Annotated in this window: 42 protein-coding genes, 1 pseudogene and 1 riboswitch (2 of these 44 cut by a window edge); of the genes and pseudogenes, 19 read left to right on the top strand and 24 right to left on the bottom strand. The window is 65.4% G+C overall.

The genetic code is table 11. The annotated features are described in order from the left end of the window. The 6 genes from EO170_RS16130 to EO170_RS16105 all read right to left on the bottom strand — a co-directional run. A protein-coding gene (locus tag EO170_RS16130; protein WP_126946450.1) for a glycoside hydrolase family 3 C-terminal domain-containing protein crosses the window boundary here: on the bottom strand, positions 1-1,077 show its 5' end (the start). Its footprint begins 1,584 nt before the window's first position; 1,077 of the gene's 2,661 nt are visible here — the first part of the coding sequence; it begins with the start codon at positions 1,075-1,077; the stop codon falls past the left edge of the window. Between the two features lie 689 nt (positions 1,078-1,766). Then, on the bottom strand, positions 1,767-4,457 hold the full coding sequence (locus EO170_RS16125; RefSeq protein WP_164741071.1) for a glycoside hydrolase family 2 protein: 2,691 nt from the start codon (positions 4,455-4,457) through the stop codon (positions 1,767-1,769). Positions 4,458-4,478: 21 nt separating this feature from the next. Further along, positions 4,479-6,968 carry a family 20 glycosylhydrolase gene (locus EO170_RS16120; RefSeq protein WP_241239457.1) on the bottom strand — a complete coding sequence of 830 codons (2,490 nt, stop codon included), beginning with the start codon at positions 6,966-6,968 and terminating at the stop codon, positions 4,479-4,481. 243 nt (positions 6,969-7,211) lie between these two features. Further along, positions 7,212-8,267 carry a glycosyl hydrolase family 18 protein gene (locus EO170_RS16115; protein ID WP_039516090.1) on the bottom strand — a complete coding sequence of 352 codons (1,056 nt, stop codon included), beginning with the start codon at positions 8,265-8,267 and terminating at the stop codon, positions 7,212-7,214. Between the two features lie 14 nt (positions 8,268-8,281). Beyond that, positions 8,282-9,967, bottom strand: a complete 1,686-nt coding sequence (locus tag EO170_RS16110; RefSeq protein WP_126946447.1) for an alpha-L-fucosidase — start codon at positions 9,965-9,967, stop codon at positions 8,282-8,284. Between the two features lie 210 nt (positions 9,968-10,177). Further along, positions 10,178-12,856 carry a TonB-dependent receptor gene (locus EO170_RS16105; protein ID WP_126946444.1) on the bottom strand — a complete coding sequence of 893 codons (2,679 nt, stop codon included), beginning with the start codon at positions 12,854-12,856 and terminating at the stop codon, positions 10,178-10,180. A 715-nt stretch (positions 12,857-13,571) separates the two neighbouring features. Here EO170_RS16105 and EO170_RS16100 point away from each other — a divergent pair. Further along, complete coding sequence (locus EO170_RS16100; RefSeq protein ID WP_180497031.1) at positions 13,572-14,570, top strand: glucokinase family protein; 999 nt, start codon at positions 13,572-13,574, stop codon at positions 14,568-14,570. 462 nt (positions 14,571-15,032) lie between these two features. Here the strand turns inward: EO170_RS16100 and EO170_RS16095 are convergent, their stop codons facing one another. Beyond that, on the bottom strand, positions 15,033-15,767 hold the full coding sequence (locus tag EO170_RS16095; RefSeq protein WP_126946441.1) for a 16S rRNA (uracil(1498)-N(3))-methyltransferase: 735 nt from the start codon (positions 15,765-15,767) through the stop codon (positions 15,033-15,035). Further along, the gene (gene bioA / locus EO170_RS16090) at positions 15,758-17,176 is read right to left on the bottom strand and encodes an adenosylmethionine--8-amino-7-oxononanoate transaminase (protein WP_126946438.1); all 1,419 of its coding nucleotides are present in this window, start codon (positions 17,174-17,176) and stop codon (positions 15,758-15,760) included. The genes EO170_RS16095 and bioA overlap by 10 nt, the downstream gene beginning before the upstream one ends. Positions 17,177-17,217: 41 nt before the next feature. On the opposite strand from bioA, the gene nudE reads away from it, so the two are divergent. From nudE to EO170_RS16050, 7 genes are all read left to right on the top strand, one after another. Then, positions 17,218-17,766, top strand: a complete 549-nt coding sequence (nudE, locus tag EO170_RS16085) for an ADP compounds hydrolase NudE (RefSeq protein WP_164739160.1) — start codon at positions 17,218-17,220, stop codon at positions 17,764-17,766. Beyond that, positions 17,763-18,563: a 3'(2'),5'-bisphosphate nucleotidase CysQ gene (gene cysQ / locus EO170_RS16080; protein WP_104582985.1), complete on the top strand. Its 801-nt coding sequence runs from the start codon at positions 17,763-17,765 to the stop codon at positions 18,561-18,563. Before nudE ends, cysQ begins: the two co-directional genes overlap by 4 nt. A 174-nt stretch (positions 18,564-18,737) precedes the next feature. Beyond that, complete coding sequence (mazG, locus tag EO170_RS16075; RefSeq protein WP_343134526.1) at positions 18,738-19,697, top strand: nucleoside triphosphate pyrophosphohydrolase; 960 nt, start codon at positions 18,738-18,740, stop codon at positions 19,695-19,697. Continuing rightward, a complete protein-coding gene (locus tag EO170_RS16070) occupies positions 19,694-20,029 on the top strand; it encodes a YnfA family protein (RefSeq protein ID WP_104582986.1) in 336 nt (111 codons plus the stop codon). Before mazG ends, EO170_RS16070 begins: the two co-directional genes overlap by 4 nt. Before the next feature lie 321 nt (positions 20,030-20,350). Next, positions 20,351-21,460 (top strand): glycine cleavage system aminomethyltransferase GcvT, encoded by a 1,110-nt coding sequence (gene gcvT / locus EO170_RS16065; RefSeq protein WP_104648200.1) that lies wholly within the window; start codon positions 20,351-20,353, stop codon positions 21,458-21,460. 144 nt (positions 21,461-21,604) lie between these two features. Further along, complete coding sequence (gene gcvH / locus EO170_RS16060; protein ID WP_104533961.1) at positions 21,605-22,000, top strand: glycine cleavage system protein GcvH; 396 nt, start codon at positions 21,605-21,607, stop codon at positions 21,998-22,000. Positions 22,001-23,019: 1,019 nt separating this feature from the next. Further along, entirely contained in the window at positions 23,020-23,499 is a 480-nt protein-coding gene (locus EO170_RS16050; protein WP_039519650.1) for a hypothetical protein, read from the top strand. A 128-nt stretch (positions 23,500-23,627) separates the two neighbouring features. Here the strand turns inward: EO170_RS16050 and EO170_RS16045 are convergent. Further along, positions 23,628-23,732: pseudogene (locus EO170_RS16045) on the bottom strand (pyridoxine 5'-phosphate synthase); the annotation flags it as partial. A 478-nt stretch (positions 23,733-24,210) separates the two neighbouring features. After that, positions 24,211-25,554 carry a serine hydrolase domain-containing protein gene (locus EO170_RS16040; RefSeq protein ID WP_206514024.1) on the bottom strand — a complete coding sequence of 448 codons (1,344 nt, stop codon included), beginning with the start codon at positions 25,552-25,554 and terminating at the stop codon, positions 24,211-24,213. Positions 25,555-25,924: 370 nt separating this feature from the next. On the opposite strand from EO170_RS16040, the gene EO170_RS16035 reads away from it, so the two are divergent. Both EO170_RS16035 and EO170_RS16030 read left to right on the top strand, forming a co-directional pair. Beyond that, positions 25,925-27,286 (top strand): MFS transporter, encoded by a 1,362-nt coding sequence (locus tag EO170_RS16035; protein WP_126944987.1) that lies wholly within the window; start codon positions 25,925-25,927, stop codon positions 27,284-27,286. A 540-nt stretch (positions 27,287-27,826) separates the two neighbouring features. Continuing rightward, entirely contained in the window at positions 27,827-28,180 is a 354-nt protein-coding gene (locus EO170_RS16030) for a DUF1304 domain-containing protein (protein ID WP_104582991.1), read from the top strand. A gap of 246 nt (positions 28,181-28,426) precedes the next feature. Here the strand turns inward: EO170_RS16030 and EO170_RS16025 are convergent, their stop codons facing one another. Beyond that, a complete protein-coding gene (locus tag EO170_RS16025; RefSeq protein WP_126946429.1) occupies positions 28,427-30,901 on the bottom strand; it encodes an acyl-CoA dehydrogenase in 2,475 nt (824 codons plus the stop codon). Further along, positions 30,898-31,821 (bottom strand): alpha/beta hydrolase, encoded by a 924-nt coding sequence (locus tag EO170_RS16020; protein WP_164741070.1) that lies wholly within the window; start codon positions 31,819-31,821, stop codon positions 30,898-30,900. Before EO170_RS16020 ends, EO170_RS16025 begins: the two co-directional genes overlap by 4 nt. A gap of 137 nt (positions 31,822-31,958) precedes the next feature. On the opposite strand from EO170_RS16020, the gene EO170_RS16015 reads away from it, so the two are divergent. Further along, a complete protein-coding gene (locus tag EO170_RS16015) occupies positions 31,959-32,567 on the top strand; it encodes a TetR/AcrR family transcriptional regulator (RefSeq protein ID WP_104582993.1) in 609 nt (202 codons plus the stop codon). 104 nt (positions 32,568-32,671) lie between these two features. Here the strand turns inward: EO170_RS16015 and EO170_RS16010 are convergent, their stop codons facing one another. The 3 genes from EO170_RS16010 to EO170_RS16000 form a co-directional block, all read right to left on the bottom strand. Then, positions 32,672-35,509, bottom strand: coding sequence for a TonB-dependent receptor (locus EO170_RS16010; protein ID WP_104648198.1), 2,838 nt, complete (start codon positions 35,507-35,509; stop codon positions 32,672-32,674). A 240-nt stretch (positions 35,510-35,749) separates the two neighbouring features. After that, positions 35,750-36,586, bottom strand: coding sequence for a hypothetical protein (locus EO170_RS16005; protein ID WP_180497030.1), 837 nt, complete (start codon positions 36,584-36,586; stop codon positions 35,750-35,752). 152 nt (positions 36,587-36,738) lie between these two features. Further along, the gene (locus EO170_RS16000) at positions 36,739-37,629 is read right to left on the bottom strand and encodes an Hsp33 family molecular chaperone HslO (protein ID WP_115677693.1); all 891 of its coding nucleotides are present in this window, start codon (positions 37,627-37,629) and stop codon (positions 36,739-36,741) included. A 74-nt stretch (positions 37,630-37,703) separates the two neighbouring features. Here EO170_RS16000 and mtgA point away from each other — a divergent pair, with 74 nt between their 5' ends. From mtgA to EO170_RS15985, 3 genes are read left to right on the top strand one after another with little or no spacing between them, the layout of a single operon-like run. Beyond that, entirely contained in the window at positions 37,704-38,444 is a 741-nt protein-coding gene (gene mtgA, locus EO170_RS15995; protein ID WP_126946426.1) for a monofunctional biosynthetic peptidoglycan transglycosylase, read from the top strand. A 2-nt stretch (positions 38,445-38,446) separates the two neighbouring features. Further along, positions 38,447-39,493 (top strand): glycosyltransferase family 2 protein, encoded by a 1,047-nt coding sequence (locus EO170_RS15990; RefSeq protein WP_126946539.1) that lies wholly within the window; start codon positions 38,447-38,449, stop codon positions 39,491-39,493. Beyond that, a complete protein-coding gene (locus tag EO170_RS15985) occupies positions 39,453-39,881 on the top strand; it encodes a CBS domain-containing protein (protein WP_115049420.1) in 429 nt (142 codons plus the stop codon). Before EO170_RS15990 ends, EO170_RS15985 begins: the two co-directional genes overlap by 41 nt. A gap of 642 nt (positions 39,882-40,523) precedes the next feature. Here the strand turns inward: EO170_RS15985 and EO170_RS15975 are convergent. The 4 genes from EO170_RS15975 to EO170_RS15960 form a co-directional block, all read right to left on the bottom strand. After that, positions 40,524-42,479 carry an AsmA family protein gene (locus EO170_RS15975; protein WP_126946536.1) on the bottom strand — a complete coding sequence of 652 codons (1,956 nt, stop codon included), beginning with the start codon at positions 42,477-42,479 and terminating at the stop codon, positions 40,524-40,526. 58 nt (positions 42,480-42,537) lie between these two features. After that, entirely contained in the window at positions 42,538-43,182 is a 645-nt protein-coding gene (locus EO170_RS15970; RefSeq protein WP_115677689.1) for a hemolysin III family protein, read from the bottom strand. 75 nt (positions 43,183-43,257) lie between these two features. Further along, positions 43,258-44,862 (bottom strand): peptide chain release factor 3, encoded by a 1,605-nt coding sequence (locus tag EO170_RS15965; RefSeq protein WP_104583001.1) that lies wholly within the window; start codon positions 44,860-44,862, stop codon positions 43,258-43,260. A gap of 137 nt (positions 44,863-44,999) precedes the next feature. After that, positions 45,000-45,920 (bottom strand): M23 family metallopeptidase, encoded by a 921-nt coding sequence (locus EO170_RS15960; RefSeq protein WP_126946420.1) that lies wholly within the window; start codon positions 45,918-45,920, stop codon positions 45,000-45,002. 128 nt (positions 45,921-46,048) lie between these two features. Then, positions 46,049-46,169, top strand: a riboswitch (SAM riboswitch). A 71-nt stretch (positions 46,170-46,240) separates the two neighbouring features. Here EO170_RS15960 and EO170_RS15955 point away from each other — a divergent pair. The 3 genes from EO170_RS15955 to EO170_RS15945 are packed head-to-tail and all read left to right on the top strand — an operon-like array spanning position 46,241 to position 49,571. Then, a complete protein-coding gene (locus tag EO170_RS15955) occupies positions 46,241-47,272 on the top strand; it encodes a homoserine O-succinyltransferase (protein WP_126946417.1) in 1,032 nt (343 codons plus the stop codon). Next, positions 47,269-48,486: an O-succinylhomoserine (thiol)-lyase gene (locus EO170_RS15950; protein WP_115677685.1), complete on the top strand. Its 1,218-nt coding sequence runs from the start codon at positions 47,269-47,271 to the stop codon at positions 48,484-48,486. Before EO170_RS15955 ends, EO170_RS15950 begins: the two co-directional genes overlap by 4 nt. Next, complete coding sequence (locus tag EO170_RS15945) at positions 48,483-49,571, top strand: homoserine dehydrogenase (RefSeq protein WP_164740202.1); 1,089 nt, start codon at positions 48,483-48,485, stop codon at positions 49,569-49,571. Before EO170_RS15950 ends, EO170_RS15945 begins: the two co-directional genes overlap by 4 nt. Positions 49,572-49,773: 202 nt before the next feature. Here the strand turns inward: EO170_RS15945 and EO170_RS15940 are convergent, their stop codons facing one another. Together EO170_RS15940 and EO170_RS15935 are read right to left on the bottom strand one after the other, a co-directional pair. After that, positions 49,774-50,769 carry an alpha/beta hydrolase gene (locus tag EO170_RS15940; RefSeq protein WP_104583005.1) on the bottom strand — a complete coding sequence of 332 codons (996 nt, stop codon included), beginning with the start codon at positions 50,767-50,769 and terminating at the stop codon, positions 49,774-49,776. A 113-nt stretch (positions 50,770-50,882) separates the two neighbouring features. Then, a complete protein-coding gene (locus EO170_RS15935) occupies positions 50,883-52,265 on the bottom strand; it encodes an L-serine ammonia-lyase (RefSeq protein ID WP_115677684.1) in 1,383 nt (460 codons plus the stop codon). Positions 52,266-52,350: 85 nt separating this feature from the next. Here EO170_RS15935 and EO170_RS15930 point away from each other — a divergent pair, with 85 nt between their 5' ends. Beyond that, positions 52,351-52,584 (top strand): glutaredoxin family protein, encoded by a 234-nt coding sequence (locus tag EO170_RS15930; RefSeq protein WP_126945002.1) that lies wholly within the window; start codon positions 52,351-52,353, stop codon positions 52,582-52,584. A gap of 688 nt (positions 52,585-53,272) precedes the next feature. On the opposite strand, the gene EO170_RS15920 is transcribed toward EO170_RS15930, so the two are convergent. Genes EO170_RS15920 through EO170_RS15910 form a run of 3 tightly spaced genes read right to left on the bottom strand, consistent with a single transcriptional unit; the run spans position 53,273 to position 55,085 of the window. Continuing rightward, positions 53,273-53,842, bottom strand: a complete 570-nt coding sequence (locus EO170_RS15920) for a YceI family protein (RefSeq protein WP_119127754.1) — start codon at positions 53,840-53,842, stop codon at positions 53,273-53,275. 11 nt (positions 53,843-53,853) lie between these two features. Then, positions 53,854-54,417 (bottom strand): cytochrome b, encoded by a 564-nt coding sequence (locus EO170_RS15915; protein ID WP_126946414.1) that lies wholly within the window; start codon positions 54,415-54,417, stop codon positions 53,854-53,856. 2 nt (positions 54,418-54,419) lie between these two features. Continuing rightward, positions 54,420-55,085 (bottom strand): YceI family protein, encoded by a 666-nt coding sequence (locus tag EO170_RS15910; protein WP_126946411.1) that lies wholly within the window; start codon positions 55,083-55,085, stop codon positions 54,420-54,422. A 96-nt stretch (positions 55,086-55,181) separates the two neighbouring features. Between EO170_RS15910 and EO170_RS15905 the strand changes: the two genes are divergently transcribed. Then, on the top strand, positions 55,182-57,671 hold the 5' portion of the coding sequence (locus EO170_RS15905) for a hybrid sensor histidine kinase/response regulator (RefSeq protein WP_126946408.1). Its footprint extends 1,086 nt past the window's final position; 2,490 of the gene's 3,576 nt are visible here — the first part of the coding sequence; its start codon is at positions 55,182-55,184; its stop codon lies beyond the right edge, outside the window.

Genomic DNA, 57,671 nt, shown 5'->3' with positions numbered 1-57,671 from the left:
CGCGCTGTCGATGTCCTTGGCGCCGAGCCTGGCATACGGATCCTTGCGCGGCGCTTCCAGCTCACCCAGGCGATAGCGCGCCGCGAACAGGCGCACCAATGACTGGTCGAGCAGGGCTTCGTCCACTTCGCCACGTGCGATGGCCGTGCCCAGGGCGCGATACGCGTAGCCGCAGTTGAGATCGTGCCCGGCCTTGAGCGATGCGGCCGAGGAGCCGGCGTTGTCCGGGCGGAAGTAATGGAACTGGGTCATGTCGTCCACCGCATCGCAGTCGGACACCACGAAGCCCCTGAAGCCCCAGTCACCACGTACGCGGCCGTTAAGCAGCCAGTCGGCGGCGCAGGCCGGCGTGCCGTGTAGCGAGTTGTATGCGCACATCACCGAGCCGGCCTGGCCGTCGATCAAGGCGGCGCGGAAGGCGGGCGTGTAGGTCGCCTCCACATCGCGCGGCGACACGTCCACGTCGAAGCTGTGCCGGCCCGGCTCCGGGCCGCTGTGCACGGCGATGTGCTTGGGCGTGGCGATGGTGCGCGGGTGATTGAGGTCCTCGCCCTGCAACCCGCGAATGAAGCCCACCGCCAGTTGCCCGGTGAGGAAGGGATCCTCGCCGTAGGTTTCCATGCCACGGCCCCAGCGCGGGTCGCGGAAGATATTGATGTTGGGCGACCAGATGGTCAGGCCCGCATAGCGCTTGTGGTCCTTGCCCGGGCCGCCGGCCTGGTTGAACTTGGCGCGCGCCTCGGTCGACACCACCGTGCCCACCTGCTGCATCAACGCGGTGTTCCAGCTGGCGGCCAGGCCGATCGCCTGCGGAAACACCGTGGCGTAGCCATTGCGGGCGATGCCGTGCAGGCCTTCGCTCCACCATTCGTAGGCGGGGATGCCCAGGCGCGGAATCGCCGGCGCATCGTTCATCGCCTGCGCGACCTTTTCCTCGCGGCTCATCTGCGCCACCAGCGCGGCGGCGCGCTGCTCCGGCGTGCTGCTGCGGTCGGCGGGCGCGGCGTGCGCGATGCAGGGCACGCCCAGGCTCAGCCCCAGTGCCATGGCAAGACGCGATACAAACACGGATGACATCGATTCACTCCTGCGCAGCGGCGAGATTCGCCCGGCGTCGTTCTGGTGTTGCCGCAGGGGCTGCGGCGGGTTGAGGATCTGGCGTGGCGGCGTCATGCGCGCCATCGCCCGTGGTGGATGTTGCTGTTACCGCGGCGGGCCCTCATCCGCCCCTGCGGGGCACCTTCTCCCGCCCGCGGGAGAAGGACAGCCAACGCGGGACGAGGCCGCGCGAGGGAGGAGAGGGGCGCGCCTTGGGAGAGGGCACGCACGGCAGGAGATCACGTCGTTTTCCTAAGGTGGATGCGATGCAAGGGTGCGAAGAGTGCGTATGACAGGAAACCAAATCTGCGGGAGACGCCATGCGCGCGAAACGCATTCGCGGAACAAGCGCATGCATGAGCGGACAGCGAGTCCTTCTCCCGCCGGGCGGGAGACGCCCTACGCGCGAAACGCATTCGCGGAACAAGCGCATGCATGAGCGGACAGCAAGTGCTTCTCCCGCCGGGCGGGAGGCGCCCTACGCGCGAAACGCATCCGCGGAACAAGCGCATGCACGAGCGGACAGGCAGTCCTTCTCCCGCCGGGCGGGAGGCGCCCTACGCGTGAGATGCAGACGCGGACCAAGCGCATGCATGGGCGGAGATCGCGTCCTTCTCCCGCCTGGCGGGAGAAGGTGCCCGAAGGGCGGATGAGGGCCAGCTCGCCGCTCATTTCGCCGCCGCTGCCTCCGGCGGTTCCGGCGGCGCGCCTGCCAGCGTCGATGCCAGGTCGCGCACCTGCAACGCAGACTGCACCTGCGCCATCGGCAGCTTGCTGGACACGTGCAGCGTCAGCGGTTCGCCCGGCAGCAGGTCGAAGGCGTTATCGGCCACACTGACGTCCAGGTCGCCGAACGACAGCCACACCTCGCGCGCCAGCGTGTCGCTGGACAGCGTCAGCGCATAGCCATCGCCATCGGCGCGCCACTGGCTGTCGATCTTCGCGGTCGGCAAGGCCAGCTGCTTGGCCGGCGCGAAGAACACCACTTCGCGCGACAGCAGCTTTTCGCCATCGAACAATTCGAACACCGCGTAAGTGCGTTTCGGATCGGCACTGCCCAGCAGTTGCCTGTCGCTGAAGTTGCCCACCTGCAGGCTGCTGAGCGGCTTGACGGTGGCCTTTTCCTCGCGCTTGCTCAGCAGCTTGCCGTCCATGCCCATTACCCGCATGCGCCAGCGGGCCGCCAGCGGAGTGGTGCGGTCGGACACCAGCGACACCTCGGTCTGGCCCTTGTCGTTACGCAATGCGGCGATCAGCTCCGGCGCATAGAAGCGGCGGGCGTGGTACTGCAGCGCCTTCCAGCGGCCGTAGTAGTCCACGCTGGACCACGACGCACCCGGCCACACGTCGTTGAGCTGCCAGTACAACGAGCCCATCGACTGCGGGCGCGCGGCGCGCAGATGCGAGGCGGCCAGGTTGATGCCCTCGGCCTGCATCAGCTGGCTCAGGTAGACGAAGCTCTCGAAATCCTTGGGCTCGCCGAATTCGCGACGGATGTACAGCATCAGCCGCTTGTTGCCGTTGCCCTTGTCGAACTTCTGATGCACGCGCATCACCGGCGATTCCGGGTCCATGTCGCCGGGTTCGGCGAAGGCACGCACGGTGCGCATGTCCGGGAACGACTGCAGGCCGTACTCGGACATGAAACGCGGGGTGACATTGAGATATTCGGTCACCGGCAGCGCGGGGCCGCCCCAGACCTTCCAGTAATGCATGTCGCCATCGGTGGCCTGGTCGGCGGCGCCATCGAAGTTGGTGCCCGGCGAGGTGGACCAGTACGGCACGTCGCTGTCGTAGGTGGCCACCACCTCGCGGAACACGGTGCCGAACAAGGTGGTCATGCCGCGCTCGATGCGGCTGCGTTCTTCCGGGTCCACCGACTGCTTGAACTTGACCCGGTCGCCCCAGTTTTCCCAGCCGGTCTGCACCTCGTTGTTGCCGCACCACAGTACGATGCTGGGATGGTCGCGCAGGCGCTTGACCTGTTCAATTGCTTCTTGCCGGGTGTTCTCGCGGAACTCCACGTCGTACGGCGGCACCGCGCCGCCGAACATGAAGTCCTGCCAGATCATGATGCCCAGTTCGTCGGCCACCTCGTAGAAACGGTCGTCCTGGTAATGCCCGCCGCCCCACATGCGCAGCATGTTCATGTTGGCATCGCGCGCATCCTGCAAGGTGCTGCGCATGCGCTCGGCAGTAACGCGCGCGGGGAAGGCATCCAGCGGGATCAGGTTGGCGCCCTTGGCGAAGATCGGGATGCCGTTGATCACGATCTCCATGCTCTTGCCCCAGGTGTCCTTTTCGCGGCGCAGCTCCACCGAGCGCAGGCCGGTGACGCGCTTGATCTGCTGGCTGTCGCCATCGGCGTCGCGCACGCTGGCCACGAAGGTGTAGCGGTCCTGCGCGCCGTAGCCGGCCGGAAACCAGCGCTTGGGCTTGGCGATACGCACCGGCAGATCGATGCGGTTCTGGCCCGGGTCGACCACCGCCTGCTGGGTGAATTGCCCAACTTTCTGCCCATCCGGGCCCAGCACGTCCAGCGTCACTTGCACCGGCCCGCTGCGGCCGGCCTGCAGTTCCAGCTGCGCCTGCAATTGCGCGCTGTCGGCGTCGACGCGTTGCTGGGCGATATGCAGCCCGTCCACGCGCACCGCATCCCAGGCTTCCACGCGCACATCCTTCCAGATGCCGGCGTTGACCATGCGCGGGCCCCAGTCCCAGCCATAGCTATACGGCGCCTTGCGCACGTAGGTGGAGCTGTGGCGCGATTCGGGCTCGTCGCCGAAGGCCGAATCGTAGGCGCCCGGCAGCGCGTACGGCTGCTTGGCCAGCCACGGCTGGATCTTCTTGATCGGCGAGAACAGCTTGACCTCGAGCACGTTGTCGCCGCGCTTGAGCAGCGGTTTGGCATCCACCCGCCACTGCCGGAACATGTTGTCGGCGCTCAGCAGCGGCTTGCCGTTGAGGGTGACCTCGGCAAACGTGTCCAGGCCGTCGAACACCAGCTCGACATGCGCGCGCTTGAGCGTGGCCGCGTCCACGTTGAAGCGGGTCTGGTATTGCCAGTCGCTCAGGCCCGCCCACTGGATCTTGCCCTCGTTGTCGCGATAGAACGGGTCCGGCACGATCTTGGCGGCGATCAGATCGGTCTGCACCGCGCCCGGCACCTGCGCCGGCAACCAGGCCGCCGCTTTCGGATACGTCCTGGCCTGTTCCTGGCCCGGCACCAACCGCACCTGCCAGCCGCTGTCCAGGGGCGTTGCCGTGGGCGGAGCCGCCCAGGCCTGCGAGATGGCAAAGGCCAGGGCTAGCCCGAGGCGGGCGGGGGCAGGAATGCAACGATGGCGGGACAGGGGCATGGGTGACTCTCCTTGGATGGATCAGCGCGTGGCGGCGGGAGGCGCCTGCGCAGTGGTTTCAATCAACTGGACGGCGCCGATGGCATACAACGGGCCGCGAATCGGCGCGGTGAAGCGCAGGCATAGATCGTGGATGCCGGTGCGTGCAGGCAGTGCGGTTTCCAGCGTGAACTGTTCGCCCAGCGTGGCGCTATTGGGCAATTGCACGCTGGCGACCAGCTCGCCCTCGCAGCCCAGGCGCACTTCCAGCTCGCCGCGGCGCGTCTTGGCCGGGTACTGCACCACCTTGGATTGCTCGTGCGCCAGGCCGAAGTTGTTCGGCAGGCGTGCAGCCTCGATGCGGATCGCGCCGATGCCATCCAGGCGCGCCTGCGGATAGAGACGGCAGGCATGGAACAGGTCGACGTTGTAGACCGGCGTGTCGGCGCCGGTCATCTCCGGCAACAACGGCAGGCGCAGGCCGAGCGCACCGATCTGCACGCAATCGCGCAGGCCCTGGGTGTCCACGCGCAACAGACCGGCACGCTCGAACGTGCGGCTGCGCGTGGCCGCCAGCGCGGTGCCGCCGGCATCGAAGGCGGTGGCCTTGACCGTGGTCGGCAGCTGGATCGTGAACGGCGCCTCGTAGCGCGGCGATGCCGGCGTGGGATCGCTGCCATCGGTGGTGTAGTGCAGCGTGCCCGCACCGGCCTGGGTGCCGAGTGCCACCTTGGCCGGGCCACCGGCCAGCACCGGGTTGGGGCCGCCTTCCAATGCGATATCGGCGGCGAAGGCGCCGTCGCTGTAGTCGATGCCCAACGCTTTATAGCGCTGCAGCTGGGCCGGCATGCGCGCCAGGAAATCCTTCCAGTTGCGCGCAGCCGCAGGCGACCAGGTGACTTCGGCCACCGCGGACAGCCGCGGAAACAGCGCGTGGTCGATATGCCACCTGGATGGAATGTACTCGGACCACAATGCGCCCTGCGCGCCGAGGACATGCGTGGCCTGCTCGGCAGTCAGTGTGCTCGGCACCGGGTCGAAGGCGTAGACCTTGGACAACGGCAGCACGGTCAGGCGGCCGTTGGGCTCGTCGCTGCGGGTGGTCTGCAGGTTGTCCAGATACAGCCAGTCGCCCGGCGCAAGCACCACGTCGTGGCCTTGCTTGGCCGCAGTGACCGCACCTTCGGTGCCACGCCACGACATCACCGACGCACTCGCCGGCACGCCGCCTTCCAGAATTTCATCCCAGCCGATCATGCGCCGGCCGTGACTGGTGAGGTAGGCCGCAAGCTGTTCGTTGAACCAGCCCTGCATCGCATGCGCGTCCTTGACCCCCAACTTGCGCATCTGCGCGCGTACCGCAGGCGAGGCTTCCCATTGATCCTTGACCGCCTCGTCGCCACCGATGTGGATATACGCCGACGGGAACAGGGTCAGCACCTCGTCCAGCACGTTGGTGATGAAGCGCAGGCTGCGTTCGCTGGTGTTGAACAGGTACGGATTGACGCCCCAGTCCACGCCAACCTGGGTGCGCTGGCCGGGCACGCCGACGTCGTCCGGATACGCCGCCACCGCCGCCTGCGCGTGTCCTGGCATGTCCAGCTCCGGCAGCACGGTGATATGCAGGCGGGCCGCGTAGGCGACGATCTCGCTGATCTGCTGCTGCGTATAGAAACCGCCATAGCGCTCCGGCGTGCCGTGCCGGCCGGCGCCCGGCGGTGTGCGCCAGGCGCCCACCTCGGTGAGCTTGGGATAGCGCTTGATCTCGATGCGCCAGCCCTGGTCGTCGGTGAGGTGCCAGTGCAGCACATTGAGCTTGTGCGCGGCCATTGCATCGAGCACATGCTTGACCGTGGCCACGTCGTGGAAGTGGCGGGCCACATCCAGATGCTGGCCGCGCCAGCCGAAACGCGGCCAGTCGCGGATCGCCACCGCCGGCACGGCGACATCGCCCTTGCGCGCGTCCGGCGTCATCAGTTGCCAGGCGCTGATCGCGCCATAGAACAGGCCCGCGCCATCGCGCGCGGCGATGCGGATGCCGTTGCCATCCACGTCCAGGCTATAGCCTTCCTTGTGCGCCACCGGCGCCTGCGGTGTGCGCTCCAGGCGGATGCTGTGCGGTGACGCCGTGGTTTCGGTGCGCACTTCCAGGGTCAGGCCACGGGTGCGTTGCAACAGGCTGGCCAGTGACTCGGCGCTGCGGCGCACCTCGGCATTGCCGGTGGGGATGGAGATCACCGTGCCGGTGCCGACGCGGAAGCTGCCATTGCCGCGCCTGGCTTCGGCCGGGGCGGGAATCAGCGGCAGCGGTGCGGTGGTCGCAGGCAATGTCGAGGTGGTGCGGGGATGGTCCGCAGCCGGCGCGGTCGCCGTCTGGCGCTGGCCACACCCTGCCAACAGCACCGCCGCAAACGTCACTGCAAGCAGGCGCCAGGAACGTGGCCGCGCTGACAGCGGGCGCGACGACACGCTGCCCGGCAACGGCCGCTTGGAGAATGGTGAGCGCAGGTTCGGTGCGGAGTTCGACATCATGCAATCACATCCCGGTGTGGCGGGGGAGACACGGCAGCCACGCACAGTAGCAAAGCCATGCCGGATGACGCAGGGACTGGCGCACGCTTCGTCGGGGTGCGTGCGCTGTTTTGCAGGAACCACGCATCGGTGTGGTTCGCTGCAGGGCGGGCGCGGGGAGTGTGCACATCGGCTTGCAGTGGACGCATTCCGATGCGGACACCGCCCGCGCCCGCCAGGCACTGCAGCAGTGCGATGGCGCGTTTAGCGCTGCGCAGTCGGCAACTCGTCCCACACCTTCGGGTCTTCGGCGCCCAGCACCCAGCAGCTGAAACCTTCCAGGCCGTACTGCTTGACCAGGTCGTAGCGTGCCTTGAAGCTGCGTGCGTCCGGGCGGAACACCCACTCGCGCATGTCGTCGCGGTAGAAGTAGAACCACGATTCCTGCTCGACCGGATCCCACTGCACGGTGGCGTTCTGTTCGATCGCCAGCGGGAAGGATTCGTCGGCATCGATATACGTGGCCGAAATATTCGACGCTTCGGTGCCGTCTTCCTTGACCGGATTACCGGTATACCAGCGGTAGCCGTAGGTGGCGATGCCAAGCGAGAGCTTGTCCTTCGGCACCTGGGTGATGGCGTAGTCCAGATGCTTCTTCATCCACACCATGCCGTCGACCGGGCCCGGCGTGGTCCAGCGGGTGTGCTGGTCGTAGGTCATGATGCTGACCAGGTCCGCGGCCTGGCCCAGCGCCTTCAGGTCGTACGCGCCGCGCCAGTATTCCCACATCCACTTGGAGAACTGGCCACCTTCGGCATGGCCCGGTGCGTTGGGCACCACCGCCACCGACATCTTGAAGCCGGCCTTGTGCAGTGCATCGGCGGTCTGCTTGACCATCAGCGTATAGGCGTCGCGGTCGGTCCAGGCGATGTTCTCGAAATCGAACTGGAAGCCGTAGTACTTGTGCTGCTTGCCGTGGATCAGCAGCGATTCGATCATGCGCTTCTTGGCGGCTTCGTCGTGCATCAGCTTGTGGAAGCCGTCGCGGCCGGTGGTCATCGACAGGATCGGCATCACCCGCAGGTTCTTCTGCTTGGCGATGTCGTACAGGTACATGTTGGGCGTGCCGTTGACCAGGCCGTTCTGGTCCACGCCATACCAGGTCGGTACCACCACATCGATCTTGTCGACATTGGCCAGGAACGAGTTGGTCGATTTCTGCGTGTTCATCAGATAGAACAACGCGGTGGGGGTTTTGGCCAAGGCCGGCGCGCAGACCAGCGCCAGCGCCAGCAGGATCCAGGTCAATCGCTTGCTCATGAAAACAGCATCCGTCAGGGAGTGGAGGAAGAAGAAAGATCGATGCGGAACACGTACGCGCTCTCGCCGACCGGCTTGGCCGGCAATTTCAAGTGCAGGCCGTCGGCGCGTTGTTCGAACGGTATCTTTTTGCTGTTGGCCAGCAGCGTCACGCCGCGCACGCCATCGGCCGGCGTGAGCGAGCGGATCACCGCCTCGCCATCGGTCGGCCAGCCGAGCTCGATCGCATACAGCGCGCCATCACGTGTGGTGAAGCGGAAATCTTCGGCGGTGTAGGGCTTGGTCTTGACGTCCTGGAAGGTGCCGCCAACCACTTCGGTCGGGCCTTCGCCGTACACGCGCCAAGGCTTGCTGTCGTAGATCGCGCCGCCGTTGGTCTTGAGCCACTTGCCGATGGCCAGCAGGATGCCGCGCTCGGTATCAGGGATCGAGCCATCGGCCCGCGGGCCGATGTTGAGCATCAGGTTGCCGTTCTTGGCCACCACGTCGGCCAGCATGTGGATGATGAAGGTCGGCGACTTGTAGGTGTCGTTCTCGATGTAGCCCCACGACGCATTGCTGACCGAGGTATCGGTCTGCCAATGGGTGGGATGGATGCCGGTCAGCTGGCCGCGCTCGATGTCCAGCGTGCCGGCGCCTTCCGGGAAGGCGCCGAGCTTGTAGTTCACCACCACGCCGCGATCGGCCTCGGTGCGTGCCGCGCCCTGGTTGTAGTAATACGCAAGCATGGTCGGCAGGCTGCTGCGGAAGGTGGGGTGGGCAATCCACCAGTCGAAATAGATCAGGTCCGGCTGATAGGTATCGATCAGCTCGGTGGTGCGCGCCAGCCAGTCATCCAGCCAGGCCTGCGACACCGGCGTCCAGTCGTTGGCCACATCGGCATCGTCCTTGCCCGGCAGGCGTACCTGCGCCGGGCCGTACAGCGCGGCATAGCGCGGGTCGTTGACGTCCGAGTCGAAGGTGCGCCCGCCGTCGAAGAACCAGTTGTGCTCGGCGCGGTGCGAGGACAGGCCGAAGTGCAGCCCCTGCGCGCGGATCGACCTGGACAACTCGCCCAGCAGATCGCGTTTTGGCCCCATCTTGACCGCGGTCCAGTCCGACAACTTGGAGTCGTACAGCGCAAAGCCGTCATGGTGCTCGGCCACCGGCACCACATAGCGGGCGCCGGAGTCACGGAACAGCTTGGCCCAGCCATTGGGGTCGAACTTGGGCGCGGTGAACTTTGGAATCAGATCCTTGTAGCCGGAGCTCGCCTGCGGCCCGTAGGTCGCCACGTGATGGGCGAACTCCTTGGAGCCTTGCAGATACATGTTGCGCGAATACCACTCGCTGCCGAACGCCGGCACCGAGAACACGCCCCAGTGGATGAAGATGCCGAACTTGGCGTTGTCGTACCACGCCGGCGATTGATAGGCCTTCAGTGCCGCCCAGTCGGGGCGAAAGGGCCCCTTGCGCGCGCCCTGTTCGGCTTCGCGTACCAGCCGTTCGCGTTCGGGTGCGTACTTGGCGGTGGCATTGAGCCACTGCTGGTCGATCTGTTCCGGACTGAGTGTGGTGGCGGTCGGCGCGGTGGGCGATTGCGCGTGCAACGGCAGCACCGGGCAGGCCACCAGCAGAGCGAGCGCGAGCGCACGACTCCTGGGTACAGCTCCGGCGTGGCGGCGGGATGGAGCCGCAAACACGCGGCTATCGGTCGTCATGGGAACTGCACTCCTGTTGAGCAAGACGCGCCGGCAGTGCTGCAGCCGTGCGTGGATGGCAAAAGCGGGACTGGCCATGCTCCCTCAGCGGCGAAGGGGCGTGGCCAGTACCACTGTTTGGTGCATGCAACAACCTGCCGCCGCAGCGCGCAGGGCAAGTCCAAAAAAAAGCGCGCCACCGTGGAGGGGCGGTGGCGCGCCGGTGCTACATCAGAACTTGAAGTTCAGCTGGGCCTGATAACCGCGGCCGTTCTTGTAGAACGCCGTGGGGGTATCGCGTGTGTTGCTGAAGACCCGGTAGGTGGAATCGAGCAGGTTGGTCGCGCCGAAGGTGATGCCCATGTAATCGGTGATCTGGTACGAGGCATTCAGATCCAGCTGCTTGTAGGCATCGGCGAAGTCACGCGATTCCAGCCGGCCGATCTGGGTGAAGTACTTGGAGCGATAGCTGTAGTTCACGCGTACCGTCCAGTCGCCATGTTCCCAGTACGGGATCACGTTGTAGGTGTCGCGCGACAGGTAGGGCAGGTTCAAGCCCGAGCTGGAATCGGATTCGGCGAACGTGTAGTTCGCCTGCAGGCCAAAGCCCAGACCGAAGGTCTGCTGGTAGTTGACCGACACGCCCTTGACCTTGGCATCGGACACATTGACCGGCGTAGTGACCTGATACAGACCGGCAATGGCCGGGGGGGCCGGATTCAGCTGCTGGGAAGTGGTGGTGCTGACGATGTAGGAGCTGATGTCGCGGTAGAACACTTCACCGGACAACATGCTGGACGGAGCGAAATACCACTCGGCCGCCAGATCGTAGTTGGTGGATTCGTACGGCTTCAGATCCGGGTTGCCGCCGTTGGCGGTCAGGTCACCGGTACCGCTGTTGATGGTGAAGGTGCCGGCCAGATCGGCGTAGCGCGGACGTGCGATGACCTTGGCCGCCGAGAAGCGCAGCACGGTATCGTCGGTGATGTCGTAGGCGATGTTGAAGCTCGGCAGCACCTTGCGATAGTCGTTGGTCTCGGCGACACGGTCGAAGTTGGTGCCGCCGTCGTTGCTCTGCCAGAACTCGGACTTGTCGGTGGTGTCGACCAGGCGCACGCCGACGTTACCGCGCCACTGGCCGGACTCGAAGTTCAACTGCGTATAGACGTTCTGGGTGATTTCCTTGACCTGGAACGAGGCACCGAAATCGGTGCGGTACGGACCCTGCGGCTGCGACAACAGATAGTTGCGCACGGCATTGAGGCTGGCGGTCGGCCAGGTGGTCAGGTCGCCGCTGGCGCCCAGGCCGTCGTACAGGCTGCTGGGCGTGCTGCCCGGGTTGAACTGTGTCAGCGAGACCGCGTCGGTGGAGTTGATGCGGTTGCCGCGCGCGTCCACGCCATTGTTGTGGTTGATGTACTTATAGCCGAACTGCAGCTTGGTGAACGGGCCCCACTCAAGGTCGCGCGAGGCGTCCCACTGGAAGTACTTTTCCTCGTCCTTGCTCTTCTGGTACGCGATACCGCCGGCTTGCATGATGCCGGTGTTGGTGCCGGGGATGTTCCCCTGCTGGCCCGGTGCCAGGCCTGCGGGATTACCCGGCAACACCCAGTTCGAGGCGCCGCCGTTGTCGTAGTTCACCGCGGTGTTCTGGCCGTCGAAGGCGTAGTTGTAGCCGCCGTCCTGCATCAGGAACTTCATCAGGTATTCGGGGTTCTTGCCACCTGTGGCCTGCGTGCTGCCGACCTGGCTGGTGAACACCCACTTCTCGCCGGACCAGTCGTGGCGCAGGTTCAGGCTCTTGGTGGTGACGGTGCTTTCGCGATAGTTCGCATCCAGCTGCGCGTACGGTTGCCCGGCGGCGCCATCGCTGACCGTGGCCGAGGTCACTACGCCGTTTTCCACGTTGGCGCTGGTGATCTTCTGGCGGTCGTCATTACATGCCGGGCACACATACCGCGCCTGGCTGAAGTTGTTGTACTTGCCCTTGATGTACAGGCCGGTCAGGTTGAACTCGTTCTGCTCATTGGGCTTCCACTGCAACGCACCCTGCAGGCCGCTGCGTTCGCGGGTCTGCTGGAAGAACGCGCTGCTGATGCCGGCCGGCACGCGGGCGGTGGCCACATCGCTGCCGTCGCCGGTGATGGTGGCGCTGGCCGGAATGCCTTCGCCGGTGGTGTAGCCGAAGTATTCGATACCGGCGCGCGCCAGGTCCTGCTTGTCATGCGTGGCGGAGATCAACGCGCCGAAGGTCTCGTCATCGTTCTTCCAGCTCCACAGCGCCGAGCCGCGCGGATTGCCTTCTTCCGAACGGTCGTTGTAGTTGTAGCCGACCGAGCCGCGGATGGTGTTCTTGGGCAGGTCCAGCGGCTTGCGTGTGTGCACGATCACGGTGCCGCCGATCGAGCCTTCGTCGATGCGCGCTTCCGGGGTCTTGTAGACCTCCATCAGGCCGATGATTTCCGGCGACAGCAGGGTGTAGTTGAAGGTACGGCCGCTGGTGTCGGTCGGGTTGCCGCCCCAGTCGCCCGAGGCGATGGTCTGGCCATTGAGCAGCACGCGGTTCAAGGCCGGGTCGGTGCCGTTGATGCTGACCTTTTCGCCTTCGCCGAACTGGCGATCGACGCTGATGCCCGGCAGGTGCGACAGCGATTCGGCGGCGTTGATGTCCGGGAACTTGCCGATGTCTTCGGCGCTGATCGCATCGACGATCGAGTTGGCCGAGCGCTTGACCGACTGGCTCTTCTCCAGCGATGCGCGGTAGCCGGTGACGGTGATGGTGTCCAGCTCAGTGGTCGCCGACGGTGTGGCGGCAGGAGCCTGTTGGTCTTGTCCGGCAGCCATTGCAGAGCCGGAGCAGTACAGAGCGGCGGTGATACAGAGTGCTAACGTCGTGGTGCGGCTGTGCATGGCTAAACCTCGTTGGTTAGTGCTGTGAGCGCGCCGCCTCTGGAAGGCGTCACGCGCTCGGCGTGGCCGGCAAAACAACACGCCCTGACCGATCGCGGTGACCGCACTGGCGCGCGCCATGAGAGGCGGGTCCAGGTGATTCGCGTGGTAGAGGAGGTGTCCCCCGTGTGGTGAAGCGGTGGAGCGGATGCGACTTCAGCGAGCGAACATCGGGCGATGCCAACTCACGAATCTGGAATGCGCCGACGAGGGAGTCGCCCGTTCTTGAGTACCGAACAGTCCATGGCCCCTCCTGCCAGAACCCCGATTTGGATCGAGTCTCGCGTAGCGTTGACAGCGTTGTCAACACATCGTCACAGATCTCTGAAGCTGCTGCGATTGCGCTGCAATGCAGCATTTCCCGGCGATGCCGCGCAGGGTGCCGCCGCGACCGCGCAGCGCACCAATGCTGTGCCTGCGGTGCGATCGGCTGTTTCTATGGGGATTGGCGCATAGCCCGATACGTTGTCTCGATTTGTGCTGAAATCGTTGCCCGGGGTGCGGATTTTCAGTGGATGATGAAATTGGCGGCATCCTGTTCAAATCGTGATCGCCACGGTTGCGTTACAAGGCGATTACTGACAACGTTGTCTATCCGTGACCGTTCGTCGGATAACGGAAGATGACGCCAGCCCGCGACCACTTATCAGGAGAATGCGTGAGCGCAAGCAGTCCAATGGAAGCGGTGGCCTTTCCACGCCCCGAAACCTTCGTTGCCGCAGACGTTGGCGGGACGCATGTACGCCTGGCGCTGGTGTGCGAAGGCGTCGATCCACGCCAACCGGTCACGGTGCTGGACTATCGCAAGTACCGATGTGCCGATTATCCGGGCCTGGCCGAGATCATGGCCGCGTTCTTTGCGGAGCTGGGCTGCGCACCGGTGATGCGCGGCGTCATCGCCAGTGCCGGTTATGCGCTGGAAGACGGCAGCGTGATCACCGCCAATTTGCCGTGGGTACTGTCGCCGGAGCAGATCCGTCGCCAGCTCGGCATGCAGGCGTTGCATCTGGTCAACGATTTCGAAGCGGTGGCGCATGCGGCCAACTACATGACCGGCAATCAGGTCATGCAGTTGTCCGGCCCGCCGCAGGGCGCGCCGGGTCCGGCGCTGATACTCGGTCCCGGCACCGGCCTGGGTGCGGCGTTGTGGATTCCCAATGGCGCCAACCCGGTGGTGTTGCCGACCGAGGCCGGCCACGCCGCGCTTGCGGCAGCCAGCGATCTGGAAGTGGCCCTGCTGCAGGAGCTGCGTCGCACGCGCACGCACGTGGCCACCGAGCATCTGCTGTCCGGCCCGGGCCTGTTGAATCTCTACACCGCCCTGGCCGCGCTGCGTGGCGTGCCGGTGGTGCACGCCAGCCCGGCCGACGTCACCGCCGCGGCACTGGCTGGCGAGGACATGCTGGCACGCGACGCGCTACAGGCGTTTTGCGGCTTCATGGGAAGCGTGGTCGGCGACATGATGTTGCTCTACGGCGTGCGCAGCGGCGTCTATCTGGCGGGTGGCTTCCTGCCGCAGATTGCCGCGTTCGTGGCTGCAAGCGATTTCGTCGCACGTCTGCTCGACAAGGGCCCATTGCGTCCGGCGCTGGAGCAGGTGCCGGTCAGCATCGTCGAGCACGGCCAGCTCGGTGTGATCGGCGCGGCCAGCTGGTTCCTGCAGCACGGCCGCTGAGTCCTGCGCATCGCCAGGTGCAGCAGCCAGCTGCACCAAACCGATCAACTCCGCATTCCCGTAGGAGCGCACCCGGGCGCGACGAAGCGTGCCCGATAACGCCCGGTCGCGCCCAGGTGCGCTCCTACGAGTCAACGGGGGTGCCGGACCGGCACGCGGTGGACGGGCCTTCAAGACAAGCACGCAGTGGACGCGGCAATGTCGATCGACTCCGCATTCCCGTAGGAGCGCACCCGGGCGCGACGAGGCATTCCCGATAACGCCCGGTCGCGCCCAGGTGCGCTCCTACGAGTCAACGGGGTGACCGGACCGGCACGCGGTGGACGGGCCTTCAAGACAAGCACGCAGTGGAGGCGGCAATGTCGATCGACTCCGCATTCCCGTAGGAGCGCACCCGGGCGCGACGAGGCGCGCCCGATAACGCCCCGTCGCGCCCAGGTGCGCTCCTACGACGACAGCGCGTTATAGATCCCCGAACCGCGACTGCAGCGCCGCAATCGCCGCCAGCCCCGCGGTTTCGGTGCGCAAGATGCGCGGTCCCAGTTGCAGGCCGCTGAAACCGGCCTCGGCGAGGATCGTGCGATCGCGCGGCGACCAGCCGCCTTCCGGGCCGATCGCCACGATCACATGCGGTTGCGCACCCAGCGCCAGGCTGCCGAGGCGATGCTCGCCGTGCGGGTCCAGCGTCAGCCGTAGTGCCTGCGGGTCGCTGGCTCGGGCCGCCTCCTGCAGGCCGTGCGGCGCCGCGATCGTGGGAACGCGTGCACGCCCGGATTGTTCGCAGGCCGACACCACCACGCTGCGCCAATGCGCCAGGCGTTTTTCCATGCGCGCCGGGTCCAGCTTGACCTCGGTGCGCTCGGCGTTGACCGGTACCACCGCCGTCACCCCCAGCTCGGTGGCCTTCTGCAGGATCAGGTCCATCTTCTCGCCGCGCGCGATGCCCTGGATCAGGGTGATCGACAACGGCGATTCGTTGCACAGCGGCTCGACCCGGTCCACCACTGCGCGCGCCTCGCGTTTGCCGGCCAGGGTGATGCGCGCGTGGTAGTCGCTGCCGTCGCCGTTGAACAGGACGCAGGCATCGCCCTCGCGCAGCCGCAGCACGCGCAGCAGGTGGTTGGCCGAGGCTTCCGGCAGCGTCAGCTCCTGGTCGCAGTGCAGCGGCAGTGCCACATGGGAACGGGTCAGGCGCATGCAACGGCCTCCTCGATGGCGTGGCGGGTGGTCGCCGCCAACAGCGCAAGTTGCGCGTCGTCCACGCAGTACGGCGGCATCCAGTACAGCACGTCGCCGAGTGGGCGCAGCACCACGCCCTTGTCCAGTGCGGCGCGATAGGCCTTCAGGCCCACCCGTGCCGCAGACGGGAACGGCGTGCGCTTGTCGCCGCCCTGCGTGAGTTCGAAGGCCACGATCATGCCGGCCTGGCGCACGTCCGCCACCGCGGGGTGTTCGCCGATCTGCGCCGCAAGCGCGCTCATGTGCGCGGCGGTGCGCTGGTTGCGTGCAATCACGTCGTCGTCTGCAAAGATCTGAAGGGTCGCCAACGCGGCCGCGCACGCCAGCGGATTGCCGGTGTAGCTATGCGAATGCAGGAACGCGCGCTCGCGCGAGTCGTCCAGGAATGCGTCGTACAACTGCTGCGTGGCCAGTACCGCCGACAACGGCAGGAATCCGCCGGTCAGTCCCTTGGACAGGCACAACAGGTCGGGCATGACCCCGGCCTGTTCGCAGGCGAACAGGCTGCCGGTGCGGCCGAAGCCGGTGGCGATCTCGTCGGCGATCAGGAACGCGCCATGCGCATCGCACAGCTCGCGCGCACGGCGCAGGTAGGCCGGGTGATACATGCGCATGCCGCCGGCGCACTGCACGCGCGGCTCCAGGATCAGTGCGCAGATTTCCCCGGGCGATCGTTCGAACACCGCCTGCAGCGCGTCGGCCGCCTGCAGTGCGTAGTCCTCCGCGCTCTGCCCAGGTTCGGCCAGGTAGGCATCGGGCGAGGGCGCAAAGATCGATTCCAGCAGCAACGGCGCATACACGCGCCGATACAACGGAATGTCGCCGACCGACAGCGCGCCGATGGTCTCGCCGTGGTAGCCGTTTTCCAGCGCGACGAAACGCGTGCGGCGATGCTCGCCGCGGTTGTGGAAATAATGGAAGGCCATCTTCAAGGCCACTTCCACGCCGGCCGAGCCGTTGTCGGCATAGAACACCTTGGACAACGGCGCGCGGCCGGCCTGGCGCGGCGCGATCGCCAGCAGGCGCTCGGCCAGCTGCACGGCGGGCGCATGGGTGAAGCCGGCCAGCATCACCTGCTCCAGTTCGCCAGCCTGGCGCGCGATGGCTGCGCCGATGCGCGGCTCGCTATGGCCGAACAGGTTGGTCCACCAACTGCTGACCGCGTCCAGGTAGTGGCGACCGTCGTGGCCGATCAGCCACGCACCATCGCCACGCGCGATCGGCACCAGTGGCAGTGTGTGCGGGTGTTCGCGCATCTGCGTGCAGGGGTGCCACAGCACCTGAAGATCGCGTTGTCGCCAATGTTCGTCAGCTTGGGAGGCTGCCGGGTCTGCTAGGATTTCGGGTTCATGAACATGTCGATGCATACGCCTATTCTATCGGTCGGCTCCGCCGCTGCGTGCTGCGCATGAGCCCGCGCCTGCCGACCATCCACAAGATCACCGATCTGGGTGACGGGCCGTTCCGTCGCCAGCAGCTGGATCTGGAGTTTTCCAACGGCGAGCGTCGCCTTTACGAGCGCCAGCTCAGCCAGGGCCACGGCGCGGTGGTGGTGGTGCCGATGCTGGATGCGCAGACCGTGTTGCTGGTGCGCGAGTACGCCGCCGGCGTGCATCGCTACGAGCTGGGCCTGGTCAAGGGCCGCATCGATGCCGGCGAAACGCCGGAGCAGGCCGCCGACCGCGAACTCAAGGAAGAAGCCGGCTACGGCGCGCGCCAGGTGCAGGTGTTGCGCGCAATGACGCTCGCTCCTACTTATATGAGTCACCAATCCTGGTTGGTGCTGGCGCGCGACCTCTATCCCGAGCGCCTGGTCGGCGACGAGCCGGAAGAGATGGAAGTGGTGCCCTGGCCGATCGCCCGTCTGGACGACTTGATGCTGCGCGACGATTTTTCCGAAGGCCGCTCGCTGGCCGCCTTGTTCATTGCGCGCGAGTGGCTGGAGCGCAACCCATGATCCGCATTCCGATGGAACTGCGCGAAACCGTGATCGCCATTGCCCGCGAGGCGGGGGCGGCGATCATGGATGTCTATGCGCAGGATTTCGCAGTGGAGCTCAAGGACGACGCCAGCCCGTTGACCCAGGCCGACCTGGCCGCCAATCGTGTCATCGTCGACGGCTTGCGCCGGGTCACCCCGGATGTGCCGGTGCTGTCGGAAGAATCCGCGCACGTGGCCTGGGAAGACCGGCAGTTCTGGACCAGCTACTGGCTGGTCGATCCGCTCGACGGGACCCGCGAGTTCGTCAAGCGCAACGGCGAGTTCAGCGTCAACATCGCACTGATCCACATGGGTGCGCCGGTGCTCGGCGTGGTGCAGGCGCCGGTCGATGGCCGGGTCTGGTATGCCGCCCGGGGCGAGAATGCCTACCGCCGCGATGGCGATCGCGACGAGATGCTGCATACGCGCACGCCGGCGGCCACGCCGCTGCGGGTCGCCGCCAGTCGCTCGCATCGCGACGCGCGCACCGCCGCCGCGCTGGAGCGCATGGGCCAGATCGATGTGGTCGCGCAAGGGTCGTCGTTGAAGTTCTGCCGCATCGCCGAGGGCGACCTGGACGTGTATCCGCGCTTCGGCCCCACCTCCGAGTGGGACACCGCGGCCGGCCAGTGCGTGCTGCATGCCGCCGGCGGTGTGCTGCTGGCCGGCGGCACCGGCAAACCGTTCCGTTACAACCGCCGCGACACCTTGCTCAATGGCGATTTCATCGCGCTGGGCGATCCCAATCTGCCGTGGCGCAGCTGGCTGGTGTGAGCAGCGCTGGCGGCCTGCGCGCTCGCCGGATGGCTCCGGTGGCGGCGCGTAGTGCCAACGCCGTCATGTCCGGCGCAGTGCTTCCCCATCGCCTGCCATCAGCTGCTACGGCACGTGCCGGCGGCATCGCCTTGGCACGCCACTCAGCTGCACCACACCTATCAGGAAGACACCATGTCTGAGTCCCCGCCGACCGGCGACATCCAGCGCTTGCTGCAACTGATGGCGCGTCTGCGCGATTCTGAGCATGGCTGCCCGTGGGATGTGGAGCAGACCTTCGCCAGCATCGCCCCGTACACCATCGAGGAAGCCTACGAAGTCGCCGACGCCATCGACCGTAACGACCTTGCGGGTCTGCGCGACGAGTTGGGCGACCTGCTGCTGCAAGTGGTCTTCCATTCGCAGATGGCCGCCGAGCAGGGCGCATTCGGATTCGCCGAGGTGGTCGCCACGCTCAGCGACAAGCTGGTGCGCCGCCATCCGCATGTCTTCGCCGAACAGCGCGCCGACGACGCGCAGGCGGTGAGCGCCAACTGGGAGCAGATCAAGCGTGCCGAACGTCGCGCAGCGGGCCATCAGGACGACTCCGCACTCGCCGGCATCGCACGCGGCCTGCCGGAATGGCAGCGCTCCACCAAGCTGCAATCGCGCGCGGCACGGGTCGGCTTCGATTGGCCCGGCCCGGCACCGGTGCTGGAGAAATTGCAGGAAGAAATCGAAGAGCTGCGCGTGGAGTTCGCCCGTGGTGCGGTCGCCGACAACCAGGCACGGCTGGAAGACGAACTCGGCGATGTGTTGTTCGTCTGCGCCAACCTGGCGCGCCATGCCAAGGTCGACGTGGGAGCTGCGCTGCGGCATGCCAATCTCAAGTTCGAGCGCCGCTTCCGCGCCATGGAGGCGCAGGCACAGGCGGATGGCACCGCGCTGGCCGCGCTATCGCTGCACGAGCAGGAAGCGCTGTGGCAACAGGTCAAGCGCGGCGAACGAGGCAGCGCTCCATCCATTCCCGACCAACCGGGCGCCGGGCCGCCTGTCACTGCCACGCCGGTGCGCAGCGGTCGGGCACCCGACATCTCGGCGCAGCAACAGGCCGATGTCGACACGCAAGGCCTGGACAGGTCAGGCCGCGCGTGAATTTCGCACCGACCACGCTGGTGCTGTTTGCCGCCACCGCGGTGGCGGAGCTGGTCGGTTGCTACCTTCCTTATCTGTGGCTGCGCAAAGGCGGCAGCATCTGGTTGCTGCTGCCGACGGCGTTGAGCCTGGCCATCTTCGTCTGGTTGTTGAGCCTGCATCCCGATGCCAGTGGGCGGGTGTACGCCGCCTATGGCGGGGTCTATATCGCCAGCGCACTGCTGTGGCTGTGGTGGGTGGACGGAGTGACGCCGACGCGTTGGGATCTGCTGGGCGCCGCCTGCTGCCTGCTTGGCATGGCGATCATCATGTTCTCGCCGCGCAGCGCCTGATTGCGTACGCGCGCCGGCGTCTGCGCGGCGCAAACCACGGCTGCCTGCTCGGTGCGGTGGGACGCAATGAAGACCAGGTGCCCGGGGTGGCGAGCCACCGTGGCACTTGCGTGGCCGCGACCGTAGACGCCGACGGTCGCGCGCGACGGACAGGCGGGCAGGCGGACAACTGCTTCATCGCACGCAATAGGTGGAGGCGTTCAAGGCGTTGGCCACCGCGGCCAACCGACAGGGCGCAGCCGCGCACTGCCGCGCGCTGCGCCGTTCCCCCAAGCGCGGCCGGGCGGCGATAATGGACCTCTTTCCCTTGGACCGGTGCGCATGACCCAGAAGACCATCCTCAACGACACCCATCGTGCGCTTGGCGCCAAGATGGTCGACTTCGGCGGTTGGGACATGCCGATCCACTACGGCTCGCAGCTGGACGAGCATCACCAGGTGCGTCGCGACGCCGGCATGTTCGACGTCAGCCACATGACCGTGGTCGACCTGCACGGTCCACGCGTGCGCGCGTTCCTGCGCTACCTGCTCGCCAACTCGGTGGACAAGCTCAAGGTCTCCGGCAAGGCGCTGTACACCTGCATGCTCAATCCGCAGGGCGGGGTGATCGACGACCTGATCGTCTACTTCCTGCGCGAGGATTTCTTCCGCCTGGTGGTCAACGCCGCCACCCGCGAAAAGGACCTGCAGTGGATCGGCGAGCAGGCTGCCCGCTTCGAGGTGCGTGTGGAAGAGCGCGGCGACTTTGCGATGATCGCCGTGCAAGGCCCCAACGCGCGCGCCAAGGTGATCGAACTGGTGGATCCGGCCGATACCGCAGCGGCCAGCAAGCTCGGCCGTTTCGCAGCGCTGCAGACGCGCTCGCGCAAGGGCGTGGAGCTGTTCCTGGCGCGTACCGGCTACACCGGCGAAGACGGTTTTGAAATCGTGTTGCCGCAGGAGGCCGCAGTGGGGTTCTGGAACGCGCTGCTCGCGCAGGGCGTCAAGCCGGCCGGCCTGGGCGCACGCGATACCTTGCGCCTGGAAGCCGGCATGAATCTCTACGGCCAGGACATGGACGACACGGTCAGTCCATACGAGGCCGCGCTGGCCTGGACGATCGCCCTGGACGAAGGCCGCGACTTCGTCGGTCGCGCCGTGCTCGAGTCGCAAAAGGCGCAGGGCGCACCGCGTCAGCTGATCGGTGTGGTGATGGATGAGAAGGGCGTGCTGCGGCATGGCCAGACCGTGCTCAGTGCCAGCGGCGAAGGCGAGATCCTGTCCGGCACGTTCTCGCCCACCCTCGGCAAGGCGATCGCATTCGCGCGCGTGCCGGCCGGCAGCATCGACGACTTGCGTGTGGACATCCGTGGCAAGCAGGTGCCGTTGCGCGCGGTGAAGTTTCCGTTCGTGCGCGACGGCCAGGCGCAGCCCGGCGTCCTAGGCGACTGAGTCAAACGCTGCCGGGCAGGTCAACGTCCGGCAGCGTGCAGCATCCATCGCCGCCAATCGGCCGGCACGCGCGTGCACCTGTGTTGTCGTGCGGTCTAAACTAGCCACCTGTCCCCAACCCATCAGTTTCCCCGGAGCACACCCATGAGCGAGATCCCTGGCGACCTCAAGTTCCTCAAATCCCACGAGTGGGCCCGCGTCGAAAGCAGCGGCCGCGTGACCGTCGGCATCTCCGACCATGCGCAGGGCTTGCTGGGCGACTTGGTCTACGTCGAACTTCCGGGCGTCGGCGACACCGTGCAGGTCGGCAACGGCGCGGCGGTGGTGGAGTCGGTCAAGGCCGCCTCGGACGTCTACAGCCCGGTCAGCGGTACCGTCGTCGAGGTCAACAGCGCACTCACCGACAAGCCGGAAACCATCAACGAGGACGCCTACGGCGATGGCTGGATCTTCGTGGTCGAACTCGACGACAAGGAAGAGCTCAACGATCTGCTGTCGCCGGACGACTACGCCGAGCTGCTGGAAGACGACGCGCACTGACCTCGCTTCGCACGTCGCACCAAAAAATCCGGATGGCCGCTCGTTGGAGCGGCCATTTTTTTTGCCTGCGCGGCGGTGGCAGCACGCCGTCCCCGCCTGGCGATGGCGTGCGCGTTGCCGATCGGCGTGCAACCGGCCAGCGACGGCCGTCGATCGCAGTCCAGGTGTTTGTCGATGTTCGACAGCGACGACCTCGCCAGGAACATGCGCGCGCAACATCGTCGAGCACGACGCAACTGTCGCGGTGTCGGATTTCTGGCGTGAGCCAGTCGTGAGGAGAGGGCGTGCAGCCGGTGAAAAACGGTTGCCGCATCGCGTGCATCCAACCTCGGACACGGTGTGCAACGCATGCCGTTGGCAGCGCATGCCGATGCACATACGGGGCGAGAACGGCGCAAGAAGTTTGCGCATTTCTGCTTGTGCGACGCCTTGAGCAAGGTTGGCGGATAAAAAATTTTCAGCTGGCGGACAGGCGGCGCGCGCGGCGGCGACCACGCCTGCGCCGCGACGTCGGTGCAGTGGGGAGCATCACGCTTGTTTGCCTCGCTAAAAAAAAACAGCACAAAAGAAGTGCTTTTTTGAAAACGTCGTTGCACCACTGCATGCGAAGGGCAGCTGCGCGTGCCATCGCGCGGCGTCTTGGGACCACCTCGACAGGACACATCGCCACCAGGTGTCGAAAAAAAAATGCAAAAGAGTGTTGACAGTAAAAAAAAGCGTGATTAGGTTTCGCCCAGCAGACGTTGCTGCGAAAGAGAGTGAGCAGAATCGACATCAAGCCGACACGCTTGTTCCCGATGTCCACCAAAGCGTTATCCACGGTGGAGTTGGGTCCGCTTCTCTCCAAGAAAGCAGCAGTCGCTCCGATCACGCACCCGCGTCGCTGTCTGATGCGGGTGTTTCTGTATCCGTCCCGTCGCGCATTACCTGCGGACGGTTCCCGACGACGGCGTGCCGTTGCGGGGTTTGCTTCAACTGGGCGTTTCACCTCCATAGTTCACTGACGAGGAGCCAATTACATGGCCACTGCAAAAGCTGCGAAAAAGAAACCCACTGCCAAGAAGGCAGTGAAGAAGACTGCCGCCAAGAAGGCAGTCAAGAAGGTCGCCAAAAAGGCAACCGCCAAGAAGGCAGTGAAAAAGACTGCTGCCAAGAAGGCCGTCAAGAAGACTGCAAAGAAGGCAACCGCCAAGAAGGCAGTGAAGAAGACTGCAAAGAAGGCAACCAAGAAGACTGCCGCCAAGAAGGCAGTGAAGAAGACTGCAAAGAAGGCGACCAAGAAGACCGCCGCCAAGAAGGCCGTCAAGAAGACCGCCAAGAAGGCAGTCAAGAAGACTGCGAAGAAGGCCGTTGCCAAGAAGGCGACCAAGAAGTCCGCCACCAAGAAGACTGCCGCCAAGAAGCCTGCTGTGAAGAAGGTCGCCAAGAAGAAGCCGGCCGTTCGCAAGAAGAAGGCCGCTCCGGTCGCGCTGCCCGCAACCCCGGCGCCGCTGATCTGATCTGCAGTACCCGATCGCCGTAGATATCGAGCTCTCTCCCCGACGCCCAGCGGGGAGGGAGCTTTTTTATTGGCTCCCCCACGGCGGCCATGATCCGGTGAGTGCCGGTCGCGCGCAGACAGTCGCAGTCCATCGCCATCCGGTACCAGGGTGACCTGCTCGGGCCGCGTGGCACGACATAACGCCAGCAGGCCTGGACAACCGTCGCGCGGTGGCGCAAACGCATTGCGATCGCCACCCAGCGCATCGCGCGCTGCTTGGCGGGATGCCAGGCCGGGTAACTGTGCCTATCGCCGCACTGGCTCCACTGGCCATTCTCCACTCGCTACTCGCCGCTCGCTTTCCCTGGTCCAGTGCTGCTGGTGGACTCGGCTGCTGCGCCGCCCACGCAACGGGCCATCGTCTGTCCCGACCGGTAGTGCCGCCATCTCTTGGTGTCGCGCTGATGTGTCGGTCAGTGCGAAGCGGGAGAGATGCACTCGGTCGCATCGCGCGGAAGGTGAGTTGTCCGCTCGCTTCTTGGCTAGCTCCTTTGCGCGCACGCGACAAGGTTGTCCAGGCATGCGTTGACCATGACCGGTAGCCATGGCGATGGAGCGATGGTTAGCCTGCCGGCCACTGATGTCGAAACGCTCGACCCGGTCCCGCTGCGGGCCAGAAACAACACAGGCGGCCGAAGCCGCCTGTGTGCGAGAGCGCAGCAAGCTCCGCTTAGCGCGGCGATGCCACCGACTTGCCGGACGAGGCACCCTTGCCGGCAGGATCGGGACGCTCGGCCAGCATGTTCTCGCTACCGAAGTCGCCATTCACGTCGATATCCAGCCAACGCTTGGCAGGCAGGCCCAGCGCACGGTCCAGGATGGTCGGCAACATGCCGGAGGGCAGGCCGCTCTCGCCGTTCCACATGATCGCGATGCCGAGATCGCGCTCGGGCAGCAGCGCGACCAGGCCGCGGTAGCCCTGCACCGCGCCGGCATGGAAGACGACCTGGTGGCCGGCGTAGTCGAACACGCGCCAGCCCAGCGCGTAGCTGGCAGCGTCCACACGCTCGTGGCGCCAACCCGAGCGCATCTCCCCTGGCGTGGAGATCAGCGGCGCGTGCAGCGTCGCCAGCAGCGGCGCAGGCAGCACGTCGGTGCGGTGGCCGGTGTGCGCGAGCAGCCACTGCGCCATATCGCTGGCGCTGGCATTGACGCCGGCAGCGGGAGCAAGACGGTAGTAGGTCGGCTTGGGCGTCAGCGACACCCAGCCGTTGCGGCTGCGCACGTGCGGGCGCGCCCAGCGCGGGCTGGCCTGGATACCGGCCAGTCCCATGCTCGCATCGTTCATGCCCAGCGGCTTGAAGATGCGGCGCTCCACCGACTGCTCGTAGAAGCTGCCCGATGCAGCGAACACCACATCCCCGACCAGGCTGAAGGCCACGTTCTGGTATGCATAGCAATCGCCCGGGGCGCAGCGCAGCGGCGCGGCGGCCAGCTTGTGACTGAGCGAGTAGTAGTCGACGTTGGATTCGATATCGTTGTCGTAGGCATTGCGGGTCAGCCCGACGCGATGGCTGAGCACCTCGGCGACGGTGAGTTGCCGGGTGGCGACGTTATTGCTGAGCTGGAAGCCGGGGACGTAGTCCACCACCTTGCTGTCCCAACGCAGCACGCCGTCGTTGACCAGCAACCCGGCCATGGTGCCGGCAAACGCCTTGGACAGCGACGCAAGACGGAACACGGTGTGGGCATCGACCGGCTGCGGGTGATTGACGTCGGTGACGCCGTAGCCGCGCGCGCTGAGTACCTTGCCGCCCTGCACGATGGCCATCGCCATGCCGGGCAGGCGATTGCCGTAGGTCAACTGGTTGGCCATCGATTCGAACGCGGCCACGTCGAAACCGGCCGCCGGGGCAAGCACCTGGCTGGCCGGGAGCGATGCACGGTATTGCAGCGGAGCGGTGGGCGACTGCACGATGGCGGCCGGCTGCAGCGCAGAGGCAGCGGGCGCGGGTGTCTGTGCGGTGGAAGAGAGGGCCAGAGGCAATAACGCCCCGAGCAGCCCGATGGCCAACGGTCGGAACCGTCGGCGCCTGCGCATTTGAGTCATGGTTGTCCCGCCTGTTCCGCTGCCTCCGATGATTCTAGCGCCGCGCTTCGCAATAGCACAAACTGCCGGAAGATGAATGGGCATCATATTGATCCTATTGACGATTTTAGGTTCATAAATCGGCCTGCGCGTCGCCTTTCCAGCGCCGCTGGGAGCCCGTGCGGAAGTAACTGCAAGCAGCGTGCCTGCTCCAGCCGCGATCGATTTGCTGCGTCCTGCCCGCTGCTGCTGGTGATGCAGCGCGGCATCGGCTAACTTGCGCGCTTGTTTCGCGGGGTGCCGCCGCTGCCATGTCCTTGCTGTCGCGCCCGTTGATGCGAGCGAGCTTCACCCTATGACCAGCCCATCTTCGCCGCGCTCGGCGGCTGGCCGTTTGAACGCTGCGCTGCGCAGCTCGCCGCCGCTGGCATGGTCGTTCCTGTACTTCTTCTGCCTGCTCAGCGGTTACTACGTGCTGCGCCCGGTGCGCGAGGCGATGAGCGCGTCGGCGGATGTCGAAGCGATCTTCCCCACCGGCATGATCGCCTTCTTCGCCGCGCACGGCATGCCGCTCAAGGACTTCACCCTGCAGGTGCTGTTCACCTGCACCTTCCTGATCATGGTGCTGCTGCAGCCGGTCTACGGCGCGCTGGTCAGCCGCTATCCGCGCCGGGTGTTCCTGCCGGCGGTCTATGGCTTCTTCATCGCGACCCTGCTGCTGTTCTATGTGTTGTTCGACAGTGGCGTGCCCGGGCGCGGCATGGCGTTCTTCTTGTGGGTGACCGTCTTCAACCTGTTTGCGGTGGCGGTGTTCTGGAGCTTCATGGCCGACGTCTTCAGCAATGCCGAAGCGCGCAGCTACTACGGTTATATCGGTGCGGCCGGCACGCTGGGTGCGTTTCTCGGGCCGATCCTCACCCGCACCCTGGTCGAACGCATCGGCATCGCGCATCTGATGCTGGTGTCGGCCGGCTTTCTGGCGGTGTGCGTGGTCTGCGTGCTGCGCCTGCGCTTATGGGCGGTTGCGCGCGAGCAGCAGCGACAGCTGGGCTCCGGTGAAGTGCCGATGGGCGGCGATGTGCTGGGCGGGCTCAAGTTGATCGTGCGCGAGCCGTTGCTGCGCTGGCTGGCCTTCATGGTGTTGTTCGGTGTTGGCGTCGGCACCTTGCTCTACAACGAGCAGGCGGCGCTGGTACGGCGGCTTTACAGCGACGCGGCGGCGGCCACCGCCTATTACGCGAGCATCGACCTGGCAATCAATGCGCTTACCCTGGTGCTGCAGCTGCTGGTGACGCGCGCGCTGTTGTCGCGTTTCGGCATCGCGCCGGCGCTGCTGATTCCGGGCGTGGCGATCATGTTGGGCTATGCCGTGCTGACGGCCTCGCCGTTGCCGATGATGCTTGCGATCGTGCAGGTGATCACCCGCTCCAGCGAGTTCGCCCTCGCCAAGCCGGCGCGCGAGACCTTGTACACGCGGGTGGATCGGCAGTGGCGCTACAAGGCCGGTGCGGCGATCGACACCGTGATCTACCGCGGTGGCGATCTCACCTTCGTCTGGGTGCACAAGCTGGTGTCGGCCTTCGGCTCCAGCGCAGTGTTCGGTGTCGGCCTGCTGGTGGCCTCGTGCATGACCCTGGGCGCGTTCGGCCTGCTGCGCGAGGCGCGCAAACTGCCCGCAGAGCGCGATGCGGAGACTGGCAATCAGGTCTCTGACTAGGAGCGGTCAACAAGCGGCCTGGCTGCGGGGCCCTTGCCCGCCCACCCTCGCGGGACACGCCGCAAGTACGTCCTTGTAGGCTCTTACGCGGCATCCATGCCGCGTAAGGTCCCGCGACGGTGGGCGGGCAAGGACCAGTCGAGATGGTCGGTGCGCACAGGCAAGCAGGGCATGAACGGCGTGTCCCGCAACCGGAGAGGGCACTGCGTGCTCGGCTGACTGAGCTTTTGACCTTGGCGGTGGGCTGCACCTAAGCGATGCCGCTGTTTGAACTAGCCGCGTTTGCCTTTGGGCGAGCGTGGCGAGCAGATAGATCAGGTGTAGAGCGCTTGATCTGCACCTTGGCTGCAGCACTTGTGCCCGCGCAACAACCATCGCAGGACACGCCGCCGATGTCCGCAGTCGCGACGCTCCGATCATGCATGCGGGTCCTGCACATCCCCCGTCTCTTGCCGGCGCGCCGGGTTCCGCCGCCTGTTCCGAGTAGCAGGGCCGCAATCGCGGCTATGCTGGCCGCCACATCCACCATGCCGGTCTGCCATGTCCCTGTTCGCCATCGTCGCCGGTCTGTGTGTCGCTCTGCTGCACGTCTACATCATGGTGTTGGAGATGGTGCTGTGGACGCGGCCGCTGGGCCTGAAGACCTTTCGTAATACCCTCGAGAAGGCGCAGGCCACGCGCGTGCTGGCAGCCAACCAGGGGCTGTACAACGGCTTCCTGGCTGCGGGACTGTTCTGGGGTGCGTTGCAGGCCCGGGCCGATGTGCTTGGCTTCTTTCTGGGCTGTGTCGTTGTGGCAGGCTGCTACGGAGCCTACAGCGTCAACCGTCGCATCTTCGTCGTGCAGGCGTTGCCCGCGTTGATTGCCCTGGCCTTGCTGTGGTTGCCGCGCTGAGGCGGCGTCCCAGCCTTCTGTAGGAGCGTACCTGGCCGCGACGGGGCGTCACCGGTAATGCCTCATCGCGGCCAGGTCCGCTCCTACCTTGGCAGCACGCTGAGGCTGCAGGCGCGGTGAACTGGCCGAAGACCACGGCGACAGGCAGGCAGCCGCGAGATGGTCGGTTTCCACACCAGCCGGTCTCCACACACGACGACGGCGGGCCGAAGCCCGCCGTCGTCTGCTGTCACCTTGCCCCGCGCCTTACGCTGCTTCGCGCGGTTGCTGGGCCTGCGGCTTGTCGTAGTAGCTGGCCGCTCGCAACTCGTGCGGCTCGAAGTCGTCCACGGTAATGGTGTCCATCATCATCTCGCGCAACTCTTCCAGCTGCCTGCGCTCGTCGCCGGTGATCACGCCTTCGGCCACCGCCTCGTCCAGCTGTGCGGTGAAACCCAGCGCTTCGATGCCCTTGGTCTTGAGCGCCTTGAGGAACTTGCGCTCCACCGGCTCGGCCAGCACGGCCTTGGCCAGATAGCTGGCGATACGCCCGCCCGGATTGTTGGCACAGGGGGTCAGGAACACGCCCTGGGCCAGGCGGTCGCGCGCTTCGTTCGGCGTCATCAGGATCGATGCCACGCGGTGCCCCAGGCGGTCGCCCGGCGCTTCGGCACGACGGCCCAGCGGGAAGATCAGCAGCCACATCAACCAGCCCACCGGCCGGATCGGGAAGTTGCGCAGCGCCGCCGACAGCGCGGTTTCGATCTTGTGCACGCTGTCATGGAACGCCCATGCCAGCAGCGGCTGATCGGTCGCCGGCGCGCCTTCGTCGTGATAGCGCTTCAGCATCGCGCTGGTCAGGTAGATGTGGCTCAGCACATCACCCAGCCGGCCGGACAGCGACTCCTTGAACTTGAGCTTGCCGCCGAGCATCAGCATCGACACGTCGGCCATCAACGCCAGGTTGGCGGAATAACGATCCAGCTTGCGGAAGAAGCGACGCGTGTACGCATCGCCCGGCGCTGCACCGATGCGTGCGCCGGTCAGCCCGAACCAGAACGAACGCACCGCGTTGGAGATACCGAAGCGGATATGCCCGAACAGGCTCTGGTCGAACTCTTCCAGGCCACGGCGCGTATCCGGATCCTGCGCCGCCTGCATTTCCTTCATCACCCACGGATGGCACAGGATCGCGCCCTGGCCGAAGATCAGCAGGCTGCGGGTCATGATGTTGGCGCCTTCCACGGTCACGCCGATCGGCGCCGCCTGCCAGGCACGGCCGGCGAAGTTGCGCGGCCCCAGGATGATGCCCTTGCCGCCGATCACATCCATCATGTCGCTGACCACTTCGCGGCCCATGGTGGTGCAGTGGTACTTGGCGATCGCCGACGGCACCGACGGCACATCGCCACGGTCCACCGCCGCGGCGGTGGCCTGCGACAACGCACTGATCGCATACGCCTTGCCACCGATCCGTGCGAGCGCTTCTTCCACGCCTTCGAAGCGGCCGATCGACAGACCGAACTGCTTGCGAATGCGCGCATACGCACCGGTGACCACCGCGGCGTACTTGCCGCCACCGCTGGCCGTGGAGGGCAGGGTGATCGAGCGGCCCACTGCCAGGCACTCGTTGAGCATGTTCCAGCCCTTGCCGACCATTTCCACGCCGCCAATCAACTGGCTCAGCGGGATGAACACTTCCTCGCCATGGATCGGGCCGTTCTGGAACGGCGAATTGAGCGGGAAATGGCGACGGCCGATTTCCACGCCGGGAGTCTCGCGCGGCAGCAGCGCCAGGGTGATGCCGATGTCCTTCTTGTCGCCGATCAGGCCATCCGGATCGTAGGCGCGGAACGCCAGGCCGATCAGCGAGGCGACCGGCGCCAGGGTGATGTAGCGCTTGTCGAAGGTGAGCTTGACGCCGAGCACGTTGGCGCCGTTCCACTCGCCCTTGCAGACGATGCCGTAGTCGGGGATCGAGGTCGCATCGGAGCCGGCGAACGGGCCGGTCAGGCCGAAGCACGGCACCTCGGCACCCACCGCCAGACGCGGCAGGTAATAGTCCTTCTGTTCCGGCGTGCCGTAATGCAGCAGCAGCTCACCCGGCCCGAGCGAGTTGGGCACGCCGACGGTGGAGCTGACCACGCTGGAGATCGAGGACAGCTTCTGGATCACCTTGTGATGCGCCAGCGCACTGAAGCCCAGGCCGCCGTACTGCTTGGGAATGATCATGCCGAAGAACTTGTTCTTCTTGATGTACTCCCACAGCTCCGGCGGCAGGTCGGCGTGGACATGGGTGATCTCCCAGTCGTTGACCATCTTGCACAGCTCTTCGACCGGGCCGTCCAGAAATGCCTGCTCTTCGGCGGTCAATTGCGGCTTGGGGTAGTTGAGCAGCTTCTGCCAATCCGGGTCGCCGGTGAACAGCTCGCCTTCAAAGCCCACCGAGCCGGTTTCCAGTGCGATGCGTTCGGTCTGCGACAACGGCGGCAGTACCTTGCGGAAGAAACCCATCAGCGGCGTGGTCAGCAGCGGCTTGCGCAGGAACGGCAACAGCACCGGCGCGGAGACCAGCACCACCAGCACGGCAGCGACGATGGTCGCGGTGAGATTGGCCCCCAGCAACCAGCATGCCACCAGCACACAGGCGCTCAGCGCAACCCAGGTGGCAAGGCGCATGCGGTGATAGGCAGCGATGCCCGCCGCCAGGATGACGAAGAGAAACGGTGCAACGATGCTCATGGTCTTGCTCCAGTGACATGCTCGGTAATGTTGGACGCTGCGATGGTGCCAACCGGGGGCAGTGCGTCCAGATAATGCAACACGGTTGCGGTAAACGTGGTGTTGTCGTCGCCGGCCAGCATGTGCGTGGCATCGGGCAAATGCACGTGCTGCGCATGCGGCGCGATCGACAGGAATTCGCTGATGGTGTCCGGCGTGACCAGATCGCTGCGCCCGCCGCTAATCAGCAAGAGCGGGCAACGCACCTGCGCGGCGGCGTCCAGCAAGGTCTGCTGCTGTGCGTGCGGGTCCTGACCTGCCAGCTCATCGACCAGCCGCGGATCCCAATGCCAGTGCCACCTGTTGTCCGCCCGCTGCCTCAGCAAGGCCTGCAGCTGCTCGGCCGTCTTGCGCGGGCGTTGCGGCAGATACGCGGCAATTGCGTCGGCAGCGGCATCCAGCGATGCGAAACCCTCCGGATGCGCGGTCATGAAACGCAGGATGCGCTCCACGCCTGCGGTATCCCAGCGCGGCGTGATGTCGACCAGGACGATCGCGCGAAACAGGCCGGGCCAGCGCGCCTCCGCAAGCAGGCCGAACAAGCCGCCCATTGATGCGGCGACCAGCACCGGCGGCGCGGCCTGCTCGCCCGCCAGCACAATCAAGTCGTCGGTGAATTGCGTTGCCGAGTAGGGCAGGCCAACGTCGTTGAAGCCGGAGTCGCCATGACCGCGCGCGTCGTAGGCCAGCGCCCGGTAGCCGGCATCGGCCAGTCGAGCCGCAGTGCTTTCCCAGGCGTGCCGGGTCTGTCCAAACCCATGTGCCAGCAACACCGTCGCTGCGTTGCCCGCGCCTCGCTCCGACACCGCAAGCGAGGTGTCGCCAGCAGTGATGCGAATGCTGGACGCACTGTGGGCAAGGCTAGAAGGAGAGGAAACCATACCTTATGGTATGGATCTGCCCAGGCTACTGTCAATACTGCCTGGTATGGACGGTTAAGCCATTGAATCGTGGCAGTTGTGTGTCCGTTGTGTGATGCATACTGCAACTGGCGCAAGCGTATGGTTAAATCGCGTCAATGAATGACATCCCCGACCCGAGCCTCACCACGCCCCGCGCCACGTCCGGTCGCGGCAACCGCCTCAGTGCGGACGATTGGGCGCAGGCCGCACTGGACCTGATCGCCGAACAAGGCGTGGGCGCCGTCGCAGTGGAGCCGCTGGCACGCCGTCTCGGCGTGACCAAGGGCAGCTTCTATTGGCACTTCCCCTCCCGCGATGCCTTGCTGCAGGCGGCGCTCGAACGCTGGGAGATCTTCGAACAGAAGGAGGTGTTCGGCAGCCTGGAAGACGTGCCGGACCCCAGCGCACGCTTGCGCGCGCTGTTCCAGCTGGTCGCGCACGAAGTCAAACCGCATGTCATCTACAGCGAACTGCTCAAGGCACTCGACCACCCGGCCGTGCGTCCGGTCATCGACCGCGTCTCGCAGCGCCGTCTCGACTACCTGATCGCCTCGTTCCGCCAAGCCGGCCTGAGCCGCACCGACGCCCAACACCGTGCGCGCCTGGCCTACGCCGCCTACGTCGGTTTCCTGCAACTCTCGCTGCAGTTGCAGCAGCCCAAGCAAGCCCGCGAAGACTTCGAAGCCTACGTCGAGCATGTGATCCAGACATTGATTCCGGGCTAGGTTTCAGGCGTACGGCATACGTCGATGTCTGATCGTTGAGCAAAGAAAAACCGCGACTCTTTCGAGCCGCGGTTTTGGTTACGCATTACATAAGCAGCCGATTATCAGAACTTCTGGGTGTAACGCATGTAGTAGAAGCGACCCGGGATTTCGTACTGCGAGTCAAAGCTGTTGGCAAATGCCGTTGCCGACTGCGGCGGATCACGATCAAAGGCATTGTTCACACCCACAGTGACGCGGGCATTCCAGGGTGCTTTCCAGTAGGCGCTGATGTCTGTATAGGTGACACTCGGCACGTGGTTACGCGGAGCAGCTCCCGCACTGGTAACGCGATCGGCATCAGAGCAGAGCAGGCCGATATTGGTCGGGTTGGCCAAGTTGGCACCAGTACAGTTTTCGACCTGCGAGCTGTAATAACGCATTGCAACCGAGCTGCCGACGTCGCCCAATTCCCAATTGGCCATCAGGTTAGAACGCAAGCGCCAATTGTTGTCTCTCGCCGAGCCACCGCGATACAAACCCACACGCTCTTCGGGGTCTTGCAAAGGCTTGTCAACGGTGAACTTGGTCAAATAGGTTGAGTCCCAAACAAAGCTGAAGCTTCCCCACGCGGTTTCCGGCAAGCGATAGCCGAACGTGAAGTCAAAACCTTCGGCTTCGATGCTGGCAATGTTGCGAGGAACGGCAAGCATGTTCGAGATTTCACCGGTGCTTTCGCGGGTGATCAACGCACAGGTCGACTGGATGCCAGCGACATAGCAGCTGTCCAGCAATTCCTGGGCAGTCTGGGTATCGATCGCATTTTCAATCTTGACGGTCCACCAGTCGACTGCGATGTCCAGACCCGTCACGAAGCCTGGGCTGTAAACGAAGCCGAGCGTTTTGGATGTGGAGGTCTCAGGTCCGAGGGCCTCGCTGCCGCCTACGGTGGTGCGGATCTGCGAATTTGCCTGAGCATAAGGCGTTACACCTGCGCAGGAGCCCGGAATTGCACCGTTGACGCTACCATCGGTGTACGAGCCGGCGCACGGATCGCGAACGTCTTCAAAGGTGTCACTCACGCCCGAGAACAGTTCGCTGATGGACGGCGCCCGGAAACCTTCTGACCAGTTACCACGGATCATCAAGTCAGTGATGGGCTTCCAGCGAAAACCAAACTTGCTGTTGGTCGTGTCGCCGAAGTTGCTGTACTTGGAGTAACGCGTAGCCAGACTGAAATCGAGCAGCTGGGCGCCCGGCAAATCTGCCAACAGCGGCACTGCCAACTCGAGATAAGCTTCGTCCAAGTCGTACCCGCCACTGGTTGCGGTACGGGCATTGCCGGTTGTGTCACCGGAGTTGATCAACGCATCCGGATCGTCAAAACCGGATTCTTCCCGATGTTCAACGCCCAGCGAGAAGGCGAACGCACCTCCCTGCATATCGAACAGCTCGCCACCGATGCTGCCGTAGTAGCTCTTCTGCTCATAGCCGTAGACGTCATGTGCCTTGAAGCCAGCATAGTCAATCATCTCAGGCGTCATCGAACCGGCGCCGCCCAGCAGATTCAGCGGGACGCAGCCATCAATCGTCGAGGCAGCCGTACCGCAACGGGCCACACCGGTTGCATCGACAAAGGACGGACCCAGCGCACTCCGCAGAGCAGAAATGTTGAAGAAGCCAGTCGTGATGTCGGTCTGGTCGTTCTTGCCGTAAAACATGCCCGCTTCCCAATTGAAGAAGCGGCTGCCAACTTCGAAGTCACCTTCGAAAGCGCCGTTGAAGCCGTACGTTTTGACGTTCTGCGAGTAGATGCGGCCACCGGTCTCGTTTGCACGATACTGGATGTAGTCGATGTCACGGCCGAAGTTGTTATAGATGTTGTCGGCATCGATGACGATGTTGGCACCGTTGGTACCTGGGGCAGCGCGACCGAGCACGATCGGCATTGCCGCCAGAACCTGGGACGACTCGCGTTCGTTGTAGGTAACTGTCGTCTTGAAGCGCACGTTATCGGTGATGCTCAAACCTGCATCAGCAAAAACGGACTTACGCTCCTGAGGAGTTACCAGGTAGTTGGTCGGAGCGAAGTTGTAGCTGTCCGCTGCCGTATACGGCCGGGTAGTGGTACCACCGTTACCAGTCACAAAGTAGCCAGGCGCGCCATTCAGCCGCGTCGCACCATTGCTGGTGGCACCGGTGGGGCCAAACACTGCAAAGCGACCGCTTGGAGTGGTTGAGCTGTTACCGGTACCAGGAACAGCACCAAACACTGGAACGGCAGAGATTTCGCGGTCACCCGCCCAAACGGGCTCTTCCTTTACATAGCCCACGCCCAAGGTCGCGTGCCAGCGATCGCCAGCCGAGCCAATTGTAAAATCATAGGACTCGCGGCTGCCGTCGCCTTTATCGTACTGACCGTAGTAGGCGTTTGCTTCCGCGCCGTCGAAGTTCTGACGCAGAATGATATTGACCACACCGGCGATAGCATCAGAGCCGTAGATCGTGGAAGCGCCATCCTTCAGGACTTCGATGCGCTCGACGGCAGCAGTCGGAATCGTGTTGAGGTCGACCGCGCCGCCCAATCCGGTGCCGCCGACCCAGCGACGACCGTTGACCAGCACCAGGGTGCGGTTGGAGCCGAGGTTACGCAGGTTGACGCGGGTCTCACCGTTACCACCATTGTTGACGTTGGTGTTGAGTGCTGAGCCATTGGTGCTGATGTTCTGAATCACATCGCCGATCGAGGTCAAACCCTGCGATTCGATCTGCTGACGGCTCATGCTGAAGACCGGCTGCGATGTTTCCACGTCGGCGCGCTTGATGCGCGAACCGGTCACCTCGATCTTGTCGAGGTTGGTGGTGCCGCCGGCTTCCTGGGCGATGGCGGTACCGGTACCGCCGACGCCCACGACAAGCGCGAGGACGACTGCATCGCGCAGCTTGTTGGACTTGCAATTCATTAGCTCTCTCTCCAAGTGATCTTGGGTACTGCCAAGGGTTGTTTGCCTGTCGGGGGGTCCGAAGAAGCGGATCCAAAACGTCAGGGTGAACCGATGGTATATGCGTTATGCGAGAAATTAAAGTCCCGTTAACGAAAAAGAAGAAAGGCGTGAAAGGCCGCGTGGGGCACATGGCCAGAACGAAAAACGCCACCGGCTGCGGGCCGATGGCGTCACGTTAAATCATTTAAAATCAATGACTTAGAGGTCTTGCTCGTACCGGACGTACGGAATCGTACCGTCGCTGTTGCTTTCGTTGCTCGGCGCAAACGGGTTCTTGCCACGGGAAATCACGTTCTCGGCGCCGACCGTCAACTGGCCGCTCCAGGGAGTACGCCAGGTCAGGCCCAGGCCCAGACCTTCCCACTTTTCCGGCTGGCCGGGAACATCGACGACGCGGCCGATGACGTTGGCGCTGAAGGCGCCGTAGCCGCCACCGACGCTCAGGGTCTTGCTGTCCCACTGGTCGGCGATCGCCGGCGAAACGTCGGCCAGCGGCACCAGGCGCGCGCGCGCATAGGTCCCGCCGATCGAGACGAAGCCTTCGCGGCCAATGTTCTTCTGCCCGAATACGGTCAGGTCGTTCTGTTCGACGCGGGTCAGCGGTGCCTTGCCGGCGCCGATCAACCAGGCCGGCAGGGTGTCGCGGCCAGTGCCGGCGGTGACGCCGGCGCGGGCGCCAGCGCGGTTGAAGCCCAGCGTGGCCGAGACGCGGCGCGATGCTGCGGCGCTGTCTTCCTCGTCGTCGCCGATGCCTGCAAGCAGACAGTGGCTGGCGAGTCCGTTGATGTTGGTGCCGCGGCTGCTGTTGCAGATCAGGCCCAGCGAATCGCCGGAGGTCAGGCCGAAGGCCGCGTCCAGCGAGTTGCGACCGAAGTGCCAGCGTGCGCCAGCCTTCTGCTCGCCAGTGGGCTCCAGGTACAGAAAGGCTTCGACCTTTCCGCTCCCCTTGTTCCACACCGGCAGGATGGTGCTCTCGCGCAACTGCTGGGATGCTGACTGCGCGTGCGCACCCGTGGCTGCCGCGAGGGCAACCAGCAAAGCGAGCGGAAGGCGAAGAAGGTGTCGCATACCAGAGTTCAGACCCAGGGGCAGTTGTTAAGTTCCCGAGAGCGGGCAATCAGAATGCTAGGGCGTTTATGATTATTTAACAAGTAGCCGCGTTCCCCGGAATGCAGCACCAACGCTATCTATTGCAACCTTTCCGGCGCGTCCAATGACGGCTGCGCCCCGCTGAAAAGTACGTCCAGCGCGGTCAACGGAAAGTGATACTCACGCCCGCAGAACTCGCAGCGGACCTCGACCTCGCCGGTCGCCTCGGCAGCGGCACGCGCCTCGTCTTCGCCCAGCGATTGCAGCATCGAAGCGACCCGCTCGCGCGAACAGGAGCAGCCGAAGCTGAGCGGCTTGCTACCCAGCAACTGGGTGTCTTCCTCGTGGAACAACCGGTGCAGCAGGTCCTCGCTGGCGACCGAGAGCAGTTCCGGTGCGCCCAGGGTGTCGAACAGGGCGCCGATGCGGGTCCAGCCATCGTTGTCGCCTTCGTCGCCAGGCAACTTTTGCAGCAACAGGCCGGCGGCCTGGTCCGGGCCCGCGGCCAGCAGCAGCCGGGTCGGCAGCTGCTCGGACTGATGGAAATAGGTTTCGAAGGCTTCGGCCAGGTCCGGCGCCTGCATGCCGACCAGGCTCTGGTAGCGCTGTGGTTCACGCGGGTCCAGGCCGGGGTTCTCGATGGTGATCGCCAGCAGCGCGGCCTCGCCCAGTTCGCGCAGGTCGGCGGGCGCATCGGCACCGTCGGCCAGCTGCACGATGCCGCGCAAGGTGCCGGCTGCGGTGCATTCGGCGAACAGGGTGCGCAGGGTCTGGTTGCCGCGCAGTTGCACCGACAGGCGCCCGTCGACCTTGGTGTGTCCGGTGAACAAGGCTGAGGCCACCGCTGCTTCGCCGAGCAACTGGCGGGCGGCGGGCGGGTAGTCGGCCGCCCCCTGGATGTCGTGCCAGGCCTGGGTCAGGCGCACATGGACGCCGCGCACGCCAGCGGCAGGCAGCAGGAAACGGGAAAGCTGATCGTGATCGGTCATGGGGACATCGGACGTAAGGGACGCCGGTTGCCGGATAATGCAACGAGCATCGGAATGAAAGGTCGTAGCGAACAATGGGGACGGATGCATTGGATGGCAAGCAGGTGGCGCCACCGCGGCGCGCGGGGCGTTGGCTGCGCTGGCTGTTGGCGGCCCCGCTGCTGTTCGCTGCCGCGAGCGTGCTGCAGGTGCTGGTGCTGCGGGTGATCGATCCGCCGGTCAGCAGCATGATGGTGGGGCGCTATCTGGAAGCCTGGGGCGAGGGCGACTGGCGTTTTTCGCTGCACCAGCAATGGCGCGACTACGACAGGATCGCCGCCAGCCTGCCGATTTCGGTGGTGGCTGCGGAGGATCAGCAGTTTCCGCTGCATCACGGCTTCGACCTGCAGGCGATCGAAAAGGCGCGCGACCACAATGCGCGCGGCGGACGCGTGCGCGGGGCCAGCACGATCAGCCAGCAGGTCGCCAAGAACGTGTTCCTGTGGCAGGGCCGCAGTTGGCTGCGCAAGGGCCTGGAGGCCTGGTACACGGTGCTGATCGAGTTGTTGTGGCCGAAGCAGCGCATTCTGGAGATGTATCTCAACGTTGCCGAGTTCGGCGACGCGGTGTACGGCGCGCAGGCCGCTGCCCGGCAGTTCTGGGGCAAGGATGCGGCGGGGCTGTCGCCGGGCGAATCGGCGCGTCTGGCAGCGGTACTGCCTTCGCCACGCCGCTATGACGCACGTCGTCCCGGCGCCTATGTGCAACGGCGGGCGGCATGGATCCAGCGGCAGGCGCGCCAGCTGGGCGGCCCCGCGTATCTGCAGGCGCCATGAGCATGCAGACGTCCGGCCCCGCCCAGCTGCCGTTGGCAGCAGACCACCTGACGGTGGTGATTGCGGCCTATAACGAGGAGACCAGCATTCCGCAGCTGCACCCGCGCCTGTGCGCAGTGCTGGCCGGCTTGCATGGCGTGCAGACGCATGTGCTGTATGTCGATGATGGCAGCAGCGACGGCACCTGGAGCGTGCTGCAGGCACTTGCCGATGCCGACCCGCAGGTGAGCGCAGTGCGGCTGTCGCGTAATTTCGGCAAGGAAGTAGCCATTTCTGCCGGCCTGGACCATGTGTTGCCCGGTGCGGTGGTGCTGCTCGATGCCGATGGACAGGACCCGCCGGAGCTGATTCCCGAATTCGTCGCGCTGTGGCGCGCCGGTTACGACAACATCTTCGGCACGCGGATTTTTCGCGAGGGCGAGAGCTGGTTGAAGCGCAGCGCGGCGCATGCGTTCTATCGGGTGATCCGGCAGTTGTCGCGCACGCCGATTCCCGCCGATACCGGGGATTTCAGACTGCTGTCGCCGCGGGTGGTGGAGGCCTTGCAGCAGCTGCGCGAGCGCCACCGTTTCATGAAGGGGCTGTTTGGCTGGGTCGGGTTTCGCCAGGTGGCGCTGCCGTATCGGCGTGCGCCGCGGCTGTCGGGGCGCAGCAAGTTCACGGTGTGGCGGCTGTGGAACTTCGCGCTGGATGGCATCACCAGTTTTTCCACCGTGCCACTGCGCGCGGCGACCTATCTGGGCTTGCTTACCGCGCTGGTGGCATTCCTGTTCGGTGGCTGGGTGGTGATCAAGGCGGCGCTGATGGGCGACCCGGTGGCCGGCTGGCCGACCATGATGTCGGTGATCCTGTTCCTTGGCGGCATCCAGCTGATTGCCCTGGGCCTGATCGGCGAATACCTGGGCCGGTTATATGACGAGGCCAAGCAGCGTCCGCTGTACCTGGTCGATACCCACCGCGGCGTGGTGGGAGTAGTCTGCGACCACCAGACCAAGCGCGGAGCGGGCCATGCAGACCGTACGACAGCTATTGGGGACCAAGCAGGTTGAGGTGTTCGCCGTGGCGGCAGACGCTGCAGTGATCGAGGCGATCCGGATGATGGCCGAGAAAGGCATCGGCGCGGTATTGGTGATGGACGGACCACGGCTGGTCGGCATCGTGTCCGAGCGCGATTACGCGCGCAAGGTGGTGCTGCGCGACCGCGCTTCATCGACCACCAGTGTTGCCGAGATCATGAGCACCCAGGTGGTGACGGTGTCGCCGTCAGACACGGTGGAGCGCTGCATGCAGTTGATGACCGACGGACGCTTTCGGCATCTGCCGGTGGTCGACAACGGCCGCGTGCAGGGCGTGATTTCCATCGGCGATCTGGTCAAGGCGGTGATCGAGCGCCAGCAGCACGATATCGATCAATTGCAGCGTTACATCGCCAGCTAGAGCCGTGTCGGCTGGGTTCCCTGCGTCTTGCCTTGAACGGCGCTTCTGCCCGGGCTGGCTTGATGAGTGTGGCGGGCAGAGAGATGAGTGTCAGGGGGTTTGATCTGCAGCCTATTGCAGGGCCCTTGCCCGCCCACCATCGCAGGACACGCCGCAAGTACGTCCATGTAGGCTCTTACGCGGCATCCATGCCGCGTAAGGTCCCGCGACGGTGGGCGGGCAAGGACCTGTCGGGATATTCGGTGTGCATGGTCCAAGCAATGCACGATGCATTCGTTCGATAGCGATGCGGATCAACGTCCGATCCCCTTCGTGCTACCAGAAGCTTTTTCACGTGGCCTTCGACCGACTTTTTGGTGCGGTGTCCTCGTCGATTGCAGGATCGTATAGCGGCAGGGATGCCGCCACCGAGCTTCCAGGGACGAATTCACAGCGCGTCCTGCGAGCGGTGAGGTGCCGCGCACGACTCACCGAGCGTTTGCCTGAGCATCCTGACTGCAAGAACCGATGCCGCTGTTCGCCATCGCTGCATGTGTCTGTTGAGAAGTGCACTCGTCAAAGAAACTGCATACGCTCAACACGTTGCCACCATCGCTGCAGCGTCTGGCTGGTTTGCTGGTCGCCCAGGGTCTTGCAGCGAGCTTATTTCGCGAACTTGCCACCGCAGTCGCTGTCCTTGCCCGGACCCGGTTCGAAGGTCGCGAGCAAGGCGGCGGGCGGGGCGATCATGCCCAGGCCGACTGCAAGTGCGCCACGCAAGCCCAACGCCTTGAAGTCGGGACGGAAGGTCGGGTCCTTGAAGCTGCCGCCGATCCGCAACGGCGAGCGCAGACTCAGGATGCTGCGGTCTTTCGGGCGCGGGCGCAGCAGCAGGTCCAGCGTCTCGTCCTTCAAGCTGATGCTGCCTTCGCCGACGATGATGGTGTCGGTGCTATCGAAGGCCAGCGCACGCGATTGCATCAGGCCGTCCTGCACCCCGAAGTCGCCGAAGATGCAGCGCACCGGAATCTGACGGTCCTTGGTGACCAGATATTTCAGCGACTCGGCGATATCCAGCCCGGCCAGTTCCATGATCAGGTTGCCGACATGCCCACGGCCCATGCCGACGCCGATCGTGCCGTCGGCGGTACCGAGCATCGCGCCGATCGAGTTGCCGCGGCCACGCAGATCGAACTCGCCGCCGATGGCACCCGAGGCTTGCTTGGCGAGGGCGGTATCGGGGAAGAGTTGATCCAGCCGGATGCCGCGAAGACCTGCCTTGAGGTGCGTGGTGATCACCTCGCTGCGCGCATCCATGCGGATGGTGGAGCGGATGTCGCCGCCGGCAACGCCGAAGTTGAGCGGATCCAGCTGTAGCAGGCCGTCCTTCAGCGTCAGCGAGGCATCCATGTCGTCCAGCGGCCACGACGGCGCATTGATGCGCTGCGCGCGCCAGCGCACCTGCGCATCCATCGCACGCAGCTTGGACAGGTCATAAGGTGTGCTGGGCAGCACGCGGGCGCTGGCTGCGAGTTGTGCGGCCTGCTTTTTCTGTTCGGCGTTTGCCGACTCGTTCGCGCCGGTCTTCGGCGGTGCGCCGACAAAGCCTGCCAGGTCGTCGAAATCCAGGCGTTTGGACGCCAGATCCGCACGCAGGAACGGACGCTTGTTGCGCAGGTCCACTTCCGCGGTACCTGACAGATCGCTATCGCCGGCGGTGCCGGTGAACTTTTCGTAGCGCCAGAGCTGGCCGTTGCGGCGCAGATGACCATCGAGCTTGTACGGCGGCGTCGACGGCATGGCCACGCCGGTCAGCGGATACAGATCCTGCATGTCCTGGCCGCTGAGTGCCATTTGCAGATCGAAGACCTGGAACTGGAACGGGTTGGTCAAGGTGCCGCGCACGTGCGTGCGGGTGGCGCCGGCGCTGCCGCGCAGATCGATACGGAACGGATGCTCGCTCTGACTCAGCTCCAGCGGCGAGGCGGTGTTGCCCTTGAGCGTGAAGGGATAGCCCTTCCAGCGGCCCTTGCCATCGATGCCGATGGGCGCCGCACGCTGGTCGCTGCTCGGAGGGGCGAGGCTGTTGATTGCCACGTCCACATCCGAGCGATTGGCTGCATCGATGTATTGCAGGCGCCCGTTGTTCACCAGCAGGCGGCCAAGGCGCGGCATCGTCCCATCGCCATCGTCCTGATCAAAGACCCAGTTGCCGGGATGGGTGTCGTCGCCTGCTTCCAGCAGGACGGTCGGGTGATCCAGACGGATTTCCGGCAGACGCAGCTTGCCGCGCAGCAGCGGCCACAACTCGACATCGATCTCGGCCGAGTTGAGCTCGGCCATCGGCCCGCGCTTTGACCATGCCGCATTGGCCAGGCTAAGCCGATTGCCGCGCACCGTGGTCGTGCGTCCCAGCTTTACATCCAGATAGCCGAGGTGGAATTCGCGACCGGTCTTGGCACTGACCAGGCGCTCGACCGGGCCACGCAGCCAGTTCCACTGGAACAGCAGCACGAAGACCACCACGATGGCGGCGACGATGGCGAACCCGGCCAGCCAGCGTCGACGACGTGGCGTGGGGGAAGGAGATGCAGCTGAGGTGTCGGTCACGTTGTTCACGCGGGCCATGGTTGGCGATGGCTCGTGCACGGCGCGCGAACGCGCCGCAGATCGTGCCTCACATGACCTGCGCAATCACCGCAACGAAGTGGCAAGCGCTGCCGGCCAGCACGAATAGATGCCAGATCGCATGGAAATAGCGCTGGGTGTCGCGCTGGTAGAAATACGTGCCCAGCGTATAGAAGAGTCCGCCGGCCAGCAGCCAGCACAGAGACCAGGTATCGACCGAGCGCAGTAAGGGCTGGATTGCCACGACGATCAGCCAGCCCATCGCCAGATACAGCACCGTCGACAACAGGCGGAAACGACCGGTGAAGAACAGTTTGAAGATCACCCCGGCGGCGGCAATCGTCCAGATCGCGGCAAACAATCCCCAGCCCCAGGAGTCGCGCAGATTGATCAGCGTGAACGGGGTATAGGTCCCGGCGATCAACAGATAGATCGCGCAGTGATCGAGCACCTGCAGGCGCGCCTTGGCGCCCGGATGCGGAATGGCATGAAACAGCGTGGAGGCGACGTACAGCAGTACCAGGGTGGCGCTGAAGACGATGGAGGTGGCCAGTTGCCAGCCATCGCCATAGATGGCGGCCAGCGTGATCAGCACCGAACCGCCAGCCAATGCAGCAATGGCACCCAGACCGTGGGTCACGGCGCTGGCTATCTCGTCGCGCAGGTCGGTCGAGGGGGAGGCGTCTGCGTTCATGCCAAAAAGGTACCGCAATTGCGAGCAATTCGCATCGCCGGCAGGTGCGGTTGCGCGCCTTGGTTCAAGCCGCGGTCAATCGATCGCCCTGGCATGCGCATGCTCGCGCGTGGCAGAGAAACGTACGTCCGGCGCGCGTTCCTGCGCCAGCTGCAGGTTCACCCGCGTCGGGGCGAGATAGACCAGCTGGCCGGCGGCGTCGATACCCAGATTGCCGGCATTTTTCTCGCGGAACTCTTCCAGCTTCCTGGCGTTGTCGCAATGCACCCAGCGCGCGGTGGTGACGCTCACCGGTTCGAAGATCGCATCCACGCCGTATTCGTCCTTGAGCCGGTAGGCCACCACGTCGAACTGCAGCACACCCACCGCGCCCAGGATCAGGTCGTTGCTCATCAACGGGCGGAAGAACTGCGTGGCGCCTTCTTCGGACAGCTGCGCCAGGCCCTTTTGCAACTGCTTGAGCTTGAGCGGGTCGCGCAGGCGTGCACGCCGGAACAGTTCCGGTGCGAAGTTGGGAATGCCGGTGAACGACAGCGATTCGCCTTCGGTGAACGTGTCGCCAATGGAGATGGTGCCGTGGTTGTGGATGCCGATGACATCGCCCGGCCAGGCTTCGGCGGCGATCTCGCGGTCGGAGGCCATGAAGGTCAGCGCGTTGGCCAGCTTGACGTCCTTGCCGCTGCGCACGTGCAATGCCTTCATGCCGGCGGTGAACTTGCCCGAGCACACGCGCATGAAGGCCACGCGGTCGCGATGCTGCGGGTCCATGTTGGCCTGGATCTTGAAGACGAAGCCGCTGAGCTTGGCCTCGGTCGCCTCGACCCGGCGGCCGGTGGTGTCGCGCGCCTGCGGCGGCGGTGCGTGCTCGACGAAGAAATCCAGCAGTGGTTGCACGCCGAAGTTGTTGACGCCCGAGCCGAAGAACACCGGCGTCTGCTGGCCGGCGCGGTACGCCTGCAGGTCGAACGGATTGCTGGCGCCTTGCACCAGTTCCAGTTCGTCGCGCAGTTCGGCCAGCATCTGTGCGCCGATCTTTTCGGCCAGGCCCGGGGCATCCAGCGACGGGAAGATGGTCGAATCCTGGCGGGTGAAGTTGCGGCCCTGTTCGTACAGGTGCACCTCGCCGGTGATCAGGTGCACCACGCCCTTCAGGCGCTGGCCCATGCCGATCGGCCAGGTGACCGGGGCGCACTGGATGCCGAGCACGGTTTCGACTTCATCCAGCAGGTCGATCGGGTTCTTGCCCTCGCGATCGAGCTTGTTGATGAAGGTCATGATAGGGGTGTCGCGCAGGCGGCAGACTTCCATCAGCTTGATGGTGCGTTCTTCCACACCCTTGGCGACGTCGATGACCATCAGCGCCGAGTCCACGGCGGTCAGCACCCGGTAGGTGTCCTCGCCGAAGTCGGCGTGGCCGGGGGTGTCGAGCAGATTGACGATCTTGCCCTCGTACGGGAACTGCATCACCGAGGAGGTGACCGAGATGCCGCGCTCCTTTTCCAGCGCCATCCAGTCCGAGGTGGCGTGACGGGCGGCCTTGCGACCCTTGACCGAGCCGGCCATCTGGATCGCACCCCCGAACAGCAGCAGCTTTTCGGTCAGCGTGGTCTTGCCCGCATCGGGGTGGGAAATGATGGCGAAGGTGCGGCGGCGCGCGGCTTCGTTGGAGACGTCGGACATGGGCTGAGCGCGCCCGGTCGGACGCCTGCGGAAACTGAGGAAGCCGGTGATTATAGCGGCTTCGCCGCGGCGGGCCTCTGTGGCCCTGGCCTGGGCCTTCCCGGTCGATAGCCCGGCGCTCGCCGGGCGGCCGTCACTCACGGTGCCGGCGAGGGGAACTGCAACTCGCCCTGGGGGCCCAGCATCCGGAACGGCAACGCGATCAGGCGCAGGTCCGCATTGCGCTGGAGCGCGAAATGCAGGTGCGGGGCGGTGCTGTAGCCGGTATTGCCAGAGGCGCCCAGGCGCTCGCCGGTGCGCACCACCTGGCCCGGGCGCACCGCCACGCCATCGGGCGCCAGATGGGCATAGATGGCCATGCTGCCGTCGGCATGCAGCACCCGCACCAGGTTGCCGCCGCCGGCGGCCTGGTCCTGCGGGCCGCCTTCGATGACATCCTGCCGCACCTCCATCACCACGCCCTCGCGCGCTGCCAGCACCGGCGTGCCCTGCGGCAATGCAAAGTCCACCGCATACCAGTTGGGCGCATCGGCATGGCTGAAGGCCCCGCCGAAGCCCTGGTCCACGCGTATCGGCGCATCGCGGAACGGGAGCCGGTAGCGCACCTGCTGCTGCGCGCGGGCCTGCGGATCGCCGGGCACCAGATCGAGCGTGAGTCCCAGGCCGGCCAGGCTGCGCTGGTTGCTGGCCGGATACAGCCGGGCGAGCAGTCGGCGCTCGTGTGCCGCCAGTTGCACCGTCAGCGGCAATGCCGGCACGGCGCGATAGTCCTCGCTGGGCGGTGCGCTCAGCTGCACCTGTGCGGGTCCGGCCAGCGGGTTGCTGACCCAGGCCAGGTAAGCCGGAGCCTGCCACTCCAGTTGCAGTGACGGGCCGATGTCGGCCGATGCAGCCGCAGTCTGCGCAGCTGCGACCGCTGGCGAGCTCGCAGGCGTGTTCGCGGCACCGGGCCAATGCCAGCGCTGCTGCGCGTTGGCCGGCGCGAGACACGCCAGGGCCGCAATGATGAAAGACCGGGCGAGGGCGGTCGGGGTGCTGCGAGACACGTGGTGGGGCACGTGATCGGCTCAACTAAAGGGGCCTCAAGTATGCGGTCCATCACAGGCCGGAGTGGTATCGGATGAAAATATATCTTTCCATCCGCATGAAGAGATTGACATCGCAAAAAAGCGGTGGCATCTTGGCTCCACCATCGAGACCGGCGGAGGGACAGGCCCTTTGATGCCGGGGCAGCCAGCGGAGCGCGCAAGCGCCCGCGTTTGGTGCCAAATCCTGCGGGGACCACCGCGTCCGCCGAAAGATGGTTCGAATCGTGCCTTGCGCACGTCGAACGCGAGCTCCCGCGAAGCTCGATGGCCGATCCACCCCGGATATCGCCATGAGCCTCGTGAATACAGCATCGCCGTCCACACCCGATGAGACCGATACATCTGCCGCCACCGATGACGGCGTGCTTGCCGTGCGCGGCGAACTGGTCATTGCCCTGCCGATGCGCCATGCCGGCATGCGCGAGCTGCGGCTGCGCTATGAACTGGTCGGCGCCGCCAATGCACCTGTGGTGTTCGTGGCCGGCGGGATTTCCGCGCATCGCCATCTGGCCGCCAGCGGCCTGTTCCCCGAGAAGGGCTGGGTGGATGGCCTGGTCGGTGCCGGCCGCGCGCTGGATCCGGCCTCGCGGCGCCTGTTGTCGTTCGATTTTCTCGGCGCCGACGGCACGCTGGATGCGCCGATCGATACCGCCGACCAGGCCGATGCGATCGCCGCCTTGCTGGATGCGCTGGGTATCGCGCGGTTGCACGGCTTCGTCGGCTACTCGTATGGCGCGCTGGTCGGCCTGCAGTTCGCCAGCCGCCATGCCGCCCGCGTCGGCACCTTGGTTGCGGTCAGTGGTGCGCATCGCGCGCATCCGTATGCCGCCGCCTGGCGTGCGTTGCAGCGCCGTGCGGTGGCGCTGGGCCAGCTGCAATGCGCCGAAAATCATGGGCTGGCGCTGGCACGGCAGTTCGCCATGCTCAGCTACCGCACCCCGGAAGAATTCAGCGAGCGCTTCGACGCGCCGCCGGAAGTGATCAACGGCCGCGTGCGCGTGGCCGCCGAAGACTACCTGGATGCCGCCGGCGCGCAGTACGTCGCGCGCACCCCGGTGACCGCCTACCTGCGGCTGTCCGAATCCATCGACCTGCATCGCATCGACCCGGCGCAGGTACGCGTGCCCACCGTCGTCGTTGCGGTGGAGGGCGACCGCCTGGTGCCGCTGGCCGACCTGGTCAGCCTGGTCGAAGGCCTGGGGCCGCGCGGCAGCCTGCGCGTATTGCGCTCGCCGTATGGCCACGACGCCTTCCTGAAAGAAATCGATCGCATCGACGCGATCCTCGCCACTGCCCTTCGCCTCACCGGAGAAACCGCATGAGCTTTCGTGACCCCGCCGACGCCCCCTGTACCGCTGCCACCGCTGCCGTCCGCGCCGGCATCGACCGCGACACTGCCTATGGCGCGGTGACGCCGCCGATCGTGCTGTCGTCGAATTTCTCCTTCGATGGTTTCGGCAACAAGCGCCAGTACGACTACACCCGCAGCGGCAACCCGACCCGCGATCTGCTCGGCGAAGCGCTGGCCGAGCTGGAAGGTGGCGCCGGCGGGGTGATCACCTCCACCGGCATGGGCGCGATCAACCTGGTGCTCAATGCATTGCTGCAGCCGGGCGACACCCTGGTGGTGCCGCACGATGCCTACGGCGGCAGCTGGCGGCTGTTCAATGCGCTGGCCAAGAAGGGCCACTTTGCGTTGGTCACGGCCGACCTGACCGACCCGCGTTCGCTGGCCGATGCGCTGGCGCAGTCGCCCAGGCTGGTGCTGATCGAAACCCCGTCCAACCCGCTGTTGCGCATCACCGACCTGCGTTTTGTCATCGAGGCGGCAAAGAAGGTGGGCGCGCTGACCGTGGTGGACAACACCTTCCTGTCGCCGGCACTGCAGAAGCCGCTGGAGTTCGGCGCGGATCTGGTGCTGCATTCCACCACCAAGTACATCAACGGCCATAGCGACGTGGTGGGCGGTGCGGTGGTGGCGCGCGATGCCGAGCTTCACCAGCAACTGGTGTGGTGGGCCAATGCGCTGGGCCTGACCGGGTCGCCGTTCGATGCCTTCCTCACCTTGCGCGGCCTGCGCACGCTGGACGCGCGCCTGCGCGTGCACCAGGAAAACGCCAACGCGATCGCCGAGCTGCTGGACGGACATGCGGTGGTCAATCAGGTGTATTTCCCCGGCCTGGCTGCGCATCCGGGTCATGCGCTGGCCGCGCGCCAGCAGAAGGGCTTCGGCGCGATGATGAGTTTCGAGCTCGATGGTGGCGAAGCTGCGGTGCGCGCGTTCGTCGATGGCCTGCGCTACTTCACCCTGGCCGAGTCGCTGGGCGGTGTGGAAAGCCTGATCGCGCATCCGGCCTCGATGACGCATGCGGCGATGACCGCCGAAGCACGCGCTGCCGCCGGGATTTCCGATGGCCTGCTGCGGCTGTCGATCGGGATCGAATCGGCCGAGGATCTGTTGATCGACCTGCGCGCCGGCCTGGCGCGTGCCGAAGCAACGCTGACCACCGCAAGCCGCAAACAGGTCGACGCGTGAGCACCGTGCTGCCTGTTTCGCGCCGCGCTTCGGCGGCAGCGGTGACGCCGACGCCACGGCTGGCCCTGCTGGGCACCGGGACGGTGGGGCGCGCGTTCGTGGCGCGCTACACCGCGCTGCAGGAGCGCCAGCTGCAGTTGCCGCGCTTCGACTGGCTGGCCAATTCGCGGATTGCCCACGATTGCGGTACCAGCGCCGCGCAGGCCTTGCAACAGGCCAACGCCGCACCGCGTGGCCAGGCCGTGCTGCAACCCTGGGCAGAAACCACCGCCTTGCGTGCCGGCGATCTGCTGGTGGACGCGACCGCCAGCGACGTCGTTGCCGATTGGCACGTGGAATGGCTGCTGCGTGGCGTGCACGTGGTCACTGCCAACAAGCTGGGCCAGGGCACCGCGTTGTCGCGCGCGCAGGCCCTGCACGCGGCACGTCACGCCAGTGGTGCGCACTACGGCGACAGCGCCACCGTCGGGGCGGGGCTGCCGGTGTTGAGCAGCGTGCGCGCGCTGGTGGCGGGCGGCGACCATATCCATTCGATCGAAGGCGTGTTGTCCGGGTCGCTGGCCTGGCTGTTCCATCGCTACGACGGCAATGGTGCGTTTTCCGATTGCGTGCGTGAGGCGATGGCGGCCGGCTATACCGAGCCGGATCCGCGCATCGACCTGTCAGGCGAGGACGTGCGGCGCAAGTTGCTGATCCTGGCGCGCGCGGCGGGCTGGCAGCTGGAAGCCGACCAGGTGCATGTGGAATCGCTGGTGCCCACGCGCATTGCGCGGCTGCCGCTTGACGCATTGGATGCGCAGCTGGACGCGCTGGATGAGGTCGTCGGCGCGCGCTGGCAGCAGGCGCGCGCTGCAGGACGCTGCCTGCGCTTTGTCGGCCGCGTGGATGCGCATGGCGCCAGCGTTGGCTTGCGCGAGCTGGCGCTGGATCACCCGCTCGCCGGTGGCGCCGGCACCGATAACCGTGTGGCCATCAGCAGTGATCGCTATCGCCAGCAGCCCCTGCTGATCCAGGGGCCGGGCGCGGGCGCGGAGGTGACTGCGGCCGCGTTGCTGGATGACGTGTTGCGGATTGTGGCTGGGTAGTAGGGGAAGAACGCGGACAGGCGCTGCCTCCGCCTGAGGGCAGCTGCCCGTGCGCGTGCAGTCGATGGCATCATCGGCTGCACGGCTGGTCCGCTGTCCGTTCTATACGTTGCAAACGCATCGCAGCTGCAGCTCGCCCGTTCGCGCGCTGCAGCTTCCACAGATGCGTTGGTCATGCCGATCGCTTTGTCGTCGGCACTGCTTACTGCGCAATCGCCTTCAACAACGCGGCATTGAAACGTGTCGGGTCCTGCACCTGCGGCGAGTGGCCGAGGTCGGCGAACTCAACCAGCGTCGCGTTCGGGATCGCCTCCGCTGCCCGCTTGCCCAGCTTGGTGTAATCGCCGACCCGTGCCTTGACCTCGGGCGGCGCGGTGTCCTTGCCGATCGCGGTGCGGTCCTTGAGGCCGATGAACAAGGTGGTGGGCACGGCGAGCTTGGGCAGTTCATAGACAACTGGTTGGTTGAATACCATGTCGTAAGTCAGCGCCTGGTTCCAGGCGACCGCCTGCCTGCCGTTGCCCAGCGACATGCCGGCCTGCATGCGCGCCCAGCGTTCGAACTCGGGCTTCCATTGGCCGGCGTAATAGACCTCCATCTGATACTTCTTGATGCGTTCGAAACTGATCTTCAGTTCGTTGTCGTACCACGCATCGACGCTGCGCCACGGAATGCCTTCGGCCTTCCAGTCTTCCAGTCCGATCGGGTCGACCAATGCCAGGTGCTCGGTGGCCTGCGGATACATCAGTGCATAGCGGATGGCGAGCATGCCGCCCATTGAATGACCGACCACCACGGCACGTTCGATGCCCAGCTTCTTCAGCAGTGCCTGCGTGTTGTCGGCCAGCTGCGCGAAGGAAAACTGATAGGCGGCCGGTTTGCTGGATTTGCAGAAGCCGACCTGGTCCGGCGCGATGACGCGGTAGCCGGCCTTGCTCAGTGCGGCAATGCTCTGCTCCCAGGTGGCGGCGCAGAAGTTCTTGCCGTGCAGCAGTACGGCGGTACGTCCGTTGGGCTTGCCGGTGGGCGCGACATCCAGGTACGCCATTTCCAGCGGCTGCTGTTGCGAGGTGAACGCGAAGGTCTTGACCGGGTAGGGATAGTCGAAGCCCTCCAGGCGCGGGCCATAGCGGGTTTCCTGCGCCATCAGGGGGCCGCAGGCAAGGGCAAGGGCGAGAGTGCAGGCAAGCTGTCGCATCGCGATCTCCGTCGGAATCCAGCATCAGACGGTACACGGGGAAATGTCGTGGGGACGTACAGCGTCGCTGCGCCGGGTGGACAGGCATGGCGCGGCCCAGGGCCGCGCCCGGCTCAGCATTCGATGACGTTCACCGCCAGCCCGCCGCGGCTGGTTTCCTTGTACTTGTCCTGCATGTCGCGGCCGGTGTCGCGCATGGTCTTGATGACCTTGTCCAGCGACACCTTGTGCTTGCCGTCGCCGCGCATGGCCATGCGGCTGGCGTTGATCGCCTTCACCGCGCCCATCGCGTTGCGTTCGATGCACGGGATCTGCACCAGGCCGCCGATCGGGTCGCAGGTCAGGCCCAGGTTGTGTTCCATGCCGATCTCCGCGGCATTCTCGATCTGCCCGGGATTGCCGCCCAGCGCGGCGACCAGGCCACCGGCCGCCATCGAGCAGGCCACGCCCACTTCGCCCTGGCAGCCGACCTCGGCGCCGGAAATGGAGGCGTTCTCTTTGTAGAGAATGCCGATGGCCGCAGCGGTGAGCAGGAAGTCGAAGATGCGCTGCTCGGACGCGCCGGGGCAGAAACGGTCGAAGTAATGCAGCACCGCCGGGATGATGCCGGCCGCGCCGTTGGTGGGCGCGGTGACCACACGGCCGCCGGCCGCGTTTTCTTCGTTGACGGCCAGTGCGTACAGGTTGACCCAGTCCAGCGTGGTCAGCGGATCGCGCATCGCCGCTTCCGGTTTGGAGGAGAGCTCGCGATACAAGGCCGGCGCGCGCCGCGAGACGTTCAGGCCGCCGGGCAGTGTGCCTTCCTGGCGGATGCCGCGCTCCACGCAGGACTGCATTGCCGCCCACAGCTCGCGCAGGCCGGCGCGAATCTCGTCCTCGCTGCGCCAGCTCTTTTCGTTTTCGAACATCAGCGCGGCGATGCTCAGGCCACTGCGCGCGCATTGCGCGAGCAGTTCGTCGCCACTGAGGAAGGGGTAGGGCAGCGGCGTTTCGTCGGCCACGATGCGGTCGTCGGCGGCATCGTCCTGGTTGACCACAAAACCGCCACCGACCGAGTAGTAATCGCGCGTGGCGATCACCGCCTCATCGGCGTCGTAGGCGGTAAAGCGCATGCCGTTGGTGTGGTACGGCAGCTTCTGCCGCTTGTTCATCGGCAGGTCGCGCTTTTCGTCGAAGGCGATGGCGTGCTGGCCCATCAGGTTGATGCGCTTGCTCGCGCGGATGCGCTCCAGCGTGGCGGGGATGATGTCCGGATCGATCAGGTTGGGGCGGTGGCCCTCTAGGCCAAGCAGCACGGCCTTGTCGGTGCCATGGCCGCGGCCGGTCAGGGCCAGCGAGCCGAAGACTTCGGCGCGGATGCGCACCGCATCGGGCAGGCGGCCGGCGTCGAGCAGCCAGCGATGCACGAAGCGCTCGGCCGCGCGCATCGGCCCCACGGTGTGGGAGGAACTCGGACCGATGCCGATCTTGAACAGGTCGAACGTGCTGACAGCCATGCTTGCCGGAGAGGTGAGCGTAAAGGCGGCTATTCTAGTCGGTCGGCGATTGCCGCACGGCTGCAGCGCAGCATGAGACCTCCCGATGGCCTTGATCCTGTACCAGCGCGACGACTGCCACCTGTGCGACCAGGCCGTGGAAGTGCTGGCGCAGGCACGCGCTGGCGAGTTCAGCAGCGTCTTCATCGACGGCGATGCGGCGCTTGAGGCCGCTTATGGGGAGCGTGTGCCGGTGCTGTGCGATGCGGATGGGCGCGAGCTGGACTGGCCGTTCGACAGCAGGCGGTTGCGCGAGTGGTTGGATGCCGGCACGCGATGATGCGGCGTGCGCGCACTCGGCACGCGCCAGATGTGGATTCTGAGCGGCTGAAAACGACGTCGCGCCGGTCTGGTGCGGAGCGGATGGTCTGGGCCTTCGCTGCAAGTCGGCCGATCTGCTGCTTGGCTGCCGGGGCCTTGCCCGCCCAACATCGCGGGACACGCCGCAAGGACGTCCTTGTAGGCTCTTACGCGGCATCCATGCCGCGTAAGGTCCCGCGACGGCGGGCGGACAGGACCTGTCGAGAACGTCGGTGCGCATGGTTTTCAACAGAGCCATCGGCAAAGTTTCTGGTGCGGTGTCTTCGCCGGTTGCGGGACCGTGTGGCGGCACGGATGCCGCCACCGAGGCCCAGGGACGGGTTCACGGCGTGTCCCGCGAGCGTTGAGGGCGCCGCGCCCTCGACCGATTTCGCCTGAACTTCGAGCTGTCGATGCTGTTCCGCGACCAGGCGGCCGCGGCTGAACTGGCCGGCTTCAGCGTTTGACCTTGGCTTTTGACTGCACCTAACAAGATGGGGCCAACAAACTCATTTTGTCGGCTTCCAGTTCGAGTTGTCAGCCACACCCGGGGTGGATGCCGAGTCTAGCTGTCGCGCGGTGTCATCCGGTTCCCAGGCATAAAAAAACGGCGGACCCGACGAGGTAGTCCGCCGTTCAATGGCCGCGTCCGGTTGCGGCCGGTGGCGTTACTTCGCCTTGAACACGACCTTGGTGCTGATCGCGGTTTCATTGGGGATGGTCTTGGTGTCGGCCCAGTCGCCGCCGCCCACGCCGAAGTCCAGGCGCTTGACCGTCGCCTTGCCGGCCAGCACCGGCTGCGCGCCCGGGGTCCAGGTGAAGGTCAGCGTGACCGGCTTGCTGACGCCGCGCAGCTCCAGGGTGCCGTCGGCGGCGTACTGGTTGCCGCCCAGTGCGCGGAACTTGTCGGCGCGGTAGCGCGCGGTGGCGAACTTGGCGACGTTGAAGAAATCCGGGCCCTGCAGGGTCGAATCACGGTCGTTGTTGCCGCTGACGGCGCTGGCCAGCGGGATGCGCACATCGAGCTTGGCGCCGGCCAGGTTGGCCGGGTCGAAATGCAGCGTGGTGTCGAAACCGGGGAACTTGCCGGTGAAGACTTCGCCGTCGTACTTGCTGGCAAACACCAGCGACGAGCCGGGCGCCTGCACGTAATCGGCAGCGAGGACCGGGGCGGCGGCGAACGTGGCCACCAGGGACGCGGCGACCAGCAGGGGAGAGGCGAACAACCTGGACGACATTGGGGAATCCTTTAAGGTTTGGAAGAGAGCCAACCGCGCGGCAGCATCCGCACCAGGGTGGCGTCACGCTGGAACAGGTGGTGGTAGAGCGCGGCGCCGGCATGCGCCAGCACCACGGCAATCAGCAACCAGAAGCCCCACTCGTGGATGAAGTGCGCAATCGCGCGCAATTGTTCGTCCGGCGGGCTGAGCTTGGGGACGGCAAACAGGCCGAACCAGCGGAACGGGCGCAGGCCGCTGGTGGAGTCGTACAACCAGCCCGACAGCGGCATTGCGAAGATCATCGCGTACAGCAGCCAGTGGGTCAGCCCGGCGATGCGTTCCTGCCAGCGTGGGGTGCCGGCCACCGGCGGCGGCGCGCCCGCGTAGACGCGCCAGCCCAGCCGGACGACCACCAGTGCCAGCACGGTCAGGCCCACCGATTTGTGCGCGGTGTAGACCCAGAAGTATTTCGGCGTCTTGGGCAATTCGCCCATGGTCAGGCCGACGATGCCCAGCACCAGGATCAGCAATGCGATCAGCCAGTGCAGGGTCTGGCTGACACCGCCCCAGCGTTCGACGTTCTTCAGGGTCATGCTCAGGATTCCGGGCTGGTGGCAGTGTCGGCGGCGGGTGCGTTTTGTGGCTGTGGCTGCGGTTGCGGCGCGTCGTCGTCGGCGCGGCCTTCGCGCACGGCTTCGGCTTCGATGCGCAGTTCCACCGCATCGCCGATCATCGATTTCCACGCGTCGATGCCGAACTCCGCACGGCTCAGCGTGGCCGTGGCCGAGAACCCGGCGGTGCGCCGGAACGGCGGCAGCGGATGGCGCTTGAGCGCATTGAGGGTGACATCCAGGGTGACCGGGCGGGTGACCCCGTGCAGGGTCAGATTGCCGGTGACCCTGGCGTGGTTCTGCCCGCTGGCTTCCACCTGCGTGGAGACGAAATGCGCGTCGGGAAACCGCTCGGCGTCGAGTAGGTTGCGTGCCAGCGTGGCCTCGTTCCACTTGGCATCGCCCAGGTCGGCGCGGTGCAGGGGCACGGTGACGTCCAGGCGCGCCGCAGCCCAGTCGTCCGGGTCGAACACCAGCGAGCCGCTGCTTCCGGAAACGGTGCCCAGTGCCTTGGAAAAGCCGGCGTGTTCGACCGCGAACAGCACCCGTGTGTGCACCGGATCCAGCGCGTAACGCACCGGCGCGGCGGTTGCGGCAAGGCTGGTCACGGCCAGGGCGGGAAGCAGCAACAGGCGGGCGAGGGTTGTCATGGGCGGATTCTAGACATATCCCGCTGCAGCGCGCTTGGCTTGCGCTCGCAACGATCCGTTGCGAGCATGCGGGCTGGACGTGGAAAGGATGCCCACATGCGTGCGCTTGTTGTTTTGCTGGTCTTGCTGCTGGGCGCAATGCCCTGTGTGGCGAAGATTCCCGAGATTCCGCGTTTCCGGATCGTGGGTCCCAGCGACGGACTCCCATCGACCATGGTGGTTGCGATCCACCAGGATCGCGCCGGTTATCTGTGGCTTGGCACCCTGGATGGTCTGGTGCGGTACGACGGCGCAGGATTCAGGACCTGGCGACATGATCCTTCCGACCCGGCATCGTTGCCCTGCAACGCGATCCAGGCGCTGCACATCGACGCGCTTGACAGGATATGGATCGGCTGCGGCAAGACGCTGAGCGTCATGGATGCCGGGCGAGGCCATTTCCGGCACTACCGCACGGTCGACTATCCGTTGATGAAGGACGGCGAGATCTACAGCATCACCGCGTTCGACGGCGATATCTGGGCCGGAACCACGACCGGCGCGCTGATTCGCATCGATACCTCTGGGGCGATGTCGTCGGTGGATCTGGGTGCGGTCGATGGCGACCTTGACCAGGCCATGGTCATGAATCTTGCGGCGGACAACCGGCAGCGGCTGTGGATCGGAACCAGCAGTGGATTGGCGTACTACGACGGAAAACGTCTGCACCGCGTCTATGTCCCGGACGAACCGAACCGTCAGTCTGCCATCTTCGGTCTGCAATGGGCGGGGGACCGTCTGTGGCTGGGGAGCGAGTCGGGGTTGCACGTCATGGGTCCGGACGATCAATGGCCGCCGCTGCCCTGGGGGACGATGTTCGGCACCGGCAACGAGTTCTGGGGTGCAGTGGCTGCCCCGGACGGCGAATTCTGGTTGGGAAGTGGACGCGGTCTGTGGCGGACCCGCGGCGAGCGTCCACCGGTCCCTGCCTTCAGCGGAGAGGGGGCATTGTCACGCCGTAATGTCATTGGCCTGCTTGGAGCCGCTGATGGCGGGCTATGGGTTCCGATGCATGGCACCGGCCTTGGGTATTTGCCGGCAGACTGGAAGCGCACAGCCGTGCTCAAACCGGCGGTGCCGACGGGTGATGCCATTTATTGCAACCTGGCCCCGGCCACACGTTCTGGTGGCTTGTGGCAGGTCGATGCGGAAGGTCGCTTGTTGCGCGTCGATCCAAGCACTGGCGACACGTTTCAGACAGGCTTGCAGTCGTCGCAACTCAAGGACATGGAGTTGGTGTCGGCGCTGGAGGATCGCCTGCAACGTGTCTGGCTGGGCAATCTGAGCTTTGGCCTTTCCCGCATGGACCTGCGTACCGGTGAATTCATCCACTGGCCGTCCGATGGCCCTGAACCGGCGTCGGCGCTATCAGCGCCTGACTGGATCATCGAGGATGGCGATACGGTGTGGATGGCCTTCATCGACATGCTGCAGCAGCGTGATTTGCGTAGCGGGCGTGTCTTGCAGCGCATCACGCAGCAGGACTTGCACGGCTTGCGCGATATCGCCGTACAGCAGCTGGAGCAAGGCCCGGACGGACGTGTCTGGGTTGCAGGCGAAGGCGGCATGTTTGCCTGGGACGAGGCGTCACACCAGTTCGTGCCGGTTGCAGGGCTGGAAGGGACACAGATCCAGGCGTTTGCCAGCCAATCGCCGGAGATGGTGTGGGTGTATCGGGCCGTCGGTGCAGAACAATGGAAGAAAACCGCAACACGTTGGGTGCGCGTGCGTCAGGTGGGCCAGGCCGACGGCCTGACCGGGTTCGACGCGTCCGCAATGCGGATCGACCCGCGTGGCAGGGTCTGGATTTCCAGCTTGCGCGGGCTATGGCGCATCGACCCTTCGGTGACGCCGACACGCCTACGCAACATCGGGACACGCGATGGATTGACCAGCCAGGAGTTCATTCAGCATTGTCTGCTGATGGCGGGCGATACCCTGATCGGCGCGACCAGCGATGGCTCTACCGTGCTGCTGGATACCGCAATGCCCGATATCGCACCGTTTGTTCCGGCACTGCAGCTGGAACATGTCAGCGTGCTACGCAACGGTGCTCGCATCGCGTTGCCAATGGATCGCCCGTTTCAGCTGGGACCTGGAGATCGGCAGTTGCAGATCGTCAGCCGTCTGCTGTCGTACAGCGACCCGTTGTCCAATCGTTACCGCAGTTTCTTGAAAGGCTTCGACACCGAATGGCAGACCTCGGGCAACGCGGGAATCCGAGAATTCGCCAGCTTGCCTGCCGGTAACTACGAGCTCACGCTGCAGGGGGGGGACCCGCTGGGCAATCGCTCACAGATGCGCTCTCTGCGGTTCTCGGTCAATCCACCATGGTGGCGCAGTGACGCAGGCATCGCGCTCATTTTCCTGCTCGTGCTGCTGCTGGGCGCATTGCTTGCGGCTGCCTATCGCCGCCGTGTGCGCATGCGCGCGCAATGGCAGCTGGCCCAGCACAAACGCGAGCTGGCCGAACAGGCCTCGTTGGCCAAGACGCGCTTTCTGGCGACCCTCGGGCATGAGGTGCGCACGCCGATGACCGGTGTGCTG

It is taken from the genome of Xanthomonas sp. BRIP62409, from assembly GCF_003992965.1.
GTDB classification, from domain to species: domain Bacteria; phylum Pseudomonadota; class Gammaproteobacteria; order Xanthomonadales; family Xanthomonadaceae; genus Xanthomonas; species Xanthomonas euroxanthea.
The sequence above is the reverse complement of the archived record's forward strand: the minus strand, read 5'-3'. Positions and strand labels throughout refer to the sequence as shown.

Bases quoted from the DNA above. Each gene is read 5' to 3' on its own strand.
- EO170_RS15940 (WP_104583005.1), bottom strand. From the start codon at position 50,769: ATGCGACAGCTTGCCTGCACTCTCGCCCTTGCCCTTGCCTGCGGCCCC.
- EO170_RS15970 (WP_115677689.1), bottom strand. From the start codon at position 43,182: ATGAACGCAGACGCCTCCCCCTCGACCGACCTGCGCGACGAGATAGCC.
- EO170_RS15955 (WP_126946417.1), top strand. From the start codon at position 46,241: ATGAGCCTCGTGAATACAGCATCGCCGTCCACACCCGATGAGACCGAT.
- EO170_RS16035 (WP_126944987.1), top strand. From the start codon at position 25,925: ATGACCAGCCCATCTTCGCCGCGCTCGGCGGCTGGCCGTTTGAACGCT.
- EO170_RS15985 (WP_115049420.1), top strand. From the start codon at position 39,453: ATGCAGACCGTACGACAGCTATTGGGGACCAAGCAGGTTGAGGTGTTC.
- EO170_RS16050 (WP_039519650.1), top strand. From the start codon at position 23,020: ATGGCCACTGCAAAAGCTGCGAAAAAGAAACCCACTGCCAAGAAGGCA.
- EO170_RS15920 (WP_119127754.1), bottom strand. From the start codon at position 53,842: ATGTCGTCCAGGTTGTTCGCCTCTCCCCTGCTGGTCGCCGCGTCCCTG.
- EO170_RS16030 (WP_104582991.1), top strand. From the start codon at position 27,827: ATGTCCCTGTTCGCCATCGTCGCCGGTCTGTGTGTCGCTCTGCTGCAC.
- EO170_RS15990 (WP_126946539.1), top strand. From the start codon at position 38,447: ATGCAGACGTCCGGCCCCGCCCAGCTGCCGTTGGCAGCAGACCACCTG.
- EO170_RS16115 (WP_039516090.1), bottom strand. From the start codon at position 8,267: ATGAGCAAGCGATTGACCTGGATCCTGCTGGCGCTGGCGCTGGTCTGC.
- EO170_RS16105 (WP_126946444.1), bottom strand. From the start codon at position 12,856: ATGCACAGCCGCACCACGACGTTAGCACTCTGTATCACCGCCGCTCTG.
- mtgA (WP_126946426.1), top strand. From the start codon at position 37,704: ATGGGGACGGATGCATTGGATGGCAAGCAGGTGGCGCCACCGCGGCGC.
- EO170_RS15910 (WP_126946411.1), bottom strand. From the start codon at position 55,085: ATGACAACCCTCGCCCGCCTGTTGCTGCTTCCCGCCCTGGCCGTGACC.
- mazG (WP_343134526.1), top strand. From the start codon at position 18,738: ATGTCTGAGTCCCCGCCGACCGGCGACATCCAGCGCTTGCTGCAACTG.
- EO170_RS16015 (WP_104582993.1), top strand. From the start codon at position 31,959: ATGAATGACATCCCCGACCCGAGCCTCACCACGCCCCGCGCCACGTCC.
- EO170_RS15935 (WP_115677684.1), bottom strand. From the start codon at position 52,265: ATGGCTGTCAGCACGTTCGACCTGTTCAAGATCGGCATCGGTCCGAGT.
- EO170_RS16100 (WP_180497031.1), top strand. From the start codon at position 13,572: ATGGAAGCGGTGGCCTTTCCACGCCCCGAAACCTTCGTTGCCGCAGAC.
- EO170_RS16125 (WP_164741071.1), bottom strand. From the start codon at position 4,457: ATGCCCCTGTCCCGCCATCGTTGCATTCCTGCCCCCGCCCGCCTCGGG.
- EO170_RS15930 (WP_126945002.1), top strand. From the start codon at position 52,351: ATGGCCTTGATCCTGTACCAGCGCGACGACTGCCACCTGTGCGACCAG.
- nudE (WP_164739160.1), top strand. From the start codon at position 17,218: ATGAGCCCGCGCCTGCCGACCATCCACAAGATCACCGATCTGGGTGAC.
- EO170_RS16020 (WP_164741070.1), bottom strand. From the start codon at position 31,821: ATGGTTTCCTCTCCTTCTAGCCTTGCCCACAGTGCGTCCAGCATTCGC.
- EO170_RS16010 (WP_104648198.1), bottom strand. From the start codon at position 35,509: ATGAATTGCAAGTCCAACAAGCTGCGCGATGCAGTCGTCCTCGCGCTT.
- EO170_RS15965 (WP_104583001.1), bottom strand. From the start codon at position 44,862: ATGTCCGACGTCTCCAACGAAGCCGCGCGCCGCCGCACCTTCGCCATC.
- EO170_RS16095 (WP_126946441.1), bottom strand. From the start codon at position 15,767: ATGCGCCTGACCCGTTCCCATGTGGCACTGCCGCTGCACTGCGACCAG.
- gcvH (WP_104533961.1), top strand. From the start codon at position 21,605: ATGAGCGAGATCCCTGGCGACCTCAAGTTCCTCAAATCCCACGAGTGG.
- bioA (WP_126946438.1), bottom strand. From the start codon at position 17,176: ATGCATCGACATGTTCATGAACCCGAAATCCTAGCAGACCCGGCAGCC.
- EO170_RS16025 (WP_126946429.1), bottom strand. From the start codon at position 30,901: ATGAGCATCGTTGCACCGTTTCTCTTCGTCATCCTGGCGGCGGGCATC.
- cysQ (WP_104582985.1), top strand. From the start codon at position 17,763: ATGATCCGCATTCCGATGGAACTGCGCGAAACCGTGATCGCCATTGCC.
- EO170_RS16120 (WP_241239457.1), bottom strand. From the start codon at position 6,968: ATGATGTCGAACTCCGCACCGAACCTGCGCTCACCATTCTCCAAGCGG.
- gcvT (WP_104648200.1), top strand. From the start codon at position 20,351: ATGACCCAGAAGACCATCCTCAACGACACCCATCGTGCGCTTGGCGCC.
- EO170_RS15950 (WP_115677685.1), top strand. From the start codon at position 47,269: ATGAGCTTTCGTGACCCCGCCGACGCCCCCTGTACCGCTGCCACCGCT.
- EO170_RS15915 (WP_126946414.1), bottom strand. From the start codon at position 54,417: ATGACCCTGAAGAACGTCGAACGCTGGGGCGGTGTCAGCCAGACCCTG.
- EO170_RS16000 (WP_115677693.1), bottom strand. From the start codon at position 37,629: ATGACCGATCACGATCAGCTTTCCCGTTTCCTGCTGCCTGCCGCTGGC.
- EO170_RS16110 (WP_126946447.1), bottom strand. From the start codon at position 9,967: ATGACGACCGATAGCCGCGTGTTTGCGGCTCCATCCCGCCGCCACGCC.